General features: G+C 71.1%; 62 protein-coding genes (2 of these 62 cut by a window edge). 38 read left to right on the forward strand and 24 right to left on the reverse strand.

Going from position 1 to position 55264, the window contains the following annotated elements; all coding sequences use genetic code 11:
- A protein-coding gene (locus tag LWP59_RS00550; RefSeq protein ID WP_144637165.1) for a DUF4328 domain-containing protein crosses the window boundary here: on the forward strand, positions 1-153 show its final stretch. The gene continues 759 nt to the left of window position 1, outside the view; only the last 153 of its 912 coding nucleotides appear in the window; its start codon lies off the left edge, out of view; the stop codon is at positions 151-153.
- On the opposite strand, the gene LWP59_RS00555 is transcribed toward LWP59_RS00550, so the two are convergent.
- On the reverse strand, positions 145-1299 hold the full coding sequence (locus tag LWP59_RS00555) for a cytochrome P450 (protein WP_144637163.1): 1155 nt from the start codon (positions 1297-1299) through the stop codon (positions 145-147). The genes LWP59_RS00550 and LWP59_RS00555 overlap by 9 nt on opposite strands.
- A 63-nt stretch (positions 1300-1362) precedes the next feature.
- Here LWP59_RS00555 and LWP59_RS00560 point away from each other — a divergent pair, with 63 nt between their 5' ends.
- From LWP59_RS00560 to LWP59_RS00575, 4 genes are all read left to right on the forward strand, one after another.
- Entirely contained in the window at positions 1363-2223 is an 861-nt protein-coding gene (locus tag LWP59_RS00560; RefSeq protein ID WP_144637161.1) for a DUF5926 family protein, read from the forward strand.
- Positions 2220-2561 carry a DUF952 domain-containing protein gene (locus LWP59_RS00565; RefSeq protein ID WP_144637159.1) on the forward strand — a complete coding sequence of 114 codons (342 nt, stop codon included), beginning with the start codon at positions 2220-2222 and terminating at the stop codon, positions 2559-2561. The genes LWP59_RS00560 and LWP59_RS00565 overlap by 4 nt, the downstream gene beginning before the upstream one ends.
- A 118-nt stretch (positions 2562-2679) precedes the next feature.
- Positions 2680-3174 (forward strand): SigE family RNA polymerase sigma factor, encoded by a 495-nt coding sequence (locus tag LWP59_RS00570; protein WP_144637342.1) that lies wholly within the window; start codon positions 2680-2682, stop codon positions 3172-3174.
- The gene (locus LWP59_RS00575) at positions 3171-3998 is read left to right on the forward strand and encodes a hypothetical protein (RefSeq protein ID WP_191334787.1); all 828 of its coding nucleotides are present in this window, start codon (positions 3171-3173) and stop codon (positions 3996-3998) included. Before LWP59_RS00570 ends, LWP59_RS00575 begins: the two co-directional genes overlap by 4 nt.
- A gap of 1 nt (position 3999) precedes the next feature.
- Here the strand turns inward: LWP59_RS00575 and LWP59_RS00580 are convergent, their stop codons facing one another.
- The 3 genes from LWP59_RS00580 to LWP59_RS00590 form a co-directional block, all read right to left on the reverse strand.
- Positions 4000-4548 (reverse strand): ferritin, encoded by a 549-nt coding sequence (locus tag LWP59_RS00580; protein ID WP_144632376.1) that lies wholly within the window; start codon positions 4546-4548, stop codon positions 4000-4002.
- A 120-nt stretch (positions 4549-4668) separates the two neighbouring features.
- Complete coding sequence (locus LWP59_RS00585; RefSeq protein WP_144632378.1) at positions 4669-5871, reverse strand: arginine deiminase; 1203 nt, start codon at positions 5869-5871, stop codon at positions 4669-4671.
- A 35-nt stretch (positions 5872-5906) separates the two neighbouring features.
- The gene (locus LWP59_RS00590; RefSeq protein ID WP_144632381.1) at positions 5907-6713 is read right to left on the reverse strand and encodes a CPBP family intramembrane glutamic endopeptidase; all 807 of its coding nucleotides are present in this window, start codon (positions 6711-6713) and stop codon (positions 5907-5909) included.
- A 24-nt stretch (positions 6714-6737) separates the two neighbouring features.
- On the opposite strand from LWP59_RS00590, the gene LWP59_RS00595 reads away from it, so the two are divergent.
- The gene (locus LWP59_RS00595) at positions 6738-7202 is read left to right on the forward strand and encodes a PPOX class F420-dependent oxidoreductase (protein ID WP_144632384.1); all 465 of its coding nucleotides are present in this window, start codon (positions 6738-6740) and stop codon (positions 7200-7202) included.
- On the opposite strand, the gene LWP59_RS00600 is transcribed toward LWP59_RS00595, so the two are convergent.
- Entirely contained in the window at positions 7199-7966 is a 768-nt protein-coding gene (locus LWP59_RS00600) for a DUF2470 domain-containing protein (protein WP_144632387.1), read from the reverse strand. The two genes, LWP59_RS00595 and LWP59_RS00600, sit on opposite strands and share 4 nt — an antisense overlap.
- A gap of 194 nt (positions 7967-8160) precedes the next feature.
- Here LWP59_RS00600 and LWP59_RS00605 point away from each other — a divergent pair, with 194 nt between their 5' ends.
- On the forward strand, positions 8161-9015 hold the full coding sequence (locus tag LWP59_RS00605; RefSeq protein ID WP_267903741.1) for a hypothetical protein: 855 nt from the start codon (positions 8161-8163) through the stop codon (positions 9013-9015).
- On the forward strand, positions 9012-9641 hold the full coding sequence (locus LWP59_RS00610) for an IclR family transcriptional regulator (RefSeq protein ID WP_144632394.1): 630 nt from the start codon (positions 9012-9014) through the stop codon (positions 9639-9641). The genes LWP59_RS00605 and LWP59_RS00610 overlap by 4 nt, the downstream gene beginning before the upstream one ends.
- Here LWP59_RS00610 and LWP59_RS00615 read toward each other — a convergent pair.
- Together LWP59_RS00615 and LWP59_RS00620 are read right to left on the reverse strand one after the other, a co-directional pair.
- Positions 9634-10230 (reverse strand): TMEM165/GDT1 family protein, encoded by a 597-nt coding sequence (locus LWP59_RS00615; protein ID WP_144632397.1) that lies wholly within the window; start codon positions 10228-10230, stop codon positions 9634-9636. The genes LWP59_RS00610 and LWP59_RS00615 overlap by 8 nt on opposite strands.
- A 157-nt stretch (positions 10231-10387) precedes the next feature.
- The gene (locus LWP59_RS00620) at positions 10388-11248 is read right to left on the reverse strand and encodes an NmrA/HSCARG family protein (protein ID WP_144632400.1); all 861 of its coding nucleotides are present in this window, start codon (positions 11246-11248) and stop codon (positions 10388-10390) included.
- A gap of 139 nt (positions 11249-11387) precedes the next feature.
- Between LWP59_RS00620 and LWP59_RS00625 the strand changes: the two genes are divergently transcribed.
- From LWP59_RS00625 to LWP59_RS00640, 4 genes are all read left to right on the forward strand, one after another.
- Complete coding sequence (locus LWP59_RS00625) at positions 11388-12872, forward strand: cytochrome ubiquinol oxidase subunit I (protein WP_144632403.1); 1485 nt, start codon at positions 11388-11390, stop codon at positions 12870-12872.
- A gap of 75 nt (positions 12873-12947) precedes the next feature.
- Positions 12948-13955 carry a cytochrome d ubiquinol oxidase subunit II gene (gene cydB / locus LWP59_RS00630; protein WP_144632406.1) on the forward strand — a complete coding sequence of 336 codons (1008 nt, stop codon included), beginning with the start codon at positions 12948-12950 and terminating at the stop codon, positions 13953-13955.
- Positions 13952-17149, forward strand: coding sequence for a thiol reductant ABC exporter subunit CydD (gene cydD, locus LWP59_RS00635; protein ID WP_144632409.1), 3198 nt, complete (start codon positions 13952-13954; stop codon positions 17147-17149). Before cydB ends, cydD begins: the two co-directional genes overlap by 4 nt.
- A gap of 8 nt (positions 17150-17157) precedes the next feature.
- Positions 17158-18312: a GAF domain-containing sensor histidine kinase gene (locus LWP59_RS00640; protein WP_144632411.1), complete on the forward strand. Its 1155-nt coding sequence runs from the start codon at positions 17158-17160 to the stop codon at positions 18310-18312.
- On the opposite strand, the gene LWP59_RS00645 is transcribed toward LWP59_RS00640, so the two are convergent.
- Complete coding sequence (locus LWP59_RS00645) at positions 18234-19049, reverse strand: NAD(P)-dependent oxidoreductase (protein WP_144632414.1); 816 nt, start codon at positions 19047-19049, stop codon at positions 18234-18236. The two genes, LWP59_RS00640 and LWP59_RS00645, sit on opposite strands and share 79 nt — an antisense overlap.
- A gap of 90 nt (positions 19050-19139) precedes the next feature.
- On the opposite strand from LWP59_RS00645, the gene LWP59_RS00650 reads away from it, so the two are divergent.
- From LWP59_RS00650 to LWP59_RS00665, 4 genes are all read left to right on the forward strand, one after another.
- Complete coding sequence (locus LWP59_RS00650) at positions 19140-19793, forward strand: GntR family transcriptional regulator (RefSeq protein WP_144632417.1); 654 nt, start codon at positions 19140-19142, stop codon at positions 19791-19793.
- Positions 19794-19846: 53 nt separating this feature from the next.
- A complete protein-coding gene (locus LWP59_RS00655; protein ID WP_144632420.1) occupies positions 19847-20074 on the forward strand; it encodes a hypothetical protein in 228 nt (75 codons plus the stop codon).
- Between the two features lie 67 nt (positions 20075-20141).
- Positions 20142-20321: a P-loop NTPase family protein gene (locus LWP59_RS00660; RefSeq protein WP_186383001.1), complete on the forward strand. Its 180-nt coding sequence runs from the start codon at positions 20142-20144 to the stop codon at positions 20319-20321.
- Positions 20322-20393: 72 nt separating this feature from the next.
- A complete protein-coding gene (locus tag LWP59_RS00665) occupies positions 20394-21401 on the forward strand; it encodes an ABC transporter substrate-binding protein (RefSeq protein WP_144632423.1) in 1008 nt (335 codons plus the stop codon).
- Between the two features lie 26 nt (positions 21402-21427).
- Here the strand turns inward: LWP59_RS00665 and LWP59_RS00670 are convergent, their stop codons facing one another.
- The 4 genes from LWP59_RS00670 to LWP59_RS00685 form a co-directional block, all read right to left on the reverse strand.
- Positions 21428-21916 carry a MarR family winged helix-turn-helix transcriptional regulator gene (locus LWP59_RS00670; RefSeq protein ID WP_229857357.1) on the reverse strand — a complete coding sequence of 163 codons (489 nt, stop codon included), beginning with the start codon at positions 21914-21916 and terminating at the stop codon, positions 21428-21430.
- 244 nt (positions 21917-22160) lie between these two features.
- Positions 22161-22787 carry a response regulator gene (locus LWP59_RS00675; protein WP_144632426.1) on the reverse strand — a complete coding sequence of 209 codons (627 nt, stop codon included), beginning with the start codon at positions 22785-22787 and terminating at the stop codon, positions 22161-22163.
- A 9-nt stretch (positions 22788-22796) separates the two neighbouring features.
- Positions 22797-24182 carry a carboxylesterase/lipase family protein gene (locus LWP59_RS00680; RefSeq protein ID WP_144632429.1) on the reverse strand — a complete coding sequence of 462 codons (1386 nt, stop codon included), beginning with the start codon at positions 24180-24182 and terminating at the stop codon, positions 22797-22799.
- Positions 24183-24228: 46 nt separating this feature from the next.
- Positions 24229-24741: a thermonuclease family protein gene (locus LWP59_RS00685; RefSeq protein ID WP_144632432.1), complete on the reverse strand. Its 513-nt coding sequence runs from the start codon at positions 24739-24741 to the stop codon at positions 24229-24231.
- Between the two features lie 301 nt (positions 24742-25042).
- On the opposite strand from LWP59_RS00685, the gene LWP59_RS00690 reads away from it, so the two are divergent.
- From LWP59_RS00690 to LWP59_RS00715, 6 genes are all read left to right on the forward strand, one after another.
- Positions 25043-26548, forward strand: coding sequence for a 3'-5' exonuclease (locus LWP59_RS00690; RefSeq protein ID WP_144632435.1), 1506 nt, complete (start codon positions 25043-25045; stop codon positions 26546-26548).
- Positions 26549-26650: 102 nt separating this feature from the next.
- The gene (locus LWP59_RS00695) at positions 26651-26983 is read left to right on the forward strand and encodes a DUF3024 domain-containing protein (RefSeq protein ID WP_144632438.1); all 333 of its coding nucleotides are present in this window, start codon (positions 26651-26653) and stop codon (positions 26981-26983) included.
- 79 nt (positions 26984-27062) lie between these two features.
- On the forward strand, positions 27063-28124 hold the full coding sequence (locus tag LWP59_RS00700; protein WP_144632440.1) for a hypothetical protein: 1062 nt from the start codon (positions 27063-27065) through the stop codon (positions 28122-28124).
- On the forward strand, positions 28121-29200 hold the full coding sequence (locus tag LWP59_RS00705; protein WP_144632442.1) for a hypothetical protein: 1080 nt from the start codon (positions 28121-28123) through the stop codon (positions 29198-29200). Before LWP59_RS00700 ends, LWP59_RS00705 begins: the two co-directional genes overlap by 4 nt.
- 14 nt (positions 29201-29214) lie before the next feature.
- Positions 29215-30261 carry a hypothetical protein gene (locus tag LWP59_RS00710; protein ID WP_144632445.1) on the forward strand — a complete coding sequence of 349 codons (1047 nt, stop codon included), beginning with the start codon at positions 29215-29217 and terminating at the stop codon, positions 30259-30261.
- Between the two features lie 38 nt (positions 30262-30299).
- On the forward strand, positions 30300-31829 hold the full coding sequence (locus LWP59_RS00715; protein WP_144632448.1) for a hypothetical protein: 1530 nt from the start codon (positions 30300-30302) through the stop codon (positions 31827-31829).
- A 4-nt stretch (positions 31830-31833) separates the two neighbouring features.
- Here LWP59_RS00715 and LWP59_RS00720 read toward each other — a convergent pair whose 3' ends face one another.
- The 3 genes from LWP59_RS00720 to LWP59_RS00730 all read right to left on the reverse strand — a co-directional run bounded on the left by LWP59_RS00720 (position 31834) and on the right by LWP59_RS00730 (position 33778).
- Complete coding sequence (locus tag LWP59_RS00720) at positions 31834-31992, reverse strand: hypothetical protein (RefSeq protein ID WP_186383002.1); 159 nt, start codon at positions 31990-31992, stop codon at positions 31834-31836.
- Positions 31993-32120: 128 nt separating this feature from the next.
- Positions 32121-33053 carry a type I pantothenate kinase gene (gene coaA, locus LWP59_RS00725; protein ID WP_144632452.1) on the reverse strand — a complete coding sequence of 311 codons (933 nt, stop codon included), beginning with the start codon at positions 33051-33053 and terminating at the stop codon, positions 32121-32123.
- Between the two features lie 110 nt (positions 33054-33163).
- The gene (locus LWP59_RS00730; RefSeq protein ID WP_144632455.1) at positions 33164-33778 is read right to left on the reverse strand and encodes a macro domain-containing protein; all 615 of its coding nucleotides are present in this window, start codon (positions 33776-33778) and stop codon (positions 33164-33166) included.
- A 96-nt stretch (positions 33779-33874) separates the two neighbouring features.
- Between LWP59_RS00730 and pheA the strand changes: the two genes are divergently transcribed.
- Together pheA and LWP59_RS00740 are read left to right on the forward strand one after the other, a co-directional pair.
- Complete coding sequence (gene pheA, locus LWP59_RS00735; RefSeq protein WP_144632458.1) at positions 33875-34789, forward strand: prephenate dehydratase; 915 nt, start codon at positions 33875-33877, stop codon at positions 34787-34789.
- Positions 34786-35394, forward strand: a complete 609-nt coding sequence (locus tag LWP59_RS00740; RefSeq protein WP_144632461.1) for a histidine phosphatase family protein — start codon at positions 34786-34788, stop codon at positions 35392-35394. The genes pheA and LWP59_RS00740 overlap by 4 nt, the downstream gene beginning before the upstream one ends.
- Before the next feature lie 160 nt (positions 35395-35554).
- On the opposite strand, the gene LWP59_RS40575 is transcribed toward LWP59_RS00740, so the two are convergent.
- The gene (locus LWP59_RS40575) at positions 35555-35701 is read right to left on the reverse strand and encodes a hypothetical protein (RefSeq protein ID WP_308431692.1); all 147 of its coding nucleotides are present in this window, start codon (positions 35699-35701) and stop codon (positions 35555-35557) included.
- 28 nt (positions 35702-35729) lie between these two features.
- Here LWP59_RS40575 and LWP59_RS00745 point away from each other — a divergent pair, with 28 nt between their 5' ends.
- Complete coding sequence (locus LWP59_RS00745) at positions 35730-36185, forward strand: DUF4232 domain-containing protein (RefSeq protein WP_308431691.1); 456 nt, start codon at positions 35730-35732, stop codon at positions 36183-36185.
- Positions 36186-36188: 3 nt separating this feature from the next.
- Here LWP59_RS00745 and LWP59_RS00750 read toward each other — a convergent pair whose 3' ends face one another.
- The 3 genes from LWP59_RS00750 to LWP59_RS00760 all read right to left on the reverse strand — a co-directional run bounded on the left by LWP59_RS00750 (position 36189) and on the right by LWP59_RS00760 (position 38354).
- A complete protein-coding gene (locus LWP59_RS00750; RefSeq protein ID WP_144632467.1) occupies positions 36189-36605 on the reverse strand; it encodes a hypothetical protein in 417 nt (138 codons plus the stop codon).
- A 444-nt stretch (positions 36606-37049) separates the two neighbouring features.
- Positions 37050-37400, reverse strand: coding sequence for a metallopeptidase family protein (locus LWP59_RS00755; protein ID WP_144632470.1), 351 nt, complete (start codon positions 37398-37400; stop codon positions 37050-37052).
- A 3-nt stretch (positions 37401-37403) separates the two neighbouring features.
- Complete coding sequence (locus LWP59_RS00760) at positions 37404-38354, reverse strand: septum formation family protein (RefSeq protein ID WP_186383003.1); 951 nt, start codon at positions 38352-38354, stop codon at positions 37404-37406.
- Positions 38355-38416: 62 nt separating this feature from the next.
- Between LWP59_RS00760 and LWP59_RS00765 the strand changes: the two genes are divergently transcribed.
- The 4 genes from LWP59_RS00765 to LWP59_RS00780 are packed head-to-tail and all read left to right on the forward strand — an operon-like array spanning position 38417 to position 41610.
- A complete protein-coding gene (locus tag LWP59_RS00765) occupies positions 38417-39034 on the forward strand; it encodes a hypothetical protein (protein ID WP_186383004.1) in 618 nt (205 codons plus the stop codon).
- Positions 39035-40201 (forward strand): glutathionylspermidine synthase family protein, encoded by a 1167-nt coding sequence (locus LWP59_RS00770; protein WP_144632473.1) that lies wholly within the window; start codon positions 39035-39037, stop codon positions 40199-40201.
- A gap of 40 nt (positions 40202-40241) precedes the next feature.
- Entirely contained in the window at positions 40242-40694 is a 453-nt protein-coding gene (locus LWP59_RS00775) for a DUF350 domain-containing protein (protein WP_144632477.1), read from the forward strand.
- A 10-nt stretch (positions 40695-40704) separates the two neighbouring features.
- Positions 40705-41610 carry a haloalkane dehalogenase gene (locus LWP59_RS00780; protein WP_144632480.1) on the forward strand — a complete coding sequence of 302 codons (906 nt, stop codon included), beginning with the start codon at positions 40705-40707 and terminating at the stop codon, positions 41608-41610.
- On the opposite strand, the gene LWP59_RS00785 is transcribed toward LWP59_RS00780, so the two are convergent.
- The 3 genes from LWP59_RS00785 to LWP59_RS00795 form a co-directional block, all read right to left on the reverse strand.
- Positions 41607-42371 (reverse strand): DUF2382 domain-containing protein, encoded by a 765-nt coding sequence (locus LWP59_RS00785; RefSeq protein WP_144632483.1) that lies wholly within the window; start codon positions 42369-42371, stop codon positions 41607-41609. The genes LWP59_RS00780 and LWP59_RS00785 overlap by 4 nt on opposite strands.
- A gap of 100 nt (positions 42372-42471) precedes the next feature.
- On the reverse strand, positions 42472-43758 hold the full coding sequence (gene serS / locus LWP59_RS00790; protein ID WP_144632486.1) for a serine--tRNA ligase: 1287 nt from the start codon (positions 43756-43758) through the stop codon (positions 42472-42474).
- A gap of 61 nt (positions 43759-43819) precedes the next feature.
- Complete coding sequence (locus LWP59_RS00795) at positions 43820-44572, reverse strand: maleate cis-trans isomerase family protein (RefSeq protein ID WP_144632489.1); 753 nt, start codon at positions 44570-44572, stop codon at positions 43820-43822.
- A 111-nt stretch (positions 44573-44683) separates the two neighbouring features.
- On the opposite strand from LWP59_RS00795, the gene LWP59_RS00800 reads away from it, so the two are divergent.
- Positions 44684-45208: a DUF3558 family protein gene (locus LWP59_RS00800; protein ID WP_144632492.1), complete on the forward strand. Its 525-nt coding sequence runs from the start codon at positions 44684-44686 to the stop codon at positions 45206-45208.
- On the opposite strand, the gene lhgO is transcribed toward LWP59_RS00800, so the two are convergent.
- Positions 45189-46376 (reverse strand): L-2-hydroxyglutarate oxidase, encoded by a 1188-nt coding sequence (lhgO, locus tag LWP59_RS00805; protein WP_186383005.1) that lies wholly within the window; start codon positions 46374-46376, stop codon positions 45189-45191. The two genes, LWP59_RS00800 and lhgO, sit on opposite strands and share 20 nt — an antisense overlap.
- Before the next feature lie 71 nt (positions 46377-46447).
- Between lhgO and LWP59_RS00810 the strand changes: the two genes are divergently transcribed.
- The 3 genes from LWP59_RS00810 to LWP59_RS00820 all read left to right on the forward strand — a co-directional run bounded on the left by LWP59_RS00810 (position 46448) and on the right by LWP59_RS00820 (position 49959).
- Positions 46448-47845: an AMP-binding protein gene (locus LWP59_RS00810; RefSeq protein ID WP_144632495.1), complete on the forward strand. Its 1398-nt coding sequence runs from the start codon at positions 46448-46450 to the stop codon at positions 47843-47845.
- Positions 47846-47923: 78 nt separating this feature from the next.
- Positions 47924-49219: a hypothetical protein gene (locus LWP59_RS00815; protein WP_229857356.1), complete on the forward strand. Its 1296-nt coding sequence runs from the start codon at positions 47924-47926 to the stop codon at positions 49217-49219.
- Positions 49220-49257: 38 nt separating this feature from the next.
- Complete coding sequence (locus tag LWP59_RS00820; RefSeq protein WP_144632501.1) at positions 49258-49959, forward strand: lysophospholipid acyltransferase family protein; 702 nt, start codon at positions 49258-49260, stop codon at positions 49957-49959.
- Here the strand turns inward: LWP59_RS00820 and LWP59_RS00825 are convergent.
- Positions 49956-50771, reverse strand: a complete 816-nt coding sequence (locus LWP59_RS00825) for an HAD family hydrolase (RefSeq protein WP_144632504.1) — start codon at positions 50769-50771, stop codon at positions 49956-49958. The genes LWP59_RS00820 and LWP59_RS00825 overlap by 4 nt on opposite strands.
- A 58-nt stretch (positions 50772-50829) precedes the next feature.
- Here LWP59_RS00825 and LWP59_RS00830 point away from each other — a divergent pair, with 58 nt between their 5' ends.
- The 5 genes in view from LWP59_RS00830 to LWP59_RS00850 are tightly spaced (at most 49 nt apart) and all read left to right on the forward strand, a layout consistent with a single transcriptional unit that may run on beyond the window.
- Positions 50830-51732 carry an LLM class flavin-dependent oxidoreductase gene (locus LWP59_RS00830; RefSeq protein ID WP_144632507.1) on the forward strand — a complete coding sequence of 301 codons (903 nt, stop codon included), beginning with the start codon at positions 50830-50832 and terminating at the stop codon, positions 51730-51732.
- Between the two features lie 49 nt (positions 51733-51781).
- Positions 51782-53005, forward strand: a complete 1224-nt coding sequence (glf, locus tag LWP59_RS00835; protein WP_144632510.1) for a UDP-galactopyranose mutase — start codon at positions 51782-51784, stop codon at positions 53003-53005.
- Entirely contained in the window at positions 52998-53519 is a 522-nt protein-coding gene (locus LWP59_RS00840; RefSeq protein WP_144632513.1) for a phosphatase PAP2 family protein, read from the forward strand. The genes glf and LWP59_RS00840 overlap by 8 nt, the downstream gene beginning before the upstream one ends.
- 11 nt (positions 53520-53530) lie before the next feature.
- Complete coding sequence (locus tag LWP59_RS00845; RefSeq protein ID WP_373299412.1) at positions 53531-54520, forward strand: decaprenyl-phosphate phosphoribosyltransferase; 990 nt, start codon at positions 53531-53533, stop codon at positions 54518-54520.
- Positions 54517-55264, forward strand: partial view of an arabinofuranosyltransferase gene (locus LWP59_RS00850; RefSeq protein ID WP_144632516.1) — the 5' portion only. The gene runs 1187 nt beyond the window's last position; only the first 748 of its 1935 coding nucleotides appear in the window; the start codon lies at positions 54517-54519; its stop codon lies beyond the right edge, outside the window. Before LWP59_RS00845 ends, LWP59_RS00850 begins: the two co-directional genes overlap by 4 nt.

The raw sequence follows: 55264 nt of genomic DNA on the forward strand, positions 1-55264 counted from the left end.
GTGCTCGCCGCGCTGACCGCCGTGGTGGTGCACCGCCTGACGAGCCTGCTGGCGCCGATCTCGCTCGACCGGCTCCGGGTGCGCCGGGTGGTCGCCGTCAAGGGCGCGCCCGCGCCCACGCTGCGCCCGGTCCGGCCGATCACCTCACGCTGACACGGGCAGCGTTCGCAGACCGCGGATCACGAACTCCGGCCGCCGCTCCGGCTCGCCCGCCAGGCGCAGGCCGGGCATCCGCCCGGTGAGGGCACGCAGCGCGGCGGCGATCTCGATGCGCGCCAGCGGCGCGCCGACGCAGTAGTGGATACCCGCGCCGAAGCCGAGGTGCTGGTTGGGCGAGCGACCGAGGTCGAGCGTGCCGGGCGCGTCGAACACCTCGGGGTCGCGGGCGGCCGCGCCCAGCAGTGCGGCGATCTTCTCGCCCTTCGCGACCCGGAACCCGGCGATCTCGACGTCCTCGGTCGCGGTGCGTTCGAACAGCTGCAGGGGCGAGTCGAAGCGGATGAGCTCCTCGACGGCCGGGCCCAGCAGCGCCGGGTCCTCCCGCAGGCGCTGCCACTGACCGGGGTGCCGCAGCAGCGCCCACACTCCGTTGCCGATGACGTTCACGGTGGCCTCGTGCCCGGCCATCAGCAGCAACACCGCGGTCGCGACGACCTCGTCGCCCGTGAGCTCGGCCTGGACCAGGTCGCTGACCAGGTCCTCGCCGGGCTTGCGACGGCGTTCCTCCGTGAGCGCGCGCAGGTAGCCGGCGAAATCCCGCGCCGCCTCCTCGGCCGCCTGCCGACCGTCGGGCGGCAGGCCGTACTCGTACATCTTCACGATGGCGTTCGACCACGGGACCAGCCGCGGCCGGTCGGGCTCGGGAATGTCCAGCAGTTCGGCGATCACCGCGACCGGCAGCGGTTGCGCGAGGTGTTCGAGCAGGTCCCCTTCGCCGCGTTCGGCCAGCTCGCGCACCATCCCGTCGGCCAGCGCGGCGACCGTCGGGCGCAACCGCTCGACGTGCCCGCGCCCGAAGGCGCCGGCGATCGACCGCCGGAGCCGCGTGTGCGCGGGAGGTTCGTTCTCCAGCAAGGAATTGCGGTGCAGGAGGTTGAACGAGACGAACTGTTCCGCGGGCTGCGCGTCCGACCAGATCCGGCCCAGCCCCCGATGCCGCAGCACCGTCGAGGCCGCCTTGTGCGACACGGCTATCGCCAGCCCGAGCCCCTCGTGGTGATGGACTTCGCCGGCCGCCCGCAACCGGGCGAACTCCGGATAGGGATCGGCGAGAAAGCCGGGGTCACCAGGATCGAACACCCGCCGACCCTAACCCGGTGGTGAGTTCGGTAGCGTCTGCGGCCAAGCTGTCGAGGAGGGCACATGGGCAAGGCCGCGCGGAAGAAGAACAAGGCGCCGAAGGTGCGCGAGGTGTTCGTGGCGCAGCCGTTCGAGGGGCTGGCCGCCGAACCCGAGCTGATCGCCCTGCGCGAGTTCGTGCCGTCCGCGACCGCGCCCCTGCCACTCGCGGACGCCGGTCGCGAGGTCACCCTCGCCACCGTCCTGCCGGGCGCCGCGGCCGCGTTCGTCCGCACCGACGAGCGCGTGTTCGTCGGCCTGCAGGTGCAGACCCGCTCCTCCGACATCAGCCGTGACCTGGGCCGCTCGCTGAAGTGGGCACTGGACGCCAAGCCCGGCGACGTGCTGTCGGTGCCGGACACGACGACCCCGGGTGGCGAAGGGGAGCGCCTGCAGGACCTCCTGCTCACCGACGCCGAGCTCGAGGTCACCGTGCACGCGAACTTCGACTGGTGGCTGCCCGAGGACGCCGACGCCGACGGCGAGGTCAAGCTGTCGCTGGACCGCGCGAACGAGGCGATCATGCCCACCGAGCGCCTCGGCACCGGCTCGTACTGGGTGCTCGCGGGGGAGAAGGCGCACCTGCGCTGGGTGCGCCCCGAGCCGGAGAACAAGCTGCTCCAGGCTCTGGCCCGGCTGTCCGCCGCCGGTGAGCTCGGCCTCGGCGAGGGCTCGCGCTACGCCGGTTCCTTCCGCGCCCACGGCCTGCTGGTGCCGGTGTGGGACCTCGACCCGGAGGCGCACGCCCGCGAGTGGGCCGGGCCCGCCGAACAGCTCGGCGCGCGCCTGGACCGGGCGCTGGCCTCGCTCGACGAGAAGCCGCTCGACGCGGCCGAGCGGCGCGCCCGCGACGGCCTCATCGGCCGTCAGCTGACCCTGCGGTGATCCTGCACATCTGTCCGGCGGCGGACTGGACGGGCGAGACCTACCGGGCCGCATCGCTGGACACGCTCGGGTTCGTGCACTGCTCCGACCCCGGCACCACGGCACTGCCCGCCAACGCGCTCTACGCCGGCCGCACCGACCTGGTGCTGCTGGAGATCGACCCGGCGCGGCTCGGCGTACCGGTGCGCTGGGAGGAAGGCAGCCCGCCGCACCCCGCCGGCGTCTGGTTCCCGCACGTGTACGGGGCGATCCGGCCGGAAGCCGTCGTCGCGGTGCACCCGTTCCCGCCGCAGCCGGACGGGATGTTCCGCCTGCCCGAGGCCCTCGCCAACCGATAGCCCGCCTCGTGCGTCCTCATAGCCGGAGGCACGAGCTGAGGGGGACGGCATGGGAGGCGCTACGGTGACCAAGACCGTCCCGGCCATCGTGAACCGGCCGGTGGGGAGGGAATCGCCGATGGCGGGTGAGCTCACGGACTTCGAAGAGTTCGTGCACGCGAGCCTTCCCGGCCTGCTCCGCTACGGGCACGCGCTGACCGGCAACCCGCACGACGCGGCCGATCTCGTGCAGACGGTGCTGGAGAAGATCGGGTCGCGGTGGACCCACGTGCAGCGCAAGACGGGGGACCCGCTCGCCTACATCCGCAGGTCGATGGCCAACGCACACGTGAGCCGGTGGCGGCGGACCCGCCGGGAGAACCTCGTCGCCGACGTCCCCGACGCGCGCCAGGTGACCCCGCCGGATCCGTTCGAGCACGAACCACTGTGGCAGGCCCTGCGGGAACTGCCGCCGAGGCAACGCGCGGTCATCGTGCTGCGTTACTACGAAGGACTGTCCGAGGTCGAAATCGCGCAGACGCTGGGCATCAGCCAGGGCACGGTGAAGAGCCAGGCCAGCAAGGCGATCGGCAGCCTGCGGACCAAGATCACCGGAGGGAGGGAAGTGGGTTGACCGACAAGGACGACCTGGACGCCGAACTGCGCCGGCTGTTCGACGACGACCGGCTGGACGTGCGGCCGAGCGCGGACGCACCGGCTCGCATCCTCACCGGTGCCCGCCGGGCCCGCCGCCGCCGCACCGCGCTGACCGCGACCGGTGGCGTGCTGAGCGCGGTGGTGCTGGTCGGCGCCGGCCTCGTCCTGGGGCAGCTGCGTTCGACGCACACCGACACGGCCGCGCCGGTCCTGCAGCCGACGGTGAGCGACACCGCGTCCTCGGCGCCGCTCACCCCGGCCCCGCTCGTCCCGCCCCCCGGCAGCCCCTCGTCCGGTGAGGCCTCCGGCAGCGTCGGTCAGTCGTCGCCGTCCCAGACCGCGGGCCGGGCGTCCCCGCCGCCGGCCGCGCCGCCCAGCAGTGCGACGCGGAGCCTGAACATCCCACTGGTGTCCGGGCCGGTACTCGGCCCCAACGGCTACAGCAAGCTCGTCCTGGGGATGTCCTTCGCGGACGCCAAGCAGACCGGGCTGCTCGCGGGCGCGGACACCCCGCCCACCGGCTGCGCGGACTACACGCTCACCGAAGGCACCGCGGGCGTCCGCAATGTGACCATCTCGGACACCCTCGGCATCGTCAGCTTCGAGGCGAGCGGCGCGCACACGCCCGAACGGATCCGCGTCGGCTCCACCAAGGACGAGCTGGAGGCCGCCTACCCGGCGCTCGGCAAGAGCGGCGGCGGGTACTCGGCCGCGGCCGGCTCCGGGAGCAGCTACCTGTTCATGGTCGACGACCGCAACCGCGTGGCCAGCCTGCTCCTGGTCGGCCCCGCGACCTGCTGAGCTACAGCTTGCCGCCGGCCACCGGCGGCATCCCGGAGTCGCCGTCGTCCCCGGCCGCCTCGCGGGCCAGCCAGTTCTCGACGTCGAACAGGTTGCCGTTGGCGCGGCGCACGACGTTGAGCAGCGTGGTCATCTTCGAGACCTCTTCGATCTGCTCCTTGAGGAACCACTGCACGAACTGCTCGCCCTGGTAGTCGTCCTGCTCACGGGCGGTCTTCGCGAGGATGCGGAAGTCGGCGGTGACGCCCTTCTCCTGCTCGAGCGCGAGTTCGACCAGTTCGGTCACCTCGTTGAAGTCGTTGCGGACCTCGCCGGTGCCCGGAATCTCGACGTGGTGGTCGATGTCCATCAGGTACCGGGTGATGGCGAGCGCGTGGTTGCGTTCCTCGACCGCCTGGCGGTAAAAGAACTTCGCGAGCTGCGGCAGGTCCGAGTTGTCGAACCAGACCGCGAGCGCGACGTATTGCTGGGACGCGGTGAACTCGTTCTGAATCTGCTGTTGCAGCAGCTCATGGAACTTGGAGCACGGTTCTTTCCGTTTGATGGCCATGTTCCGAGAATAGGTGATCAGCAATTCCGATCACCACTCGGAGCTGGTGATTCCGGCCCTATTCGGTTAGGCTTACCCATAATAGGGAAGCCTAATTCGGTAAGGCTTTCCTAATTAAATTCATTCGATCGGGTCGCGCACGACCGGGCAGGACATGCAGCGCGGGCCGCCCCGGCCCGAGCCCAGTTCCGAGCCCGCGATCGCCAGCACCTCGATGCCGGCCTCCTCGAGCCGCGCGTTGGTCTCCCCGTTGCGCTCGTAGCCGACGACCACCCCGGGCGCGAGGGCGAGCGTGTTGTTGCCGTCGTCCCACTGCTCGCGCTCGGCGGTCACCGGGTCGAGGCCGGTGTCGATGACCCGCAGCTTCTCGATGCCCATCGCCTCGGCGGCGGCGTGCAGGAACGGCTCCGGGCCGCTGACGTCCAGCGAACCGTCGTGACCGGGGCGCATCGTGAAGGCGACGAGCGAGTCGCGCGCGAGCGGGTACATCACCACGGCGTCGCGGTCGACCATCGTGCACACGGTGTCCAGGTGCATGGTGGCGCGCTCCTGCTCGATCGGCACCGCGAGCACCGTGTGCACCAGGTCGTCGGCGAACACCGACCGCGCGAGCGACTCCGCGCCCGCGGCGGTGGTCCGCTCGCCGACGCCGATCGCCAGCACGCCCGGCGCGAGGAGCATGACGTCGCCGCCTTCGACCGGCGCCGAGTGCGCGCCGTAGGCACGGGCGGCGTGCCGGAACCGCGGGTGGTAGGCGTAGATCAGGTCGAGCAGGACCGTCTCGCGGCGGCGCGCGGGCATCGCGAGCGACGAGATCGCCACCCGGTCCCCGATCCAGACCGAGGAGTCGCGCGTGAACAGCAGGTTCGGCAGCGGGTCCACGGCGAAGTCGTGCGGGCGGTGCATCTTCCGCACGAGCGACGCGCCCTCCCCCGCCGGGAGCTCTTCGAAGGTGACTCCGCAGGTCAGCACCTCGGCGAGGGTGGTGGCGTCTACCCCGGACAGGTGCGAGCGCAGCGAGTCCGCGAGCGTCTGCCCGAGCCGCAGCTCGTCGACGGCGGCGTGCACGCCCGCGGCGTGCGCCCGGTCGTCCTCCAGCGCGGCGCGGAGCATCTCGACCAGGAGCAGCACCTCGACCCCCCGGCCGCGCAGCACCTCGGCGAACGCGTCGTGCTCCTGCTGTGCCCGGTCCACCCAGGGGATCGAGTCGAACAGCAGCTGGTCGTTGTTGCGCGGGGTGAGCCTTTTGAGCTCGTTGCCCGGCCGGTGCAGCAGGACGGTACGCAGTGGCCCGACTTCGCTGTCCACCCTCGGTTGCCTCATGCACTGAATTTAGCCGTGGCGCGCAACGGCCGGTCTTACGGCAGCCAGGACAGGTGCCCTTTGAGCAACGCGTAGCCGACGAACGAGACGACGTCGAGGATCGTGTGCGCGACCACGAGCGGCCACAACCGGTTCGTCCGCTGCCACACCCGGCCGAACACCAGTCCCATGATCAGGTTGCCGACGAACCCGCCGAAGCCCTGGTAGAGGTGGTAGGACCCGCGCAGCACGGCCGCCGCGAACAGGCCGGTGTTCTCCCGGAAGGCCAGCTGCCGCAGCCGGGTCAGCAGGTACCCGACGACGAGCACCTCCTCGGCGAACGCGTTGCCGAACGCCGAGAGCGTGAGCACGACCGGCCGCCACCACGTGTCGCTCAGGGTCGAGGGCGAGACGGCGAGGTTGAAGCCGAGCTTCCAGCCGATGAAGTACAGCGCGAGGCCGGGGATGCCGATCAGCGCGGCGAGCCCGGCGCCCCACAGCACGTCGCGGCCGCGCCAGCCCAGTCCCACCGACCGCAGCCGGACACCGGCGCGCACGAGTAGGTACGCGCCCAGCGCGCCCCAGCCGACGAGCTGGACGACGCTCAGCAGCTGGGCGAGCAGGTCGATCAGGTTCAGTGCGGCCTGTGGCGCGTTGAGCGCGACGTGCTGCTGGCTCAGCGGGGTGGGCTGGAGCAGCGAGTCCAGCAGCGAGAGCAGGCTGCGCGCGCCCGAGAGCCCGAGGGTGATGCCGAAGACGATCAGGATCTCGATCTTGATCCGGCGCCGCTCGGCCTCGTCGCCGACCAGTTCGGGCAGGTCCGGACGCTCGGGGCGCAACCAGTCGCGGGCGAGGGACGTCACGCGCGCACGCTACCTTCTGTCCTCATGGCACCGAAAATAGCGACGGCGGACCGTGTTGACCGTGAAGAGCTGCTCGAGTTCCTGCGGCCCCGGCACCGCGCCATCCTGATGACCACCCGTGCCGACGGCACCCCGCAGCTCTCGCCGGTCACCGCCGGCATCGACACCGAGGGCCGGTTCGTCGTCTCCACCTATCCCAAGCGCGCCAAGGCGACCAACGCCCGGCGCAGTCCCGCGGTGTCCGCCTGCGTGCTCTCCGACGAGTGGAACGGCGCGTGGGTCCAGCTCGACGGGCAGGCCGAGGTGCTCGACATGCCGGACGCGGTGGAACCGCTGGTCGAGTACTTCCGCTGCATCTCCGGCGAGCACCCGGACTGGGACGAGTACCGCGAGGCCATGCGCAAGCAGAACAAGAGCCTGATCCGGGTCACCATCGAGCGCTGGGGCCCGATCGCGACGGGTGGTTTCCCGCCGGAGCTGGCCGACTAGCTGTATCGGGCCAGGAACGGGCAGCCGACGAGCCGCCGCAGTTCGCCCGCCAGCTCGGCGGTGTTCGACAGCGGCCGGGAGAACGCCAGCCGGACGTCGTGGTCCTCGGTCTCGGTCTCGACCCGCAACCGCAGGCCGAACCGGTCGAGGCCGAGCGGCCGGATGCGCCCGCCGCGCAGCTCCTCGGGCACGTGGCGGGCCAGTTCGGCGACCACGTCGGCGTGCTCGTGCTCGAGGTGGCGGAGCCAGCTCGTCTCGTACGTGGCGAACGGGTCGGCCGTCGCGGCGCTGAACATGTGCGGGCGCAGCGAGTGCGTGCCCTCGGCGTCGGCGAGCACGAGCGAGGCGGGGGTGAGGCGCAGGAGGCTCGCCCCGTGACCGAGGTCGAGCAACCGCGGGTCGGGCCGCGCCTCGGCGATCGCGAGCGCCCTGGCCCGCGCGGCGGCCGCGCCGAGCGGGCGGAGCCAGCCGGTGATCCACAGCAGCCCGCGCACGGGTTCGCGCAGGTCGACCGGTGCGTGGTCGGCCAGCTCGAACATCACGGCGACCTCGGCGTCCGCGGCCCTGGCGAGCAGTGGGTGCTCGTCGCGCAGCAGGACGCTCACGCTGCCGCTCGCGTGCACGTGGTGCAGCTCGGGGACGACGCGCTCGCGGCTGCTGGGACCGGTCGGCACGAGGGAGCCGGGGCAGTCGCGGGTCGCGATCGTCTTGGCTCGCTCGGCCGGCGCGGGTGCGGGCGGACGGCGGGTGGAAGTCTGGGTCACGAGGCCACCTCCTAGTTAGGTGAGCCTAACCTGCCTTCTCGGAAAGGGGAAGCGATCTCACTACGCCGACCGGACGAACGTGCTCGGGCATGCGGGGCACTGCTCCGACCGGCCCACGCGCTTCCGATGTCCGCCCTGCGGGCCCGTTTGTCCGGCTGTCGTACGCTACTAGCGTGTCCCTTGTGTCAAGCGCTGTGGAACTCACGCCCCCCGGCCCCCGTGGAATTCCTCCCCTCTTCGCGCGGCTCGTAGACGACTCGGCGCTGTTCCCACCGGGGACCGCGACCATGCCCGAAGCGTTGCGCGCGCACTTCGAGGCGAGGGCGGGTGACCGGGCCGGGCTGCTCGGCGTCTTCCTCTGCCAGGCCTCCCGGCTGCCCGAGCTGATCACCGAGCTGATCAAGGTGAAGCCGAAGCAGCCGCTGCCGCTGTCGCTCATCATCGACACCGGCCTCGGCGGGGTGCCGAAGGCGATCTCGATCGTCGAGTCCCGCAGCGAACTGCTCTCCCTGCGCATGGTGGAGATGCCCGCACCGTCCGATGTGGACGAAGTGTGGCTGGAGCGGGTGTCGGAGTTCGTACCCGAGGACGTGATCCGGGTGGTCGAGCCGCGCCGCGGGGTCGGCTGGCTCGACGGCGTGCGCAAGGTGATCGAGCACGGCAGCTGGCCCAAGATCCGCTGCGGCGGCGTGTCCAGCGAGAACTTCCCCAGTGTGGACGAGGTGGCCGACTTCCTGGCCGTGCTCAGCGGGGCGACCGGCGCGTCCTTCAAGGCGACCAACAGCCTGCACCGCGCCGTGCGGCACGAGGACCCGGCGACGGGTATCGCGCACCACGGGTTCCTGAACCTGCTGGTCGCCGTCGGGCGCAGCCTTTCCGGTGGCGACGTGCGCGACGCGTTGTCCTCCACCGATGGGCAGCAGCTCGCCGACGAGGCGCGCGGGTTGTCCGAGCAGGCGGCCAAGGCGGTGCGCGCGTTGTTCGCGTCCTACGCCTCGGCGACCTTCGCCGAGCCGACCGCCGACCTCGAGGCGCTCGGACTGCTGTGACCGCCGAGGGGTCGCTGACCCTGGACCGTGGTCTGGCGTTGCTGCAGGCCGTGGCGGACGCTGCGGGTGAGGCGGCGACCATCTCCGAACTGGCCACGACGATCGGGGCGAGCCGCGCCGCGGTGTACCGGCTGCTCGTGCCCTTGGTCGCGCGCGGCCTGGTCCGGCGGGACGGCAACAAGGTCCGCCTCGGCGTCGCCGTGCTGCGGCTGGCAGGCCAGGTCGTGCCGCAGTTGCGCGAGGTCGCCCGTCCGGTCCTGCGGACGCTCGCCGAGAGGTCCGGGGCGACGGCGCATCTGTCGATCGCGGAGGGCGACCAGGTCGAGACCGTCGCGGTGGCCGAGCCGTCGTGGACGGACGTGTACGTGGCCTACCGCGTCGGCACCCGGTATTCGATCGGTGTCGGCGCGGCCGGCAAGGCGATGACCCTGCGCCAGGGCGGCCGCGGGTGGGTCGCGTCGACCGGTGAGGTCCAGCGGGGCGTGGCCGGCCTCGCCACACCCGTGCGGGGCGTGCCGGGGCTGCGGGCGAGCGTGGGTGTCGTGGCGCTGGGCGCGATCAAGGCGGAGACGGTCGGTCCTCAGGTGCTGGCCGCGGCCGCGGAGCTGGCCGACGCGCTCAGATGAGCTGCCAGAGCGCGACCAGCGCCAGGCCGGCGAAGACGAAGCCGGCGACGCGCTGGATGAGCTGTGGCCGGATCCGGGCCCGGATCTTCTGCCCGAGGAGGATGGCGACACCGGCCACCGCGATCAGCGCCGCGAAGGCGCCGACGGCCACAGCGACGGGCTCGTTGTAGCGGGCGGTCAACCCGGCGGTGGCCAGCTGCGACGCGTCCCCCCACTCGGCGGCGAACAGCACGCCGAACGACGTGAGCGCGGACCGGAAGAACGTCGCCGGACCGGGGCCGGACCGGACGGCGTCCTCCGCCCCGCCGCGGTCGGCGGAAAATCCCTCGCGCAGCAACAGGAAAGCACCGAGACCGAACAGCACGGCCACCACGCCGGCCACCAGGTTTTCCGGCAACAATGTCAGCGCCCGGCCGAACAGAACGGCGATCACGCATTGCACGGCGAATGCGGCGGCCACCCCGGTGAACACGGGCCACGCGCGGAACCGGGTGGTCAGGACCAGCGTCGCGACCAGCGTCTTGTCCGGCAGCTCGACGGCCAGGACCAGCGCGAACGTGCTGACCAGCGCCAGTAGTGCGGTACTCATGCCTGTTGCTGCCCCCTTTCACTACAACGATAAAGGGGGGACACTGCGAATGCGAGCAGGTTGGAATTGCGAATTACCGTTTCAGTTACCGGTAAAACTATTTCTTCGGCGCACCGAAACAATTTCTTACCCGCGGCGCGGGCCTTACGAGGTGGGGTTATGCCCGACCGTGCGCAGCCGGCTGCGGGGCCAGCAGCGCCTTGATCCTGGGCGCCCCTGTCCGCTCGAGCCACGTGGCGAAGGTCATCAGCCCGGGGTGCCGCCGGCGCAGGGCCGGGATGTCCGCGCTCGCCTGCGCGAGGGAGTTCATCACCTCGTACCCGGCCGCGAACCGCGGGTTGACCTTGCGCAGGTCTTCGATCGCGAGGTGCTCGTAGGGCACCGGCAGCCCGGTCGCCGCGCTGACCGCGGCCGCGATCTCCGGCGGGGTCAGCGCGTCCCCGGCCAGCTCGATGGTCTGGCCGCGGTAGGTCGCGGGGTCGGTGAACGCGAGTGCGGTGAACGCGGCGATGTCGTCGAGCGCGATGAGCTGCTGGCGGGTGTCCGGGTTCAGCGCGGTGCGCAACGTGCCGTCGCTCAGGCCGAACAGCGGGTTGAAGTAGTTCTCCATGAAGGAGGACGGCCGCAGCACGGTCGCGGACACGCCGAGCGTGGCGAGGTACTGCTCCACCCGCCATTTGTCCTGTTGAAGCCCGAGCGCGGCGAGCCGGTCGGCGAGTTGGCCGGAGCTGTGGACGAGGTGGCCGACCCCGTGCTCGTGGGCCGCGTCGGCGATCGCCTTGCCGTCGGCGAACTCGTCCTCGCCGGGCGCGAGCGGGCCGGGATGCACGCTGAACACCGCGTCGACGCCCTCGAAGGACGGCGAGACGACCATCTCCGCGCCGGCCAGGGCCCGCGCCTTCGCGCTCGACGGGTCCCGGGTGACGCCCCGGACCCGCCACCCGTCCGCGAGCAGCCGTCTGGCGACGGCACCGCCCTGCTGTCCGGTGGCGCCGAAGACCACGGCGAGCCTGCTCATGCCATCCTCCTGAAAGCGGGGCGCTAGTTCCACTTCGACAATACGGAACGGGCGCCCCGCTTGTCCAGGACCTAGGTCCCGCCAAGATCAGGACTCCGGGACCTGATGCCGTGCGGGGCGCGCGAGCAGGCTGGACAGCGTGGACGTACTCCAGCTGGCGAGGTGGCAGTTCGGGATCACGACCGTCTACCACTTCCTCATGGTTCCCCTGACGATCGGGCTGTCCGTGCTGGTCGCGGGCATGCAGACGGCATGGGTCCGGACCGGGCACCGCCGTTACCACGAGATGACCAAGTTCTGGGGGAAGCTCCTGCTGGTCAACTTCGCGATGGGCGTGGTGACGGGCATCGTGCAGGAGTTCCAGTTCGGGATGAACTGGAACGCCTACTCGCGGTTCGTCGGCGACGTCTTCGGCGCGCCGCTCGCGATGGAGGGGCTGGTCGCGTTCTTCGTCGAGTCGACCTTCCTCGGGCTGTGGATCTTCGGCTGGGACCGGTTGCCCAAGCGGGTGCACCTGGCGTGCGCGTGGGCCTTCTCGCTCGCGACGGTTGCCTCGGCCTACTTCATCCTCGCCGCGAACTCCTGGATGCAGCATCCCGTCGGCGTGGCCTTCGTCGACGGCAAGCCGACGATGCGCTCGATCTGGGCGGTGCTGACCAACAACACCGCGCTCGCCGCGATCCCGCACACCATCGCGGGCGCGTTCTCGGTCGCCGCCGCGTTCATCGTCGGCGTCGCCGCCTGGCACCTGTGGCGCAAGCGCAAGACCGATGACGAGCACCGCGCGACCTGGCGGACCTCGTTGCGGCTCGGCGGCTGGGTCGGCGTGGTCGCGTTCGCGGTGCTCGCGATCACCGGCGACACGCAGGGCAAGCTGATGTTCGAGCAGCAGCCGATGAAGATGGCTTCGGCCGAGGCGCTGTGCCACACCGAGCAGCCCGCGAGCTTCTCGATCATCGCGATCGGCGACGTGGCCAGGCAGAACTGCGAGGACGTCAAGACGTTCAACGTGCCGGCGCTGCTGTCCTTCCTGGCGCACAACGACTTCAAGACGCAGGTCACCGGCGTCGAGGACCTGGTCGGGCAGTACCAGGCGAAGTACGGCACGAACTACCCGGACGACCCGGCACTCGGCCAACTGGCGGGGAAGCCGATCGATTACACGCCGAACCTGCCGGTGACCTACTGGGGCTTCCGGATCATGATCGGCTTCGGCGCCATCTCGGCGGGCATCGGCGTGCTGGCCCTGTGGCTCACCCGCAAGGGCCGCATGCCCGACTCGAAGTGGTTCCCGCGCCTGGCATTGCTGGGTATCGCGACTCCGTTCATCGGCAACAGCGCCGGCTGGATCTTCACCGAGATGGGCCGCCAGCCGTTCGTCGTCGTGCCGAACCCGTCGGGGGTGGACGGGGTGTGGATGTTCACCGCGCAGGCAGTGTCGAACTTGTCCACAGGGGAGGTGTGGACCTCGTTGCTCGCGCTGACCTCGCTGTACCTGGCGCTCGGCGTGGTCGAGGTGTTCCTCATGCGCAGGTATGTCCGCGGTGGGGTCGAGGGTGTGCTGCCACCCGAGAAACCCAAGCAGGACAACGATTCCGGCGATGCGCTCGCCTTCGCGTACTAGGGCAGGGGCGAAGGGCATGTGGATAACTCGGCTATTTGTGCACAACCCTGTGGACAACCTTGAGGAGGACGTGCCATGAGCCTCGAAACCCTGTGGTTCTGCATCATCGTCCTGTTCTGGCTGGGCTACCTGTTCCTCGAAGGCTTCGACTTCGGCGTGGGGATGCTGCTGCCGGTGCTCGGCCGCGACGACACCGAGCGGCGCGTCATGATCAACACGATCGGCCCGGTGTGGGACGGCAACGAGGTGTGGCTCATCGTCGCGGCCGGCGCGATGTTCGCGGCCTTCCCGGACTGGTACGCCTCGCTGTTCTCGGGCGCCTACCTGCCGTTGCTGCTGGTGCTGCTCGCGCTCATCGGCCGCGGGGTGGCGTTCGAGTACCGCGGCAAGGTCGACTCGCCGCGCTGGCGCCGTAACTGGGACCGCGTCATCGTGCTCGGCTCGTGGCTGCCGCCGCTGGGCGTCGGCCTGCTGATCACCACCACGGTGCTGGGCCTGCCGCTCGACGAGCACGGCAACCGGATCGGCTCGGCGTTCGCGGCCGTCCGCTGGGACACGCTGCTCGGCGCGCTCGCGGTGGTCGGGTTCTCGCTCGTGCACGGGGCCGCGTTCCTCGCCCTCAAGACCGGCGGCGAGCTGCGGGACCGCGCGCGGCTGCTGGCCATCCGGGTGCTGCCGGTCGCGCTCGTGCCGCTGGTGGTGCTGCTGCTGATCGTGCAGTTCCGCGAAGGTGCCCTCTGGACCGTGCTACCGCTCGCGGTCGCCGTGGGCGCGGCCGTGGTCGCGTGGCGCAAGCTGGTCGCCGACCGGGACGGCCAGGCGTTCGCCGCCCTCGGTGTCACCATCGCGGCGGCGGTCGTGACCTTGTTCGGCGCGCTGTACCCGGACGTGCTGCCCTCCACCGCGGACCCGGCCAACTCGCTGACCGTCGCGGGCGCGGCGTCGAGCCACTACGCGTTGCAGGTCATCACCTGGGTCGCCGCGTTCGGCGCCCCCGCCGTGCTCGTCTACCAGGGCTGGACGTACTGGGTGTTCCGCAAGCGGATCAGCACCGCGCAGATCCCGCCGGTGCACACACCATGACCTTTCCCGGAAGCACCACCCTTCCCGCCGAAGTGTCCACAACGGACACAGTGCGACTGGGAAAGGGACCGCTCGGCGCGCTGCCCGCTCTGTCTGCAGCGGCGCGCCGGGCGCTCGCCCTTGCCGCTGTACTCGCGTTGCTCAACGCCGCCGCGCTGGTGGCACAGGCGTTCCTGCTGGCCTCGGCCTGCGCGACGATCGTCGCGGGTCACGGGGTGCGCCCGGCCGGACCGGCGGTGCTGGCGGGCGTCGTCCTCGGCCGTGCGCTCATCGTCTGGGCCATCCGGACGGTCGCCGCCCGGGCCGCCGCGGGCGCGAAGGAGGAGCTGCGCGCCAAGGCGGTCGACCACGCGTTGCGGCTCGGCCCGGAATGGGTCGCCGCGCGCGGGCCCGCCGAGCTGACCACGTTGGCCACCAAGGGACTCGACGCGCTCGACGCCTACTTCACCGACTACCTGCCCGCGCTGGTCACCGCAGCCGTGGTACCGCTGGGCGCGGGCGCCGCGATCCTGGTCACCGACTGGCCGTCCGCGGTCGTCATCGCACTGACCGTGCCGCTGCTGCCGCTGTTCGCGATCCTCGTCGGCAAGTACACCGCGACCCGTTCGGCCGCCGCGACAGACGCGCTGCACCGGCTTTCCGGGCAACTGCTGGAACTCGTGCGCGCGCTGCCGGTGCTGGCGGCCTTCCGCCGCGCCGAGGCCCAGGCGGAGACGGTCCGCCTGGTGTCCGAGCGGCACCGCCGCGCGACGCTGAAGACCTTGCGGGTGGCGTTCTCGTCGGCGTTCGTGCTGGAGCTCGCGGCGACGTTGTCGGTGGCGCTGGTCGCGGTGCTCATCGGGGTCCGGCTGGTGAACGGCGACCTGCCGCTCGCGATCGGGCTGGGCGTGCTGATCCTCGCGCCCGAGTGCTACCAGCCGCTGCGGTCGGTCGGCGCCGCCTTCCACGCGAGCGAGGACGGGGTCGAGGCGGTGCGCCGGGTCGCCGACGTCCTCGCGCAGCCCGTCGTGCCCGACGGCACGGTGGTGCCCGGCCGCGGCGAGGTCCGTGTCGAGGGCCTGCGGGTCGCGCGCCGGGACGGCTTCGCGCCGGACGGGGAGTCGTTCGTCGTCCGGCCGGGCGAGATCACCTGGCTGCGGTCGCCGAGCGGCGCCGGGAAGTCGACGACGCTGGCCGTGCTGCTCGGCTTCGTCCGGCCCGCGTCCGGTCGTGTCACGATCTCGGACGTCGATCTGCCGGACGTCGCGATGTCGGCATTCAGACGACAGGTCGCGTGGGTGCCGCAGTCGCCGGTGTTCACCAGCGAGACCGTTCGCGAGGAGCTGGCGGGCGCCGCCGACGACCTGCTCGCCCAGCTGAACCTCGCGGGCTTCGAATCCGCGCGCCTGGACCAGCTGTCGCTCGGGCAGCGTCAACGAGTCGCGGTCGCGCGCGCCTTGTCCCGCGACGCGTGGCTGCTCCTGCTCGACGAGCCGACCGCCCACCTCGATGCCGCCAACGCCACGCAGGTCATGGCCGTGATCGAGGCGGCCCGCCGCCGTGGTGCTGCCGTGCTCATCGCCGCGCACGAGCGGCCCGGTGCGGTCGCGGCCCAGCCCGGGCGCGCTGTGCTACCGGCGGAACGGCGGACCGTCCACACGGGACGGCCGGTGCGCCGGCTGGTCGAAAAGCGCTTTCTCGGCGGTGCCCTGCTGGGTGCGCTGGCACTGGTCGCGGGGCTGGCGCTGACCGCCACGTCGGGCTGGTTGATCGCGAAAGCCTCGCAGCAGCCGCCGATTCTGACGCTGACCGTCGCTGTCGTGGGCGTACGCGCGTTCGGGCTCGGCCGCGCCGTACTCCGGTACGCGGAACGCCTGACCACGCACGACGCCGCGTTCCGGATCGCCGGGCGGCTGCGGGTCGAGCTGTGGAAGTCGTTGGTGCGCCTCGGTCCCGCGCACAGCCTGCGGCACGGCGAGAGCCAGCGGCGGCTGGTCGCCGACGTCGACACCGTGCGCGACCTGCTGCCCCGGGTGCTGACCCCGCCGCCGGTGGCTGGGACCACGCTCGTCGCCGCGATCGTGGTGCAGACCGTGCTCCTGCCGAGTGCCGGACTGGTGCTGGCGGTCGCGGTCCTGCTCGGCGCGGTCGCCGCGCCCCTGCTGGCGCTGCGGCTGGAACGGCGGGCGACCTCCGCGCTCGTGTCCGGGCGGCGGGCGGTCAGCGCGAAGGTGCTCGAACTGTTCGAGGGTGCGGCCGAACTGCTGGCCTTCGACCGCTATCGGACCCGCCGTGCCGAACTGGCCGGAACCGACGCCGGGCTCGTCGCCCAGGCACGCCGCCAGGCGTTCGGCGCCGGCGCGGCCGATGGCCTGATCACGCTGGTCACCGGTCTGGCGGCGGTCGGCGGCAGTTGGCTCGCGGCCGGGCGTCTCGGGCCGGCGCTCGTGCCGGTCGTCGCCCTGATCCCGCTCGCACTCGCCGAGGTCCTCGCGCTCCTGCCGCCGGTCGCGCAGCACTGGGACACGCTGCGGGACGCCCGGACCCGGCTCGACTTCGCCACTCCCTCGACCGAACGGCCCGAACACGGCGATCACGTCGAGCTGAGCGGGGACATCGCATGGCCGGACGGCCCGCCGGTGCTGCGTGACGTCGACCTGGAGATCCCGCCGGGCGCACACGTCGCGGTGGTCGGCGCGTCGGGCGCCGGGAAGTCGACGTTGCTGGCCGCGTTGCTGGGGTTCCTGCACCCCGAGCGCGGCAGCGCCGTGGTCCCGGCCGAGGTCGCGTGGGCACCGCAGGACCCGCAGCTGGTGTCGACGACCGTGGCCGAGAACCTGCGCCTGGCCGACCCGCACGCGAGCGACGACCGGCTGGCCGACGCGCTGCGCCTGGCCTGCCTGCCGGAGCTGCGCCTCGACACGGTGCTCGGTAGCGCGGGCAGTGGCCTGTCCGGCGGCCAGGCACAACGGCTTGCGCTCGCCCGCGCACTGGTGGCCGCGCCGAACGCCGGGTTGGTACTGCTCGACGAGCCGACGGCACATCTCGACGAACCCACCGCCCGCCGCCTCCGGGCGAACCTTCGCACCGCGCTCGCCGGACGCACAGTGGTGCAGGTGACGCACCATCCGGACGAAGCGGCCGACGCCGACTTCGTGCTCGAGGTCCGCGACGGCCGCGTGACCACCCGGGTGCCGGAAGGCGTCTACGCTTGACATCGCTCATGGAACCGACGCTTGCCGCCCACGCACTGTCCGCGGCCACGGACATCACCACCGCCGCCCTCTCCGGAGACGAGCCCGACGCGGTCCTCGCCTCGGTGGTGCAGAAGGCCGCCGAGCTCGCCAAGGCCGACCTCGGCCTGATCATGGTGCGCAACGACGATGCCAGCGTCACCGTGGAGGCTGTGTACGGGTTGCAGACAGCCGATGTACGAGGCTTGTTACTGCCCGCGCACTCGGTCGCGGGGCAGGTCGCCCGCGGCGGCGAGACGGTGGTGACCGACGACTTCACGGTGGACCCGCGCACCGCGCCCCACGTGCCCGCCGAGCTGCGGGAGTACGGCCCGTTCGCGGCCGTGCCGTTCGGGGCCGGCGGCCGCATGCTGGGCGCACTGGCGGTGTATCGGATGCAGGGCGCCGAAGGTTTCTCCCCGGGCACGGTCGAGGTGCTGACGGCGTTCGCCGCGCAGGTCGGTGTCGTGCTGGCGCTGGCGGAGGGGGCGAACGCCCGGCACCGCGTCACCCTCTACGAGGAGCGCGAACGCATCGCCCGCGAGCTGCACGACGTGATCGTGCAAAGGCTGTATGCAGCCGGTATGCAGCTCGACCGGGTGCGGCGGCGGATGCGCAAGCGGTTCGCCGGCACCGACGCCGCCCGTCTCGGCGAGGCGATCGACCAGCTCGACCAGACGATCGGGGAGATCAGGGCGACCGTGCACAGCCTGCGCTCGCCCGCGCCGGAGCCCGAGGCGACGCCGAGGACCGACCTCGCCGAGTCCGCCCGCGGCGAGGTGCGCATCGCGGAGGAGCTGCTCGGCTTCCCGCCGACGCTCGAGCTGTCCGGCGAGTTCGCCGACATTCCCGCCGAACGGGCCGACCACATCCGCGCCGCGCTGCGCGAAGCACTGTCCAATGTGGTCAGGCACTCCGGTGCGAGCGAGACCAGGGTGACCCTGCACCGCGACGCACACGAGGTGCGGCTTCGCGTGCGGGACAACGGCTCGGGCGTGCCGCAGGGGGTCGCGACCCGTGGGCTGCGGCATCTCGCCGAACGGGCCAAGAGCGCCGGCGGGAAGTTCTACCTCAACTCCTCGCCGAGCCTCGGCACGCTGGTCGCGTTCGACCTGCCGTTGGCACCGGACAAGCGCGCGAGCTGATCCCGGGCGGCCGCGGCGACGTTCGCGGGCACGCCCAGCTCGCCCAGCATGTCCGCGGCCGCGGCCATCTCCGTCGTCCGGCGCGTGGCGTGCCGGTGCGAACCTGTCACCAGCCTGTCCACAGTGGACTTGTCCGCGGTGGTCAGCTCGTGCTCGATGATCTCGCGCAGCCAGTCCTCGCAGCCCGCGGCGCGGGCCGCCTCCAGCGCCTCGACCACTGCGGCCGACATGCCCTTGAAGAACACGCTGCGCAGGAGCTTCCGCTCCGCGGCCAGGCCCGCTTCCCCGGCCATCACCTCGACCGACGCGCCGAGCGAGCGCAGCAGCACGGCCGTGGGCTCGGCGGCGGGCCCACTCGCGAGCATCGGCACCCGCAATCCCTTGCCCGGCACCGGTGCCATGATCGAGATGTCGGTGAACGGCACCGCACCGGCGATCGAGGCGAGCTCCCGCTTGAGGCCGGGGGAGCCGGTGTTCAGGTCCGCCCAGATGCCGGTCGTGCCGGGCAGCCCGGCCCGCAGCGCGTCGACCGCCGCCGTCGCGCTGTTCACGCTCAGCACGAGGTCCGCGCCCCGGGCCGCCTCCGCCTCGGACGAGGTGTCGACGATCCCGTCGGCTGCCCGGACGGCCGGGTCGTAGCCCCGGACGACGGCGCCGGCGGCGACGAGGTCGCGGGCCAGCGCCCCGCCTGCCTCGCCAAGGCCGAGGACCGCGATCGTGGCTGGCGTTCCGGACATAAGGGGCTCCTCCTTGGGTAAGTACTACGATCGAGTAGACGATGTACTGAACAAAATTGTCAACAATCCGTGCTGAGGAGTGGGGAAGCAGTGACGGAAGCCCAGGTCGAACAGCCTGTCGTGGTCGCGATTCGCGACGCGATCGTGCGCGGTGAGTTCGTGCCCAACCAGCGGCTGGTCGAAGCCGACCTGTCCGCCCAGTTCTCCGCCAGCCGCGCGAACGTCCGCGCCGCCCTCATCGAGCTCGCGAACGAGGGGCTCGTCGAGCGGGTGCAGAACCGCGGGGCCCGAGTGCGCGCCGTGTCGATCGAGGAGGCCGTCGAGATCTCCGAGGTGCGGATGATGCTGGAGGCGCTGTGCGCGGCGAAGGCGGCCGAGCGCATCACCGACGACGAGATCGCCGAGCTCGGGCAACTGGGCAAGGACATGCGCGACGCGGTCGCCCAGGGTGACGTCGTCGGCTACTCCGGGCTCAACCAGCGACTGCACCTGCGCGTGCGGCAGATCAGCGGGCAGCGAACCGCCGCGCAGCTGCTGGAACGGCTGCGCGGGCAGAGCGTGCGCCACCAGTTCCGGCTCGCGATGCGACCCGGCCGCCCCTCCGTCTCGCTGCCCGAGCACCTCGCCATCATCGACGGCATCTGCGCACACGACCCGGAAAAAGCGCAGGAGGCGGCCCGTGCCCACCTGGAGAGCGTGATCAAGGCGCTGCGCGAGGCGGACGTGGCCGCCAGTCGCCCTTGACCCTGTCGCCAAAGTAAACAATCTGGTCGGAGAAAATGGCGCAAAGGAGCGACATGGCCGACCATCCGAAGCCCTCCGAGCACGGCCGCGAGCTCGTCCGGGGTGCCGAGCGCGCGGACTTCGTCCGCTGCACCCGGCGAAGGCGTACGGCGCATCGTCGTCGCGAGTTCACCTCGCAGCGCATCGGCGCGCGGCGACAGCAGGCACTCGCCGAGAAGGGCGTCCTGCTGGAGCAGATCGCTTGGTGGACAACGGTTTCACGGACGAGGAGGTCCGGTTGATGACTGTCCACAACAGCCGATGGCGGGTCGGCGCCGAACCGCTGGCCGACGCAACGGAGCGGCTCCGATGACCGCGGTGCTGACCGCGGACGCGGTCACCAAGCAGTTCGCCAAGGGCGACGCGGCGATCGTGGCGCTGCGGGAGTTCTCGGTGGAGATCTCCGAAGGCAGCTTCGTCACCGTCCTCGGCCGCAGTGGCTGCGGGAAGTCCACGCTGCGGGGGTGTTCGCGACGCTGGTCGTGCTGAGCGTCGTCGCCGGGATCCTCAACGTGTTCGTCGGCCTGATCGGGCGGCGCGTGAACCGGTGGAAGCCGCTCCATGACTGACCGCCGGAGCGTGCTGAAAGCGCTTGCCGCGGCGCCGCTGCTGTTCGCCGCGGGCTGTGCGACCCGCGAGTCGACCACGCCGGCGGGCGTGCTCAACATCGGGCAGATCAGCGACTCGGTCGCCTTCCTGCCGTTGTTCATCGCCGAGAAACAGGGCTACTTCAAGGCCGCGGGCATCACGCTCGGCGAGCGGCCGCGGCTGGGCACCGGGGCGAAGGTGGCCGCGGCGCTCAAGTCGGGCAGCGTCGACCTCGGCGCCGGGGTGATCACCGACGCGTTCAACCTCGCCAAGATCGACGACGGCACCCGGCTCGTGACGAGCCTGGTCACCGAGTACTACGTGGACGTCGTCGTCCCGCCGTCGTTCCCCGAACCGGCCTCGCTGAACGAGAAGATCCAGGCGCTGGTGGGCAGGAAGATCGGCATCACCGGTCCCGGCAGCGGCACCGAGGCGCTGGTGGACTACCTGTTCAGCAGCATCGGCCGCAACGCCGCGACCGATTCGACGCTGGTGAACCTGGGCAGCGCGACCACGTCCGCGATCGGCGCGATGAAGACGAACCGGGTGGACGCGCTCGCGTTCTTCCAGCCCATCGCCCAGCAGGCCGCGGCGGCGAACGTGGGCAGGACGTACATCTCCCCGGCGCGCGGTGACGTGCCGAGCCTGCGTGGCGCGTTGCACGGCGTCGTGTTCAGCACGCGGAAGCTGCTCGACCGCAAGCAGGAGGAGCTGGCCGCGTTCCAGCGCGCGATGACCAGGGCGCTCGCGGACATCCACGGCGCGCCCGCGCAGGCCCGGTCGCTGCTGGGCCAGTACCTCAAGGGCACGGACGCGAAGGCGCTCGACGCACTGATGCCGATCCTGCCGCGGGAAGTACCGGCGACACCGCAGGTGCAGCGCGGTTCCTTCGAGACCGCACGGAAGTTTCATCTGGACAGTGGGCTGGTGAAGAAGGCACCGTCGTACGAAGCCGTTTTGTACAACCAGCCTGGGGTGTAGCAAGCCGCGCGAAGGAGGTCGTCGGCTCAGGCGGTTACGCCCTCGACCGTCTGCAGAACTGTCCCGAGTAGACCGGCCAATGCGGACCGGTCCGCTTCGGACAGGTTCTCGAGCGCGGCACGCTCGGCCTTGAGCTGGCTGGGCAGCAGCTCGTCGATGAGGGCCACGCCCTTGTCGGTCAGCCGCACCTGCACCACGCGGCGGTCGCGCTCGCTCGCGGCCCGCGAGACCAGGCCCATCCGGGCCAGCCGGTCGAGCCGTTTGGTGATGGCCGCGCCCGAGGACAGCATCTCGCGGCTGATCTGGCCGGGGTTGAGCACGCCGTTGCGGCGCAGCGCGCACAGCACGTCGAACTCGGCCCTGGTCAGCTCGTGCCCGGCCAGCAGATCGTCGGTGTCGCGGCGGATCAGGGACGCGAGCCGCAGCACGCGCCCGATCACGGCCATCCCGGAGGTGTCCAGCTCAGGGCGTACCTCCCCCCACTGCCGCCGCGCTCTGTCGATGAGATCACTCACCGGAATGCTCCTTCGCACCGAATCTTCCACTCGTGAAATACGTCGATCGTCACGACCTCCGCCGCGCGCTCGCCCCACGTGGTGGGTGGCGGCTGCGCCCGGTGACGGGGCCTGCCGGGATATCGGCGCCTGCCGAGCCATGACCGGGCGAAGATAGTCCTGGCCGTCGTGGTGCTCGCAGGGCATACCGCTTTGGCACCCGCCGCGGGCAATCGTCCGGCCCCGGCTCGCCGCCGCGTGCGCGCTACTTGCCGCGCCGCGCCACCCACGCCGCGGCCTGCGTGCGGCGCTGCATGCCGAGCTTGGCGAGCACGGAGGTCACGTAGTTCTTGACCGTCTTCTCGGCGAGGAACAGCCGTTCCGCGATCTCCCGGTTGGACAGTCCGTCCCCGATCAGCTCCAGCACGCTGCGCTCGCGCTCGGTCAGCTGGTCGAGCTCGTCCTCCCGCGGGTGACGCAGCTTGTCGAGCACGTGTGCGGTGGTCAGCGGGTCGAGCAGGGAGCGCCCGGCCGCGACCTCGCGGACCGCGTTGACCACGTCCTGGCCGCGGACCTGCTTGAGCAGGTAACCCGCGGCGCCGGCCATGATCGCGCCGACCATGGCCTCCTCGTCGTCGAACGCCGTGAGCACGAGGCACTGCGGCGGGTTCGGCTTCGAGCGCAGCTCCCGGCACAGGGACACGCCGTCGCCGTCACCGAGGCGCACGTCGACCACCGCGACGTCGGGCTCGACGTGCATCGCGACGGCGAGCGCCTCGTCGGCGCTGCTCGCCTCGGCGACGACCTCGATGTCCGGCTCGTCGCTCAGCAGCTCACGCAGGCCGCGCCGCACCACTTCGTGATCGTCGACGAGCAGCACCTCGATGGCCATACCACGAGGTTATCCCGCCCAGATCCGCCGTGACGCGCCTTCGGGATCGGACTCCACGGAGATCTGCGCGTCCCACCTGCGGGCCAGGCGCTCGCCCGGCTCGTACTCCGGCCAGCCCGGGTCACCGCTGGTGGCGAAGGTGGTCCAGGCCTTGCGCATCTCCTCCGAGATCAGCCGCGCCTCCGGCGGCACCGTGCCGCCGAGCACCATCGTGGCGAGCTCACCGTCGAAGTTGCCGAAGGTCAGCGGCACGTCGAGGGCGTGGCAGCAGCGCAGGAAGCCGCCGAACGCCGGGCTCGGCCAGGTCAGCTCGTAGAGCCAGCTACGGCCGGGGTGGTCCTGGGCGCACCAGGTCGTGGGTATCCGGAAGATGGAGTCGGACATGATCAGCACGTACAGATCCGGGTCGGACAGGTCCGGGTACGCCGCGCGGTAGGCGTCGATCGAGGTGCCGATCGCGGCTGCCGTCGCCGCGGGGTCCTTGGTGCTCAGGTCCTCGTTTGCGGCGAACAGGCGGTACTCGTCGCGGTTGAACCCGGCGAGGAGATCCACCTCCTTGCGCAGCCCGCGCCACGGCACGTCGGTGACCAGCTCGCCGTCGACGACCGGGCCGTACGGCGTGATCGTGCTCGGCGTCGACTGCACGCCGTGGATCGCCTCGGACGGCAGCTCGCCGAACGCCTCGGCCGTGAGCGGCACACCGAGCGCGGCGGCGATCCGCTCGCCCGTGGCCCGCGCGGTGGCCTCCTGCTGGAAGCCGCCGGCGATGCTCTGCCCGATCGCACGGCGGAACAGCCCGCGCCCGGCCTCGGCCGCGGTGAGCGCCGCCACCGCGGTCGCCCCCGCGGACTCGCCGAAGATCGTCACGTTGTCCGGGTCGCCACCGAAGCTCGCGATGTTCTCCTGGACCCAGCGCAGCGCGGCCAGCTGGTCGAGGAAGGCGCGGTTCTGCGGCTGGTCCGGCAGCCAGCCGAAGCCCTCGAAGCCGACGCGGTAGTTCATCGACACGATGACCAGGCCGCCGCGGGCGAGGTTCGCGCCGTCGTACTCGGGCTGGCGGGAGGTGCCGACGAGGAAGGCACCGCCGTAGATCCAGACCATCACCGGCAGGCCGCTCGCACCGGGGTCGGGCGTCCAGACGTTGACGGTCAGCGATTCGCTGTCGTCGGCCGGATTCCACGACGACGGGACACCGGGCAGGAGCGTGCCCTGCGGGGTGTCGGCGCTGTAGCGGCTCGCATCGCGCTCGCCGTCCCACGGTTCCGCCGGTTGCGGCGGCTGGAACCGCCGGACGCCGTCGAGCGGTGCTGCGTAGGGAATGCCCTTGAAGGAGCTGACGCCGTCAGCCGACCTGCCACGCACCGCACCGCGCGTGGTCTGCACGAGAGGATCCACGCCTCATGGAATACCAGAATCCGGTTCTGGCCGATAGCTCTGCGCGTCATTTCTCGCAGGCGATGCCGTCGCCGTCGCGGTCGAGCTTGCGGCTGTAGCCGGGTTCGCCGCGGTGGATCGGTGCCGCGTGCGCGGCCCGCACCTCCGTGCAGTTGGCGTAGTAGACGTCCACGTCTTCGGTGCTGGCGGGAGGGGCTTTCTCGTGCGTGGTCGGGTCCGGCACGGTCACCTTCTCGACGGGCGCCGGTGTCTGGGTGGTGATCACGATCGGTGCGTCGATGTTTCCGTGGCACGGTGGGCCCCAGAGCCCCGTTCCGGCCGCCCGGGCCGACGTCTCCGCCGCCTGCAGCGCCGGGCCGTAGGTGGTCGAGAGCGCGTCGGCGAGGTATTTCGCGTGGCCGCCCTGGACGGCGGCCGTGGAATAGCTCGTCCCGTCGGAAAGGGTGATCATCGCGAGTGTGTCGAGCGTTTTCACGGTGACCTGTTTTCCGGTCAGAAAGGCACTCGCCCAGCTCGCCGTTTCCGCTCCGTAGCAGTTCGCGCCGACGGGCATCGCCATTCCGGCCGCCCGCACGCTCGTCCGTTCCCCGCTCGCGTCGGTCAGTTCCAAGGTGGTGCCATCGACGCTGGTCACCGTGTATGTGGGGACCGGAGGAGTGCTGGTCGTCGGACCCGCGGCGGTGGTCGCCCCGGTTGGTGCCGGCGACTGCCTGCCGAAGATCGCGCCGAGGACGAACAGCACCCCGAAAACACCCAGAGTGACCTTCAACCAGGTGGGTACGCGTCTTTTCAGCACGTGAGCTATTCGCTCCCCGGCTGAGCTCCGTTACGTTTTCGGGGCGACCGGCGATTAGCGGTCGATGACTTCTTTCGGCACCCTGCGGCTGGCCCGCGACGGCCGGTTCCCGGCGACGGCCACGGACTTCACCGCGCTCGATTTCCGGACCACCGGCCTGCGCCCTGGGCACGTGGTCGAACTCGCGGCCGTGCGGGCCCGCGCGGACGGCACCGTGCTCACCGAGTTCGCGACGCTGGTCGACCCGGGACGCCAGGTCGAACCGGGACCGGCGACGCTGCACCGCATCAGCCGGCGCGACCTCGACAACGCGCCGGAGTTCGGCGAGGTCCTCGGGGACCTGCTGGACCTGTGCCGCGGCAGCGTCCTGGTCGCGCACAACCTGCCGTTCGCGCTGGAGTTCCTGGCCGCGGAGCTGGCCCGGCTGAACGTGCGGCTGCCACCGCTTCCCGTGGTCGGCACGCTCGATGCCGCGCGCCAGGCGCTGCACCTGCCCAACGCGCAGCTGGCAACGGTCGCGGACGCGCTCGGGATCGGGGAGTTCCCCGGGCACCTGGCGCTGGCCAACGCCAGGACGGTGGCCTGCGTCGTGTCGTCGCTCGTGACGACGCACCGGCTCGCGTTCACCGACCCGCCGCGGCTGCCGCAGCTGCCGCGGTTCACCTCCGGTGGACGGGTGCTGACCCGGCCGGTCGAGGATCCGGCGGAACGCTCGTGGCTGGCGGAACTGGTCGAGCGGGTGCGGGTCGGCGACGGCGGCGACCCGTTGCACGAGGCCTACCGCGAGCTGCTCAAGGCGGCGATCTCGGACCAGTACGTCTCGCCGGACGAGGCGCACGAGCTGGCCTCGCTCGCCGCGGCGGCCGGGATCGCCGTCCGCCGGACGCACCTGGACTTCGTGACGGCGATGCGCGAGGTGGCGGCGGACGACGGCGTCATCACCGAGGTCGAGGCCCACGACCTGACCCGCGTCGCGACGGCGCTCGGGGTGCCCGAAGTGGCGCGTGACCTGCGCACCGCCGAGCGGCTGCGAACGCCGATGCGGGTGCTGGTGCTGGGCGAGACGCGGGCGGCGGACGCCCTGCGCGCGGCGGTGCTCGCCGCCGGGATCCAGCTCGCGAAGAACCTCACCGCGTCGGTCTCGCACCTGGCCATCGCGGACGACGTGCCCCGCCAGGACCCCCGGCTCGGCCGGGCGCGCGAGCGGGGCATCGTGGTACTGGACATCACGACGGCGTGGACCGTCCTCGGCCTGCTCGAGCCGCCCCCGACGCCGTTCAGCGCCCCCGTGTCCGTGCGCGCCGCCACCCCGCCGGCACCGACTGCCCCGCCCGCCTTCGCACCGACGGCACGGCTCGCCCCGGTTGCCCCGCCGCCCCGGAGCCCGGCCACGCCGGCGCGTCAGCTCTGGGCCGCCCGCGCCCTCATGGCGGCGGGCCTGGTCGTGATGCTGTTCTCGATCCTCGCCCTCTTCGGCGGTGCCCCCTTCGCCGGCGGCCTGGTCCTGGCGGTGTTCGGCGTCGGTGCCCTCTGCGCGGGCTGGTACCTGGCCGACCCGGCCCCGAACTAGCTGGTCAGCCGACCTGTGCCGGTTTTGTGTGACGAGTATGGCTCGTGTGAGGTGCGCGTACTCCATCCGTGCGCCACGAACGCATGCGGTATCACTGTGTGTATGTCGCCGATCCCCGAGCTCCAGCAACGGCAGATCGATCGTTGGTGTGAACGGCGTGTTCCGGCGGACAAGCGGATCATGTCCCGCTGGCGCGGACGCATGGTGACCCTCGTCGAGAAGCGACCGGACTGGTCCGGTGCCGCCCTCGAGGAGCGGGCGTTCGCACAGCTGCGCTACGGCGTCGACGGCATGTGGACCCTCTACTACTGGTCCGAGGACCTCGGCCGGTGGCGCAAGTATCCGCAAAGCGTCCGCGAGAACTCGCCGGTGCAGCTGCTGGCCGCCATCGACCGCAGTGCCTCCGACGGATACTTCTTCACCTTGCAGACCTGACCGAGCGTGGCCGCCACCTGCATAAAGACAACGCTCATGGGTGACGGTGCCACCCCTTCGGGTCGGGCAGGATAGGCGCGTGAACCCGGTCCCGGATCTGCGCGCGTACCTGCGCTCGCTCGACGCCGAGACACTGGCCGAGCTGCTGCACGCCGAGGCCCAGCGCGACTCGCGGTTACGGCGGGAGCTGGCGCAGCGGGCCGCCGCCGCGAGCAAGGTCGGCCCGGCGCTGGACATGCTGCAACGCCTGCTCGAATCCGGCACGCAGGCCGACCTCACCCCACTCGCCCGGCGCATGGTCGACGGGCTCGACGGCGCGACCGCGGCCGAGCGGCGCCGCGCCGTCGCGCTGTATGCCCGGGCCTGCGCGGCGCACCCGCCCGCGCCCGACCAGCTCGCCGACTGGATCCTCGCTACCACCTTCCACCGGCCGGACTGGCCGCGCATCGAGCTGGCCGACTTCACGACCGCACTCGGCAGCACCGGGCTCACCCGCATCAGGTCCACTGTGGACGCTCTGCTGGCCGGCAGGCCGGGGCCGCGCCGGGACATCGCGCGCCGGCTCGCCGAGCAGGTCGCCGAGGTCACCGGTGACGTCGACACCCTGCTCACGATCCTCGCCACGAAGCCGCCGACCCCCGAGGTCAACCTCCGCATCATCCGGGTGCTGCGCTCCGCCGGCCGGCACGGCGAGGCGATCGCCCACGCGGCCAGGACGATGGTGCATCGCGAGCGCCCGCGCGGCGGCGCGCTCGCCCTCCGGTGCGCCGAGTTCCGCCGCAATCCCGGCCCCACAAGCTATTCCGCCCTGCGCGAAGCGGCGGCCGAGCGCTGGCCGGAAGTGCGCGCGACCGTGCTCGCCGTGGAAGGGCCGGCGGAGGCGATCCCCGCGTACCGCCTGTACGTCGAGGAGCTGATCGAGCAGAAGGACCCGTCCTGCTACCGGGAAGCGGCGCGAGCGCTGAAGGAGCTGCGTGCCCTGCACCGCCGCGTGGACACCGCCGAGGAGTTCACGTCCTACCTGGCCGAACTGCTCGAGACGCACAAGCGCAAGACCCGCCTGCTGGTCGAGGTCCGCAACGCCCGGATCGCGATACCCAAGGCGGTGACGCACCGTAAGGCTGCCACGATGAGCGCATGAGCCCGGTCAGCCGCGGTCGCAAGGCCAAGAACAAGAACAAGAAGAAGCCCGCCGGACTGGACCCGGAGCTGCGCGCCGGCTTCGACGAGGCGCTGGAAGCGTTCGAGGAGGTCGTGGACTCCGACGACGTCCTCGACGTCGAACTGCTGACGGCCGAGATCCTGGGCAGCTTCTGGCTGCCGGAGAACCCGGACGCCGCGGCGCAGGAGGTCGCGTTCCCGCTCATCGGTTACGCCGCCGCCAAACAGAGTCCCGCCGGCTTCGGCCTGCTCCGGGCGTTGCAGGCGCTCGGCCCGGTCGAGGAGCTGCGCGAGCGGGCCGGCACGGCCGCCGACCGGCTCGCCGCACTCGGCATGCGCGAGCTCCGCTGGACGGGCGCACTGCGCGAAGTCGAGGTGACGGAGTGCTGGCAGCAGGCCGATGTCTACGGCGACCAGGTGTTCCTGCTGTTCCGCTGCGAACGTGGTGGGCGGCGGCACGGTCTGGTCGTGGAGATCGAACGGTTCGCCGGGATCGACGAGATCTACCTGACCACGCAGGAGGACGAGATCCTCGCCGAGCTGCGCGAGAACGACGACGAACTCCTGAGCACCGAACGGATTCCGCTGCCGCTGGCCCGCCGGATCGTCGAAGACGCGGTCGCGGTGACCGACAGCCTCCCGGCCCAGGCGGACGACGAGGAGTACCCGTTCACCGACGCCCGCGCCTACCTGCTGGCCCGCCTGCGCGCCATGCCCGCTGCCGAACCGCGACCCGAGCCGAAGCGCTACGGCGACCAGGTGCTGGACGAGTTCCTCGCGACCGAAAAGGACGCCGACGGCGAGTATCTGCGGCTGCTCGCCGAGTTCGGCGAAGACGTCGACGAGGCCGACCCGCTGCGGGTCACCCCGGCCAAGTTCGAGCTCTTCCTCGACGACGCCTTCAACGAGCACGAGATCGACGAAGAGGCGCTGCGCCGCACCGTGCTGGCGTTCGCGCGCTGGCAGGGCGCCCGGGACGGCTTGTCGCAGGCCGCAGTCGATCATCTGCGGGCGGAGATCGAGGAGATGTTCGCGGCCGGCGAAGTCCCGGCGTAGGCCAGGATGTGCGCGTGACCGATCTCCGGGGCTACCTGCGCTCGCTCGACGCCGAGACGCTGGCCGAGCTGCTGCACGAACAGGCCGAGCGCGACCCGGAACTGCACGCCCGGCTGCAGCTGCGCGCCGGGGGAGCGCCCACCGACCTGCTGGACCGGCAGGCCGAGGCCGGGGAGGCCACGAAGATCGTCGCGGTCCTGGACACGCTGCAGCGGCTGCTCGACTCCGGCACGCAGGCCGATCTGGCCCCGCTGGCGCGGCGCACCGTGGACCGGATCGTCAGGGCACAGCAGGACGATCCCGCGGTGCTGCGGCGCGCGATCGCGCTGTACGCCAGGGCCTGCGCGGCGCGTCCGCCGGCGGACCTCGCCGGCTGGATCGCCGACACGGCACTCGGCCACGGTGTCGAGTTCGAGCTTTCCGCGTTCGCGCAGGTGTTGGGAGACAAAGGTCTCGCCCAACTCAAGTCTGTTGTGGACAAGCAGTCCGGACGGCTGGCGGAGCAGCTCGCCGAGCAGCTGGCGGAGATCTCCGGTGACGTCGACGCGCTGCTGAAGATCCTTTCCCGTCAACCACAACGGCTCGACGTGCGGCTGAAGATCGTGCGCGTCCTGCGGAGTGCGGGCCGCACGGCCGAAGCGGTCGCCTATGCGGCCAAGGCGCTCAACCAGGCCGACGAGAAACCGCCCGAACCCGACGCGGACGAGAGCGTGCGTGCCCTGCTCGCCGAGGAGCGTCTCGACGAGGCGTGGGCGGCCGCGCGCGAGCGCCCGTGCTCACTGCCGGTCCTGCTGGAGGTCGCCGAGCTGAGGGAACAGACGCATCCGGCCGAGGTGCTGGACGTCTACAAACTGCATGTCAATCACCTGATCGAGCAAAAAGACGCGACGCATTACGAGCAGGCCGCGAAACGGTTGCGCAAGATCCGGCAGCTCTACCGCAGGGCGGGGATTCCGGCGGAGTTCGCGCCCTATCTGGCGGAGCTGGTGACCACCCACCGGCGCAAGGCCAGGTTCATCGCCGAGATCCGGCAGGCGCGGATCGCGCTGCCCAAGGGGTGAGGAAGCCGCCGGTTCGGCCCGGTGCGAACATGTGGTGCATGACCGAGCTGCCCCAGCAGGAATCCAGCGACGACACCGAGAGCGCCAGTGAGCTGCTCGAAGAGGTCCTGCGTGAGTTCGCCGAGCTGGACTCGGCCGCCGAGCCGCTGCGCGTCGAGCTCGTCACGTCCGAGATCCTGGGCGAATGGTGGGAAGCCGGTGACGACCTGGCCGCCGAGCTGATCGAGTTCGCCTCCGCCGCGCCCGAGCCCGAGCGGCTCGTCGCGCCGCTGGCGGCGCTGCGGTCGCTCGCGACCACCGAGGACCAGCGGGAGGCCGCCGGGCTGGCGCTGGAGAAGCTGGGCCTCGGCGAGCCCGCCTGGGCCGGTGAGCTCAACCAGGTCGCCGTCGGCGAGTGCTGGCGGACCGCCGATGTCTACGGCGACGAAAGCTCGGTGCTGTGCGTGTTCGGTGCGGGCGAGTCGGCACACGGGCTGCTCGTGTCGGTCGGGTACGCGCTGTTCGGCGGCTGGGCCGACGAGGCCGTGATCGTGGAGTCGCCGGGCGAGGTGATCGCCGAGATGCAGACCCAGGCCGCGGAGAGCGGGGACCTGGTCACCTGCGAGCAGATCACCCCGGGCCGGGCGCACCAGCTGCTCGCCGACGCCTTCGTCGGCACCGAACTGCAGAACGATCCCGAGGTCACCGACGACTACGTGCGCTTCCGTGCGCTGGCGATGGCCCGCACCCGCGCGCTGCCCGAGCCGGAGCCGGTCGACCCGCCGCGGCTGCTCTCGACCGAGGACCAGGCCGAGGCCATCGACGAGTTCTTCCGCGCCAGCGCCGACCTGGAGGACACCGAGGCGGCCAGGGTGGTCGCCCTGCGGCTCATCGAGTTCGGCGTCGAGCACGACCCGCGCCGCCCACTGCGCGTCGGTCCCGACAAGCTGGCGTCCTTCGTCGACTCGGTCGACGACGGTGCGCTCGAGTTGACCGAGGAACAGGACGAAACGCTCGAAAAGGTCCTGCCGGCCTGGGCGAGCTGGGGAGCGTGGCGCGACGGGCTGCCGGAGGAGGCCGTGGAGCCGCTGCTCGAGGCCGTCGAGGACCGCCTCTACGAGCGCGCGCTGGAGACCGAGTCGACGGTGGACGCCTACCTGGACGGGTTCGACGACCTCGACGAGCAGTCGGTCGCGCGGCTGCTCGAACGGCGGCAGTTCGCGATCCCGGCGATCTACACCGAGATCGCGGGCGAAGAGGTGGAACTCGACCCCTCGGACCCGGAACAGCGCAGGCTGCTGGTCATCGGCGAGCACCCGGACTTCCAGGACTCGCTCGCCGAGGACGATCTCGACGAGGAGGCGTTCCTGCAGGTCGCGGCGCACACGACCGTGGTGGACCAGCTCTGGGACGACGAGCCCGCCGAGGTGTGGCAGGCCGCCCAGCGGCTGCTGCAGCGAGGGCTCGAACGCACCGAGGTACTCGACGAACTGGCCCGGGTGCTCGAAGAACGGCTGGAAATGGGCGAGGGCGACAGCCTCGAGTTCGACGTCGACGACTACTGCCGTGCCCTGGACGAGCTGAACTGACGGGTCAGGACGCAGAGGTTCGGGAACCTTCGGGCGCCGGGATCTCCTTGCGCCGGTCGGCGAGTGCGTCGTCGAAGTCGACGACGAACGCGCCCACCGCCATCGCCAGCAGCACCGCGATGCCCAGCACCGCCCCGATCCACGTGAAGACGATGGTGATCATCGGCGTGCCTCCTCCCTGGTCAGGGTGCATTTCCTACTTAAACCAGGGTGCGGTCCGCCCGTTGTGGGCGGTATCGGCCAACCGGTTACTGACGAGGTGCCAGCATCAGCCGTTCGGCCGAGCCACGCCTACAGCTTGCGCAGGCGGACGCGGTTGATGGAGTGGTCTGCGTCCTTACGGAGGACAAGCGTGGCCCGCGGCCGTGTCGGCCGGATGTTCTCGACCAGGTTCGGCTCGTTGATGGTGCGCCACAGGTGGCGCGCCTCCGAGCGGGCCTCGTCGTCGGGCAGGCCGGCGAAGTGGTGGAAGTGCGAGGCGGGGTCCGCGAACGAAGTCTGGCGCAACTTGAGGAACCGCTCGACGTACCAGTGCTCGATGTCCTCGGTGTGCGCGTCGACGTAGATGGAGAAGTCGAACAGGTCCGACACCATCAGCCGCGGGCCGGGCTGCAGGACGTTGAGCCCCTCGACGATGAGGATGTCCGGCTGCTTCACGACCTGTTCCTCGCCCGGCACGATGTCGTAGGCCAGGTGCGAGTAGACGGGGGCGCCGACCTCTTCGGCGCCGGACTTCACCTCCGCCACGAACCGCAGCAGCGCGCGCCGGTCGTAGCTCTCCGGGAAGCCCTTGCGGTGCATGATGCCGCGGCGGGTCAGCTCCGCCGCCGGGTAGAGGAAGCCGTCCGTGGTGATCAGGTCGACACGGGGGTGGTCGGGCCAGCGGGCGAGCAGGGTGCGCAGCAGGCGCGCGGTCGTCGACTTGCCGACGGCGACACTGCCGGCGATGCCGATCACGAACGGGACCTTGGTGCCCCGGCAGTCCTCGCCGAGGAACGTCGTGGTCGCCTCGTAGAGCCGTTGCCGGGCGGCGACCTGCAGGTTGATCAGTCTCGACAGCGGCAGGTAGACCTCGGCAACCTCGTTCAGGTCGACCTGCTCGCCGAGCCCGCGCAGCCGCAGCAGTTCCTCGGCGGTCAGCGGCTGGGGAGTGCTGCGCCGCAGCTCTCGCCATTGCTCTCGGTGTAGTTCGACGTAGGGGCTGAGCTCACGAACCCGTGGCATTCCCACACTCCTTGCCCGTCGGTGGGCTGGCGTCGATGTCTGCGTAAACGCTCTTCTTACGGTAGGTCGTGCAGACGCCGAACGCGCTGTGAGTTAGTGCACCCCTCGGGTTACCCGCGGCTGCCGAAAACCTCACCCCAGGCCGCCGCGACCTGCCGTGCGCAGGTCTCCGGGCTGAGTCCGCCGACGCCGGTGCCGAGTCCGGGCATCGCGATGGTTTCGACCACACTGCGGACCCCGACACCGTGCTCGAGCCTGCCGTCCCGCCACTGCAGGAACACCGCACGCGCGGCGAGGTAGGGGTGCACGGTGTCCTCGGGGAGCCGCTCGCCCGGCTCGCGCATCGTGGGGGCGCTGATCAGCCAGGCCGGCGCCGGCACCCCCGTGGGCACGATCACCGCCTCGCCGATCGGCAGCTCGCCGCCGTGGTAGGCGAGCACGGCGCTGCGCACGTTCTGCTCGACCTCGGGAAACGCCCGCGCGTACACCGCGTCGATGCCACCGCGCATCCAGCCGTAGGAGTTCGCCGGGCTCACCACGGCCTCGGCCGCGACGTCCAGGACCGAACCCTGGTGCACGCGCGCGCCCTCGACCCGTTCCAGGACCGACTGCCAGGCGCGGGCGAGAGGTTCGTCGATGGCACACAGCACCAGGGAAGGGAGGTGAGGTGAGACCTGAGCGTCGGTTCCCTTATGGGTGGCGTGCGTGCCCGAATCGGCGGTCACAGGTACACCATGCCAAAAAATGGCACCCGGCGTAACCACGTGATCTCCGCGCCGCCTGAACAGACCAGTGCTTCGGCGGGTGCGTAGCCTGGGGCAGTGGCAAGGATCGCATATTTCGGGCCCGAGGGAACGTTCACGGAACAGGCGGCGCGGTCGCTCGCGGACGACGGTGACGAGCTCATTCCATTTGAGACGATCCCGCTCGCGCTCTCCGCCGTGCGCAAGGGCGAAACGGACTCGGCGTGCGTACCGGTCGAGAACTCCGTGGAAGGCGTGGTGCCCGCCACGCTCGACGGGCTCGCCGAGCAGGAGCCGCTGATCGCGGGCGCCGAAGCGTTGCTGCCGGTGCATTTCAGCGTGCTGACACGACCCGGCGCGACTGACATCCGCACGGTCGCCAGTCATCCGCACGCCCTCGCGCAGGTGCGGCTGTGGGTCGAAGCGAACCTGCCGGGTGCGAAGCCCGTCGCGACGTCGTCCACCGCCGCGGCCGCGGTCGCGGTGCAGGCCGGGGACTTCGACGCCGCCGTGACCGCGCCGGTCGCGGTCCAGCACTACCCGCTCGAGGTCCGCGCCACCGAGGTCGCCGACGTGCGGGACGCGCGCACCCGGTTCCTGCTGGTCCGCAAGCCGCACCACCCGCTGCCCGAGCCCACCGGCGCCGACCGCACGTCGGTCGTCGCGGCGGCGGCCAACCGCACCGGGGCGCTCGCCGAGCTGCTCACCGAGCTGGCGAGCCGCGGCATCAACCTGACCCGGCTCGACGCCCGCCCCGCCCGGGGGAACTTCGGCGAGTACAGGTTCTTCTTCGACTTTGAGGGCCACGTCGCCGAGCCCCGGATCGGGGACGCGCTGGCCGCACTGCGCCGACGTTGCCGGAATGTCCGGTTCCTCGGGTCGCACCCGAGGGCGGACGGGGTGCCCGCGACGAGCCAGGCGTCCGCGGGCAACGAGGACTTCGTCGAAGCCGCGGACTGGGTCGCGGCCGTGCGCAGAGGAGAGCAGGCGTGAAGCTGTACCTGGTCCGGCATGCCGAGAGCACCGCGAACGTGCGGAAGGTCCTGGACACCGCGCTCCCCGGCCCGCCGCTCACCGACCTGGGGCAACAGCAGGCGCAAACGCTTGCGGATCGTCTGTCGGGTGAACCGATCGCGGCCGTCTACGCCTCCCGCGCCACCCGGGCCCAGCAGACCGCGGCCCCCCTCGCGGCCGCGCTGACGCTCGAGGTGCAGGTGATCGACGGGGTGCACGAGGTCGGCGTCGGCGAGCTCGAAGGCCGTGGCGACGTCGAGGCGCTGAAGACCTACGCCGGCACGGTGCACCCGTGGACCCGGGGCGATCTGGCGGTGGCGATGCCGGGCGGCGAGAGCGGCGAGCAGGTGCGTACGCGCTACCTGGCCGCGGTCGCCGACCTGCGCGCGAAGCACGAGGACGATGCGGCGATCGCGCTCGTCAGCCACGGTGGCGCGATCCGGCTGGCGGCGGAATGGCTCGCCGACAACGTCCGGCCCGAGCTCGCCGACCAGGGGCTCATCCCGAACACCGGCCTCGTGGAGCTGGAGTCGGTGCCCGGTGCCGGCTGGCACTGCCTGACCTGGGTCGGGGCGGAAATGTGAACAGGCCTCCGGCCGCCGGTTGTTGTAACTTCACCGTGTTCGGGCACAACTGGTAACAAATCGGCGCGGTCCACACAACCGTGTGCGTGGGCCGCACGTCCTCCGGGTAGTGCTCGAACAGCACAGGGAGGCGAAAAGACATGGTGCGAGTGAGGATCTCTCAGGTGGGGCTGGCCGCCGGCGTGGCGGCGCTGGCGTGCACCGTCGCGGCGTGCGGCGCGGCGAACACTGCCGGGCCCCAGCCCAGTACGACCACGTCAACGGCGGCGTCCAGTACGACGGAGAGCCCGGCGTCGACATCGGCCACCACGACCGTCCAGCAGGGCGCTCCGCCCGTGGCGCAGTCGGGCGACGGGGGGCTGTGCAAGTCGTCGGACCTCAAGCTGTCGATCGGCCAGGGGGACGCGGGCGCGGGGACGGTGTACCGGCCGTTGGTCTTCACCAACGTCAGCGACCACACCTGCACGATCCAGGGTTTCCCGGGCGTCTCGTACGTCGGCGGCGCGGACGGCCACCAGGTCGGCCAGCCCGCGGTCCGGGTGGGGGCCAAGGGCCCGGCGGTCACCCTGAACAAGGGTCAGACCGCCTCGGCGGCGATCGGCTTCGTCAACGTGCAGAACTTCGACACGGTGACCTGCCAGCCGCAGCCGGTGCGCGGGCTGCGGGTCTACCCGCCGCAGGAGACGGCGTCGCTGTTCGTCGACATGTCCACCACGGGGTGTGGGAACGACAAGATCCCGGGCGACCAGCTGACGGTGAAGTCGATCGTCAAGGGCAGCAACGCGCAGTGACGTTCACACGTGGGTGCACAGCTGTTGCGCCAGCGTGAGGTGCCTGCGCCCGGCGGGGTCGGCGAAGTTGAGGCTGATCACCATCCGGCTCACGCCGTCCAGGTGGTCGGCGAGATCCTGGTAGGCGGGGTTCTGCGCGGCCGCGGCGGCGGAGAGGTCCCTGGCCGCGGTGATGTGCTGGACCACGCCGGGCCCGAGCACCGCCTGACTGACGTACCCGGAGGGCAGTGAGCCGGCCCGGCCCAGGGCGCCACAGGCGGCTCGGGCGTCCTCGGTGGCACCGCTGCCGCTGCCGGAGCCGGCCCAGAGCAGTCCCATGACCAGCAGGCCGACCAGGAACCCGACGACCCCGGCGACCACGAGCGGACGCCGGGAGGTCACCGGTTCGTCCGGCGCCACATCGTCGGGGTCGGGCCGCATGGGCCATTCCAGCACCCGCCGTAGCCGCGGGGCCAGCTTCGCGGCCGGTCCGTTATGCAGCAGGTTGGTAGGGCACCCGCTGCTCAGCCACCCCGCGAAGGCGACCCGGCAACGGCAGCCAAGATGGCGGCGGCCCACCTCGCGCCCCGCGCGAGGTCTACCCGGGCCCCCGCGCTCCGCGCAGGGGAAAAGATCAAGAGAGTCCTCGCCGGGCAGGCTCAAAGATGAGCCAGGAAAAGCCCCTTCACCTCACCTCATGCAGGTGGTCGAGTTGGTGGCCATCCCGTCGCCTGCGGTCTGTGCATATCACTTCGACCCAGGCCCGCAGGCTTGCGTTGTCGGCTGCCCGAAAGCAGGAGGGTTGCGGCCCTGGCTCAAAGTGATGCCGCGAGTTCAGGCGACGGGATGACCACCCAGCTCTGGGGTCGGCTTTCCCCGCCCCGCCTAACCCCAGCCCAGCTCGTGCAGGCGTGCGTCGTCGATGCCGAAGTGGTGGGCGATCTCGTGCACCACCGTGATCAGCACCTCCGCCACCACCTGGTCCTCCGACTCGCACATCGCCAGGATCGGGCCGCGGTAGATCGAGATGCGGTCCGGCAGCACGCCGCTGTAGTCGCTGGTCCGCGAGGTCAGCGCCACGCCGTGGTACAGCCCCAGGATCCCGGGCGCCTCTTCGTTCCGCTCCTCGACGAGCACCACGACGTTGTCCATGGCCTGCGCGAACTCCGGCGGCACAGCGTCGAGCGCGTCGGCGACGAGTTCCTCGAAGCGCGCCGCGGACATCTCCACCGGCATCCGTCACCCGCCGCCGGGGGGCGGGGCCGCCGAGGACGCCGGCGGCGCGTCCTGCGCCGCCTGCCGGATGCTGCCCGTCACCGGGGCGAGCCCGGTGTTGTCCGGCAGCTTCGCCCCGACCTCGCAGTTGACCAGCGTCGACCCGGCGTCCCAGCTCTCCTGCTCACGCAGGTCCCAGGTCAGGATCAGCTTCTGCGCGTCGAGGTCCACCCCGCCGGCGTAGCCCTGCATGTCGTGGTTGCACTCGGTGTCCAGCCACGCCGCCTGGTCCTTCTGCGCCGGGTAGGAGTCCTTGAAGTGCGTCTTCAGGTCGATGGTCGCGACGATCTCGTACGCGTGCGGCTGCGCGCAGTCGATCGGGTTGCCGACCGTCTTGCCCGCCAGCGCGAGACACGTGCCCGGCTCCCACACCGCCGACTGCGACTGGCCCGCCGCGTTCCCGGTCACCGGCTGGAGCGCGCCACCCGGCGCCGCCCACTGCAGCACGCAGCGCATGTCCCGATCGCCGCCGGCCCACTCGTCCGTGCCCGGCCGCAGCGCGCTCACGGTGAACTTCCCGAACGGGTCCAGCTGCTTGCCGAGGTAGGTCTGCGCGCCGTCGGTGCAGCGCGCCATCGCCAGGTCACGCCATTCGTCCACGCTCGGCGCCGGCACGCCCGCCGGGTACTTGTCGGCGATGTTCACCACCCCGGTCACCTCGTACAGGTGCGGCTGCGCGCACGGCACGACATGGATGTCCGACGCGTCCGGTTGCAGCCAGTTCAGGCAGCTTCCCGCGTTCGAGTGAAAAGCCGCCTTCGCCTCCGGCGACTCCTCGACCTTGCCGCCGCCGGCCACGCCGCCGCCCCACGAGAAGGCGACGCTCAGGGACAGCGCGACGATGGCGCCCAGGAACACACCCACCATGACGAGCCGGGTGCGCATCGTGTTCGTTGCCAAGCCGTGTCCGAGCATCGCGTCAATAATGCCCGCGTCCGGCTCACACGACGACCCTCGGGTGGCTAGTGTGTCCCTCGATGACCGAAGAAAATCCGCCGGAGGAGCAACAACCTCCTGAGCAGCCCCCCGCGCGCGGCTCCATGCGGTACCAGGACCCCGACTCGACCACGCCACGAGAGCCGACGCTCGCCGAGCAGCGCGCCCGGCGCAAGGCGCTGGTCGAGGAGGAAGAGCGCGAGCAGGCCGAGGCCCAGGCGCGGGAGGTGGCCCAGCGCAAGGCCGCCACCCGGCGCAAGGTGCTGATCGGCAGCGGGGTGACCGTCGGGCTGGTGGGCGTCGTCGCCGCCTGGTACGTGGTGGGCACGCCCGACGAGGTCAGCGCGGTCTGCACCGACGCCAACGGCGTGGTGCAGAACGACCAGTATTGCGACGACAGCTACATGTCCAGCCACGGCGGCCACTACGACTCCGTCAGTGGGCTCTGGATCCTGCCGCTGGCCCTCGGCGGCGGCCAGTATCGCTACAACTACGGCGGCACGGGCACGGTCGGCCAGCACGTCTCGGGTGGCACGTTCACCAAGCCGTCCGGCAACACGACCGTCAAGACCAGCGCGGGCAAGACCGTGCAGCGCGGCGGGTTCGGCATCAGCAGCAAGAGCAGCAGCGGCGGCAGCGGGAAGTCCGGGGGGTCGTAGGTGCGGAGGGGAACCAGCACCCCGCGGCGGGACTGGCAGCGCATCGTCGAGGAACAGGGCCTGGTGTTCGGCACCCCCGCGCGCTACGGCAGCGGTCAGGAGCGGCCGTACTGGGACGAGTCGGTGCACTACGTCCTGGAGATGGACGAGGTGCTCTCCCTCGAAGCCGACGTCGAGCTGCTGCACTCGATGTGCCTGGAGGCCGTCGACAACGTCGTGCTCACCGAGCGGTATGCGCAGTTCGGCATCCCGGAATGGGTGTGGCCGCACATCGCCGAGTCCTGGAAACGGCGTGACCCGCACGTCTACGGCCGCTTCGACCTGCGTTACGACGGGAACGGGCCGGCGAAGCTGCTCGAGTACAACGCCGACACCCCGACGTCACTGCTCGAGGCCTCGGTCCTGCAGTGGCACTGGAAGACCGAGGTCTTCCCCGACGACGACCAGTGGAACTCGATCCACGAGAAGCTGGTCGAGCGCTGGCAGGAGGTGCGCGGCCTGCTGCCTGCCAACGAGCTGTACTTCACCTGGTCCAGCGCCGACCCCTCCGGCGAGGACCACATCACGACGTCCTACCTGCAGGAGACCGCGGCCGAGGCGGGGCTGGACACGGTGGGCCTCGCGATCGAGGAGATCGGCTGGGACCCGGTGCTCAAGCGGTTCGTCGACCTCGAAGAGGCGCCGATGAACACCGTGCTGAAGCTCTACCCGTGGGAATGGGTGGTGGACGAGGAGTTCGGCCACCACGCCGTCGAGTCGCTGCCCCGGACGCTGTGGATCGAACCACTGTGGAAGATGCTGCTGTCCAACAAGACGCTGCTGGCGATCCTGTGGGAGAACTACCCCGGCCATCCGAACCTGCTGCCCGCCTTCGCCGACGACCCCGGCCTGCTCACCGAGTACGTCCGCAAGCCGAAGCTGGGCCGTGAGGGCGCGAACGTGTCGATCGTGGCCCCCGGGTACGAGACCGAGACACCCGGCGTCTACGGCGAGGAAGGCTACGTCTACCAGGCGTTCGACCCGCTGCCCGAGTTCGACGGCTTCCGGCCCGCGCTGGGTGCCTGGATCGTCGGCGACAGCGCGGCGGGCCTCGGCATCCGGGAGACCGCCGGGCTGGTGACCGACGACGGGGCCGCGTTCGTCCCGCACCGCATCCCGGAATCGTGATAAACAGCCCGCACCATCACTGACCGAACCGGGAGAATCCGTGACCACGACCCTCGCGCTGGCCGACACCTTCGGTTCCGACCTCGTCAAGGGGATCGGCGCAATCCTGCTCTACGGTGTCGTCGGGCTGCTGCTGATGCTGGTCGGTTTCTACGCGATCGACTGGACCACGCCGGGCAAGCTGTCGAAGCTCGTGCACCAGGGCCTGCCGAACGCGGTCATCGTCACCGCGTCGGGGATGCTGTCGATGGCGTTCATCGTCGTCGTCGCCATCTTCAACTCCGCGAGCGACCTGACCGAGGGTCTGATCACCTCGCTCATCTACGGCCTGCTGGGCATAATCGTGCAGGTCCTGGCGGTGCGGCTGCTGGAGTGGGCCACTCGGATCGACGTCGGCTCGACCATCGAGAGCGACAAGTTCGCCCCGGCGAGCGTCGTGGTCGCCGCCGCGCACCTGGCGCTGGGTCTCGTCGTGGCGGTCGGCATCTCCTAGTGTTAGTGGCGTGCGCCTGCTGAGGACACCGGAAGACCGGTTCGCCGACCTGCCCGAGTTCGACTTCCCAGTCCTGTACGCCGACATCGAGAACCCGAGAGACGGCATCGTCAGAGTCGCCTACACCGAGGCCGGTCCGCCCGACGGTCCGCCGGTGCTGCTCCTGCACGGAGAGCCCAGCTGGTCCTTCCTCTACCGGAAGATGCTGCCGGTGCTCGCGGACGCGGGCCTGCGCGCCATCGCGCCCGATCTGGTCGGCTTCGGCCGCTCGGACAAGCCGGTCGACGTCGTGGACCACACCTACGCCCGGCACGTCGAGTGGATGCGCGCGTTCGCGTTCGACGCGCTCGACCTGCGTGGGGTCACGCTCGTCGGACAGGACTGGGGCGGGCTGATCGGGCTGCGCCTGGTCGCCGAAAACCCCGGCCGCTTCACGAAGGTCGTCGCCGCGAACACCGGACTGCCCACGGGCGACCAGGACATGCCGAAGGTCTGGCACACGTTCCGCGAGGCCGTCCAAAAAGCACCGGTGCTCGACATCGGGCGGTTCGTCCAGTCCGGCTGCCGCACGAAACTGTCCGACGAGACGCGTGCGGCCTACGACGCGCCGTTCCCGAACGAGATGTACAAAGCGGGTCCGCGCGCGATGCCCGGGCTGGTGCCGATCCGGCCGGACGACCCGGCGAGCGAGGCCAACCGCCGGGCCTGGGCAACATTGTCCACTATGGACATACCGTTCCTGTGCGCGTTCTCCGACGGGGACCCGATCACCGGTGGGATGGCCCCGGTCCTGCGGCGCGCCATGAAGGGCGCCGAAGGACTGGACCATCCCACCGTGGCGGACGCCGGGCACTTCCTGCAGGAGGACGCCGGCGCCGAACTGGGCCGGATAGTGGCCGCGTTCGTCCGCGATTAGGGGTGGTTGCGGCGGTCGCGCTTGTCGCGGCCGTCCTCCACCTCGATCTGCTCCTTGCGGACCTCACCGGAGAGCGACTGCTCCTCGGTGACGTCCTCCTTGCGCAGCCGCACCTTCTCCATCGGCACGGCCTCCTTCTCCACCCTGGCGCGCTCGGCGTGCAGGGTCATCTCCTGCTCCTCGTCGCCGATGCGGGCGTTGCCCCGCTCGCCGTCGGTGATGGGCTCGCGCTCGACGCGAACCTCCTCGTGCGTCACCGGCACCCGGATCTGCTGCTCCTCGGTCACGGTGTACTTGCGCAGCCGCACCCGGCCGGTCTCCACCTGCTCCTTGCCGACCTTGAGCTGCTCCTCGGACCGCGTCATCGCCTCACCGGCCTCACCGCGGCCGCGGGCGCCCTCCATCCGGCCGCGCGAGCCGGCGGTGCGGTTCTCCATCGAGGACCGCGGCGTCGGCAGCTTGTAGTAGCGGTAGAGCTCGACACTCTCCTGTTCGGACAGATGCTGGTCCGCGTCGGTGCGTGGCGCGTCGGTCACCTGGTCCTTCGACACCTGGACGTGGAGCCCGTCGCGGTCCAGCCGCGCGCCGCGCAGCGGCACGAAGCTCTCCTTCTGCCCGAACATTCCGGTCCGGACGGTGACCCACTCCGGCTGCTGGGTGTCGTCGGACAGGTAGACCGTGCCGACCTTGCCGATCTTCTTCCCCTGCGGGTCGACCACGGCGTTCTCGGTCAGTTCCTCAGGACGAAGCGTGCTGGTCATGAGTGAAATTCCCCTTCCCGGTCGTTGAACCGTCCCTAGTGGAATTGACGGTCGCCGGGGGTCCCGAAACTGACACGTTCGGGGTTCACTCACCAGTGCCTCAGGAAGTGCTGCCGTCCGCGTTGATCACGGCGAAGCCGGTGTAGGGCACCAGCGCGTCCGGGATCCGGATGGCTCCGTCGGCCTGCTGGTACTGCTCGACGAGCGCGACGAGCGTCCGACCGACGGGCAGTCCGGAGGCGTTCAATGCCGCCACCGCACCACGTTTGCCGTCCTTCGCCTTCCCGCGGATGCCGGCCCGGCGGGTCTGGAAGACCCCGGTGTCCGACGCGCTCGAGATCTCGCGGTAGGTCTGCTGGCTGGGCAGCCACACCTCGATGTCGTAGGTGATCTGCGCTGAGAAACCGATGTCCCCGGCCGGCAACTTGATCACTCGATAGGCGAGTCCGAGTTTCTGCAGTACTTCCTCTGCGTGCACGAGGATCTCCTCCAGCGCGTCGCGTGAGGACTCCGCGTCGACGAGCTGGACGAGCTCCACCTTCGAGAACTCGTGCTGGCGGATCAGGCCGCGGGTGTCGCGGCCGTAGGAGCCGGCCTCCGAGCGGAAGCACGGGGTGTGCGCGGTGTAGCGCAGCGGCAGGTCCCCGAGGTTGAGGATCTCGCCCGCGTGCAGGTTGACCAGCGGCACCTCGGCGGTGGGGATGAGGAACAGCTCACGATCCGCGACCGCGGTGCGGAACAGGTCCTCCTCGAACTTCGGCAGCTGGCCGGTGCCGGTCATCGTCTGGCGGGTGACCAGCGCGGGCAGCGAGAACTCGGTGTAGCCCTGCGCGATGTGCACGTCGAGGAAGAACGCGGCCAGCGCGCGCTCCAGCTTCGCGCCCGGTCCCTTGAACACGGCGAACCGCGGGCCGGACAGCTTCGTCGCGCGCTGCAGGTCGAGGAAGCCGGCGCGCTCGCCGAGGTCGACGTGGTCGAGCGGCTCGAAGTCGAACTCGGGCACCGAGCCCCACTGGCGGACCTCTTCGGCGTACTCCTCGGTCGCGCCGTCGGGCAGCTCGTCGAGCGGGATGTTCGGGATCGCCAGCAGGAACTCGTTCAGCTCGGCCTCGACCGCGCGCTGCTCCTCCTCCAGCTCGCCGATGCGGACCTTCAGCCGGCGCGCCTGCTCGCGCAGCTCGGTGATGTCGTCGCCGGCCCGCGCGGCGGCCTGCACCTCGGCGGCCGACTTCTTGGACTGCGCACGTGCCTGGTCGCCCTCACCGATGACCTCGGAACGCCTGCTCATCAGCTTGCTCAGCCGGTCGGTGTCGAGCACATACCCACGGCGGCGCAGCTTGGCGGCCGCGTCCGTCTCGGGATCGAGCAGCTGGCGGGGGTCGTGCATGGGTACTCCAGGTACGAGCCGGGACTGTCGTACCCAGGGTAGTCAGCACGACCAGCGCGTTTCAGGCGACCTCGGGCAGGAGCACCGGCGCGGTCAGCGCGCTGTCGTGCGCCAGCGCCTCGCCCGCCTCCTCCAGCGCTGCCCACAGGGTGACCTGGTTCGCGGTGAGCACGGGGATGCCCAGCCGCTGCTCCAGCGGCGTGACGAGGTCGTAGGTGGGCACGTTGGTGCAGCTGACGAACAACGCGTCCGCGCCGGAGACGTCCAGGCCGGCGACGGCGCCGAGCACCGCCGAGTAGGACATCTTCCAGATGTCGCCGAGCATCCCGAGGCCGAGGCTGCCGACCGTGCCGATGCCGTACTCGGCGAGGAAGTCGAGCAGCCGGCCGGTCACGTCGTCGACGTAGGGCGTGATCACCGCGAGCCGCCGGACGCCGAGCCGGGCGCAGGCGCGGACCAGGGCGCCGGACGTGGTGACCGCGGCGGGCGCACCCGCGTCGAGCATGCCCTCGACGAGCGCGGCCTCACCCGCGGCACCGCCGATGAAGCTGCCGGACGTGCACGCGTAGGCGACGACGAGTGGCTCGGGCACGAGCACGTCCCGGGTCGCGCGGCGGACGCCGTGCGGGTCGCTGAGCGCCTGGGCGAGCTGCACGGTGACCGGTTCGGGCAGGAATGGCAGGCGGGTCGTGTGCAGGCAGACCCGGTCGGGCACCCAGCGCCACAGCTCCCGGTCCAGCGCGAAGTCGAACGGCGCGACCACGCCGACCCCGGTCTGCGCCGGCAGCGCGATCTCGAAGGGACTGACGGTCATCGATCTTTCCCCTTCCGCCCATCCGGCTGCACCCGAGACGCTAGGTTCGACGTGCGAAAACAAGACGTGGCTTGTGTAACCGGGCCGTTAAACCTCGGCGAGGGGGCAACAGTGCGCGCACGAGTGGCGGTCTCGATCGCCGTGGCGCTGCTCGTGAGCGGCTGTACGAACGCGGTGCCGGGCACGGCGCAGCCGGATCCCCGGCGGGTGACCGTCGCGCCCCGGGCGTCGACGGACCCGTGCTCGCTGCTCACCAGCGACGAGGCCGTGCAGCTCGGGTTGGCCGCGCCCGGCATGCCGCAGCCGGAGGACAAGACCGCCCTGGTGCCGCCGAGCTGTGAGTGGAACTCCACGGACCCCGAGTCCGAGCAGGACAACTCGCTGCAGGTGTACTACGCGACCGACCTCAACGTGCGGGAGTACTTCTCCGACGCGCCGACCGCGCAGGAGCAGCTCGGCGGGGTCACCTGGGACAACTACCCGAGCGTGCTGGGCGCCTCGCTGTGCAACCTCGCCGTCACGCTCTCCGACCGGTCGTTCATCGCGCTGACCAGCCCGAACTTCGGCGATCCCACGCATTCCTGCGACACCGCGCGCAAGGCGGCGCCGCTGGTGGCTAAGCGGATACCAGGCTAGCCACGTGCCTGCCGATCTCCAGTGCGCAGGTCGCGGCCGGTGACGGCGCGTTGAGCACGTGGACCTGGTGCGGCGCGGTCTCGATCAGGAAGTCGTCGACGAGCGACCCGTCCGGGAACAGCGCCTGCGCGCGCACCCCCGAGCCATGCCGCACGATGTCGTCCGCGCCGACGGCCGGGACCAGCCGGGCGAGGCTCGCCGCGAACCGGCGCTTGGACAGCGAACGCAGCACCTCCTCGAACCCGGTGGGATAGGCGTACTTGCGGGCCAGCCGCCAGGCACCGGGGAAGCGGGCGACGTCGGCCAGGTCGGCCGGGGAGACATCGCGCCAGCGGTAGCCCTCTCGGCGCAGCGCGAGCACGGCATTCGGGCCGGCGTGCACGCTGCCGTCGAGCATCCGGGTCAGGTGCACGCCGAGGAAGGGCAGCGTCGGGTCCGGCACCGGGTAGATCAGCCCGCGGACGAGGTGACGGCGTTCGGGGCGCAGTTCGTAGTACTCGCCGCGGAACGGGACGATCCGGGCACGCGGGGTGAGCCCGGCCAGTCGCGCGACCCGGTCGGACTGCAGGCCTGCGCAGTTCACCAGCGCGTCCGCGTGGAGCACCTCGCGACCGGTGGCGACCTCCACCCCGCCGTCCCGGCCGGGCCGGATGCCCAGCGCCGGTGTGCCGAGCAGCAGGTCGGCGCCCTTGTCCTCGAGCAGCCGGACGAGTGCCGCGCACACGCCGGGGAAGTCGATGATGCCGGTCGACTCGACCCGCAGTGCCCTGACGCAGGAGACCTCCGGCTCGTACTCGTGCGCCTCGCGGCTGGAGATCAGCTTCGCCGGCACGCCGTTGGCTTCGGCGCGCTCGGCGAGTACCCCCAGCGCGGGCAGCTCGGCCTCGGAGGTGGCGACGACCAGCTTGCCGCAGACCTCGACGCCGACCCCGTTCGCGCGGGCGAAGTCCACAATGGACCGATTGCCCGCGACGGACATCCGGGCCTTGGCCGAGCCCGGCTTGTAGTACAGGCCCGCGTGCACGACGTTGGAGTTGTGCCCCGTCTGGTGTGCCGCCCAGGAGCTCTCCTTCTCCAGCACGGTCACGTGGGTGCCCTGCCGGGTCAGCTCCCAGGCCACGGCCAGGCCCAGGATCCCGCCGCCGATCACCACCGCTCGCTGCGCCACCGGTTCAGCCTAACGACGGGCCGCGGGGTAGGGCTCGCCTGAACGGGTGGGGAGTTGTCTACCTTGGTCGGGTGACCCTCATCGGTGACGGCGCCCGGCTCGTCGACGTGGTATCCGGCCGCGTACTCGGCCACGACGACCTCGTGGTCGAGGTCGCCCGGGTCGCGGAGGGGCTCGCCGCGCTGCCGGAGGGAGTGCTCTTCGCCCGCAGCTCGATCGACCTGAGCAGCCTGCTGCACTACCTCGGCGCGTTCGAAGGCGGCCGCGCGGTCGCCCTCATCGACCCCGCGCTGAACACCGAGTCGCTGGGCAGCCTGGTCGCCCGGTTCCGGCCCGGCGCCGTGCTGACCGCCCCCGAGGGCGAGCCGCCGCCCGGCTACCGCGCGAAGGACGGGCACTGGGTGCGCGCCGAGGCCGAGGGGGTGCGGCCGCATCCGGACCTCGCGTTGCTGCTGACCACCAGCGGGTCGACCGGCGCCCCGCACTTCGCGCGGCTGTCGCGGCGGGCGATGCTGGCCAACGCGCACGCGATCGCCGAGGTGCTGGGCATCGGGCCGGACGACGCCGCGCCGACGAACCTGCCGCCGCACTACAGCTACGGGCTGTCCGTGCTCAACTCGCACCTCGCGCGCGGGGCGACGATCGTGATCGAGCCGTCGGGCATCTCCGGCCGCACGTTCTGGGACGCGGTGTCCCGGTGCGGCTGCACGTCGCTCGCCGGGGTCCCGTACCACTACGAGGTGCTGCGGCGCCGGGGGTTCGACCCGGCGGACTACCCGCGGCTGCGCAGGCTCACCCAGGCCGGCGGCAAGCTGCGGCCCGAGCTGGTGACGGAGTTCGACGCGAAGATGCGCGCCGCGGGCGGCGGGCTGTACGTGATGTACGGCCAGACGGAGGCGGCGCCGCGGATGGCGACCATGCCCGCGGAGCTGCTCGCGCACAAGCCCGCCTCCGTGGGGCCCGCGGTGCCGGGCGGGGAGTTCACCGTGCGGCACAACGACGGGACCGAGACGACGCATCCGAAGATCACCGGCGAGATCATCTACCGCGGTCCGAACGTGATGATGGGCTACGCCGAGGACGCGGCCGGGCTCGCGCTGGGCGACGAGCTCGGCGGCGTGCTGCCGACCGGTGACCTGGGGTATCTCGACGAGGACGGGTTCCTGTTCGTCACCGGCAGGCTCAAGCGCATCGGCACCGTGTTCGGCAACCGGATCAGCCTCGACGACCTGGAACAGGCGGCGCGCGCGACCGGCCTGGGCATCGACATCGTCGCCGCGGTCCCGGCGGGGGACAAGGTGGTGCTGTTCGCCGAGGACGTCGGCCCGGACGTGTGCAAGGACGCCTCCCGCGCGCTGGCCGACCGGCTGCACCTGCACGCGTCGGGGTTCGACGTCCGGCCGGTCGACGAGGTGCCGTTGCTGGCGAGCGGAAAGATCGACTACCAGGCCCTGATGGAGCGAATCTAGAATCTCGTCCCAGAAAAGCGGAAACGATTCCCGGCCGGTCACGATACCTTCACCAAGGGAGCCGGAGGGGGAAACTTGGTGCTCGTCGCGGTTGCCGTCTGGTTCGTGCCGGCGGCGGCCGTCCTGCTCACGTGGCCGCGGTCGCGCACCTGGCGGCCCGCGGTCACCCTGCTCGCGCTCGCGTTCGGCCTCCTGCAGCAGCTCGTCTTCGCCACGATTCCCGACAGCGCCTTCGTGACGTTCCGGTACGCGGCGAACATCGCGGCCGGGCACGGCGCGGTGTTCAACATCGGCGAGTACGCCGAGGGCTACTCGAACTTCACCTGGCTGGTGCTGGTCACCCTGCCGAAGGCACTGTTCGGCGCGGACCTGGTGACCGGCGCGGTCGTGCTCAGCTCCGCGTGCGCGCTGGGCTGCGTGCTGCTGGCCGCCCGGTTCGGACGCCTGGCCGGGCTGCTCACCGCCGCCGCCGGCGGGCTGGCCGCCTACGACTGCGCGGGCACCGAGACGCCGCTGTTCGTGCTGCTCGTGCTCGCGGTCCTCTACGCGCTGAAGACACGGCACCCGCTCGCGGCCGGGGTGCTCGCGGCGCTGGCCGTGATGACCCGTCCCGACGGGCTGGTGCTCGCGGCCGCGGCCGGGCTGTGGCTCGCGTTCGAGGCCGCGCGGCACCGGTCGAGCTGGGGTGCGCCCGGCGGTTACCTGCTCGGCGGGCTGGTGCTCGTGGTGCCCTGGCTGGCCTGGCGCGCCACCTACTACGACCAGTCGCCGGCGAGCTGGCCCACGCTGCACCCCTCGTTCTCGTCGTACGCCTTCCTGGTGGCGGCCCTCGCGGCGGTTGGCGTGACCCAGCTGTTCGGCCACCACCGCACGCCTTCGCCCACCCCGCGGCCTGCCACCCGCTGGGCGCCCGTCGTGGCACTCGCGCTGTGCGCGGTCAGCCTCCCGTTCGCCGCGGCCCAGCGGCCCGGCGTGCTCGACTCGCGGGCCCGGCTCGCGCAGGCGGCCGAGATCAGCGGCTGGCTGACCGCCCGGCTGCCGCCCGGCTCGATCATCAGCACCGGCGGCGGTGGCGCGCTGGCCTACGGAGTGGGCAGCAGGGTGTTCGTGGTCACCCCCGGCGTGGGCAACAACGACTACGAGTTCGTCGCGAGCCTGCGCCAGCCTGCGCTGGCGATCACCGGGCTCGGCTACTCCGGACGGCAGCAGTGCGCGGCCGACCCGGCGTATACCGGCCTGTACGAGGTCGCGACCTTCCTGCGGAAAGGCTCGCGGGAGTGGGTCACCGTGTACCCGCGGGACGACCAGGCCGCCACGCTGATCGAGCGGCTGGACGAGGATCCGCGGCTGGTCTACGTGCCGTGCCCCTCGTGATTACCCGAAAGTAACCTACGGTCCCGTAACCTTGCGGTATGGCAGAGCTCGTGTACCCACCCGTCATCCTGTTCGCGAAGACCATGTTCCGGGCCCTCGACCTGAGGCTGCGGGTGGACGGCGGGGAGCGGCTGCCGCGGCGCGGGGGCGCGGTGATCGCGTGCAACCACGTCAGCTACCTGGACTTCATCTTCTGCGGCCTCGGGGCGCAGCCGGCGAAGCGGCTGGTCCGGTTCATGGCGAAGGAGCAGGTCTTCCGGCACCGGATCGCCGGGCCGCTGATGCGCGGCATGGGGCACATCCCGGTGGACCGGCGGGCCGGCCGCGCGTCCTACGACGAGGCCGTCGCCCGGTTGCGGGCGGGCGAGGTCGTCGGGGTCTTCCCGGAGGCGACGATCAGCTCGTCGTTCACGGTCGAGGACATCAAGTCCGGTGCGGTGCGGATGGCCGCGGCGGCGGACGTGCCGCTCGTCCCGATGGCCGTCTGGGGCACCCAGCGCCTGTGGACGAAGGGACATCCGCGCACGCTGACCAAGCGCCACGTGCCGATCTCGGTCCTGCTCGGCGAGCCGATGCGGGTGAGCCCCGGCGAGGACGCCGACGCGCTGACCCGTGAGCTGCGCACCCGGATGGCGAACCTGCTGGACAAGGCCCAGGCGGAGTACCCGGAGCAGCCGTCGGGTTCCGGCGACCGGTGGTGGCTGCCCGCCCACCTGGGCGGGACGGCGCCCCGCCCCTAGAACCAGCGTTCGAGGACCTGGGCCACGCCGTCCTCGGTGTTCGGGCCGGTGATCTCGTCGGCGGCCGCGCGCACGGCCGGATGCGCGTTGGCCATCGCCACCCCGTGCCCGGCCCACCGCAGCATCTCCACGTCGTTGGGCATGTCGCCGAACGCGATCACCCGCTCCGCCGGCACGTCCAGCCGCCCGGCGACCTCCGCGAGCCCGCTCGCCTTGGTGATCCCGTGCGCGGCGATCTCGATCAGGCCCGAACCGGCCGAGAACGTGATGTCGACCGACTCGTCGAGCACCGCGCCGGCCGCCGCGGCCATCTCGTCCGAGGTCATCCCCGGCCTGCTGACCAGCAGTTTCATCGCCGGATGGCCGATGATCTCGCCGCGGGCCACGCGCACGCCCTCACCGTCGCCCCACGGGTTGTGATAGCCGTCCTCGATGACCAGGTTGCGGACGTCCGGGTCCACCGCGCGCTTGCCGATGCGCTCGGCGGCGAACCCGCAGCCCGGGATCGCCTTCTGGACCTCGGCCACCACCGAGCGCAGCAGCATCGGCTCGAGCAGGCCGTTCACCTCGACCACCTGGTCCGCGCCGATGTCGTACAGCACGGCACCGTTCGCGCACACCGCGTAACCGGTCAGCCCGGCGGCTGCCGCGACCGACGGGATCCAGCGCGGCGGCCGGCCGCTCGCCAGTACCAGCGGGACGCCCGCCTCGGCGACCCGGCGCACGACGGCCAGGGTGCGCGGGGCCAGCCGTTCGTGGCCGTCCAGCAGGGTTCCGTCCACGTCCGAGGCGATCAGCAGGGGTTGTTCCACAGTTGAATTGTCCGCTGCCCATTGTTCCGCTGTCCCGGCAGCCCGATAGCGTTGCCCGGTGCGCGTAGGCATTGTGATTCTTCCCGAGGACCGGTGGTGGGCCGCCGAGCCGAAGTGGCGGGCGGCCGAGGAGTACGGCTTCGACCACGCCTGGACCTATGACCACCTGGGCTGGAGATCCCTCGTGGACGGCCCGTGGTTCAGCGCCCTGCCCACGCTCACCGCGGCCGCCACCGTCACCTCCACCATCCGTCTCGGCACCTTCGTCGCGTCCCCCAACTTCCGCCACCCGGTGCCGTTCATGCGGGAGGCGATCACCCTCGACGACATCTCCGACGGCCGGTTCGTGCTGGGCCTCGGCGCGGGAGGCCTTGGCTACGACACCAAGGTGCTGGGCGAGGAGGAGCTGACCCCGCGGCAGCGCGCGGACCGGTTCGCGGAGTTCGTCGAGGCGCTCGACGGCTTGCTGATCACCGACAAGTTCGACTACGAGGGCAGCTACTACCGGGCGCTCGGCGCCCGGAACCTGCCCGGCACCGTGCAGCGCCCGCGGATCCCGTTCCTCATCGCCGCCAACGGCCCGCGCGCGATGGGCGTGGCGGCGAAGTTCGGCGGGGGCTGGGCCACCACCGGGGTCCCGCCCGACGACCCCGAGCGCGCGGGCGCGGCGGACCGCTGGTGGGCGAAGATCGGCGAGCTGGCCGGCCGGTTCGACGAGATCCTCGACAAGGAGGGCCGTCAGCGCGCGGACGTGCACCGCTATCTCAGCCTCGACGCGGCGCCGGTGTTCTCGCTGAGCAGCGTGGAAGCGTTCACCGACGCCGCAGGCCGGGCCGCCGAGCTCGGGTTCACCGACATCGTGACGCACTGGCCGCGCTCGAGTGGTCCGTACGCGGGCCGGGAAACGGTGCTTGAACAGGTGGTGGCCGACGTGTTGCCGGGCTTGCGGAACACCCCTTAACGTGCGGCCGGTGCGGTCGCCCTGCGTAGCGTGGGTACCCTCGACGCCCGTGAGCGAGCACACGAACCGCACTGACTTTTCCGAAGCCGATTTCACCGGGTATGACCTGATCGTGGTCGGCTCCGGGTTCTTCGGGCTGACCGTGGCCGAGCGCGCCGCCACGCAGCTCGGCAAGAGGGTGCTCGTCCTGGAAAGGCGCGCCCACCTGGGCGGCAACGCCTACTCCGAGCCCGAGCCCGAGACCGGGATCGAGGTGCACCGCTACGGCGCGCACCTGTTCCACACCTCGAACAAGCGGGTGTGGGAGTACGTGAACCAGTTCACCGAGTTCACGGACTACCAGCACCGGGTGTTCGGCAAGTACCAGGGCCAGGTCTACCCGCTGCCGATGAACCTGGGCCTGATCAACCAGTTCTTCGGCAGGTCCCACACGCCGGACGAGGCGAAGAAGCTGATCGCCGAGCAGGCCAGCGAGATCGAGACCAAGGACGCGCAGAACTTCGAGGAGAAGGCGATCTCGCTGATCGGCCGTCCCCTGTACGAGGCGTTCTTCCGCGGCTACACCGCCAAGCAGTGGCAGACCGACCCGAGTGAACTGCCCGCGGGCAACATCACCCGGCTGCCGGTGCGCTACAACTTCAACAACCGGTACTTCAACGACACCTACGAGGGCCTCCCGGTCGACGGCTACACGGCGTGGCTGGCGAAGATGGCCGACCACGAGAACATCGAGGTCCGGCTGAACGTCGACTACTTCGACCTGCGCGAGCTGATCCCGGCCGGCACCCCGACGGTGTACACCGGCCCGCTGGACCGCTACTTCGACTACTCCGCGGGCCGTCTCGGCTGGCGCACCCTGGACTTCGAGCAGGAAGTCGTGCCGACGGGCGACTACCAGGGCACCTCGGTGATGAACTACAACGACGAGGACGTGCCCTTCACCAGGATCCACGAGTTCCGGCACTTCCACCCCGAACGCGACTACCCGAAGGACAAGACGGTCATCGTCCGGGAGTTCTCGCGGTTCGCCAAGGAGGACGACGAGCCGTACTACCCCATCAACACCGCGGACGACCGGGACAAGCTCGAGCGCTACCGGGAGCTGGCCAAGCAGGAGGCGGCGGAGCGCAACGTGCTGTTCGGCGGGCGGCTGGGCACCTACAAGTACCTCGACATGCACATGGCCATCGGTTCGGCGCTGTCGGTGTTCGACAACAAGATCGCCCCGCACCTGACCGACGGCGCACCGCTCGACGGGAGCATCGATGCTTGAGAAGGGCAAGACGCCGATCACCGAGGCGGACATCCTCGCCAAGGTGCAGCGCACGCTGAAGCGGCCGGGGACGGTCAAGGCCGCGCGCGGCCTGTCCCACTTCGGCGAGCACAGCGCCGGCTGGTTCGCCGCCGGTCTCGTGGGTGCCGCCGTCGACCGCAAACGCCGCAAGGACTGGCTGGTCGCGGCCGCTGGAGTGGTGGCGGCGCACGGCGCCTCGATCGCCGTCAAGCGGGTGGTCCGCCGCCCGCGCCCGGAGCACCCGGGCGTGGAGGTTCTCGTCGGCACGCCCAGCCGGCTGAGCTTCCCGTCCTCGCACGCAACGTCCACGACGGCGGCGGCGGTGCTCTACTCGGGATTGACCGGGCGTAACCTGGTTCCCGCCCTGGTGCCGCCGATGCTGGCCTCCAGGCTTCTGCTCGGGGTGCATTACCCGACCGACGTGCTCGCCGGAGCAGCCCTCGGTGGCGTGGTCGGTGGTCTGCTGCGCAGGAAGATCCGTAAACAGGGGTAGGGAAAGCCTTCGTGACCAACTCAGTGAACAAGGCCGCCGAGACCGGCGTGGAGACTCCCGAGGAGACCACGCCGGCCGAGGCCGTCGACAGCAAACCGGAGAACGAGCCGGCCTCCGTCAAGCGCGGCCCGGTCCGGATGGTGCTCGGTGTGGTCAAGACCGCACGCCCGCGCCAGTGGGCGAAGAACGTGCTCGTCTTCGTCGCGCCGTTCACGGCGGCGCAGATCACCAACGGTGGGGTGCTGCTCGACGCGCTGATCGCGTTCGTGACGTTCTCGCTCGTCGCGTCGTCGGTGTACCTGATCAACGACGCGGTCGACGTCGAGGCGGACAAGGCCCACCCGACGAAGCGCAACCGGCCGATCGCGGCGGGGGTCGTCCCGGTCCCGGTGGCCTACGCCGCGGCGGTGGTCTTCTTCGCCGTCGGCCTCGGCCTCTCCTTCCTGGCCAGCCCGCAGCTGGCGATCGTGCTCGGCGTGTACGAGGCCGTGCAGCTGGGCTACTGCTTCGGGCTCAAGCACCAGCCGGTGGTCGACCTGGCCATCGTCGGCTCCGGCTTCCTGATGCGCTCGATCGCCGGTGGTGTGGCCGCCGGGATCCTGCTGTCCCAGTGGTTCCTGCTGGTCACCGCGTTCGGCTCGCTGTTCATGGTCGCGGGCAAGCGGTACGCCGAGATCATGCTGTTCGAGCGCACCGGAGCGAAGATCCGGGCGTCGCTGAAGAAGTATTCGGCCAGCTACCTGCGCTTCGTCTGGGCGACCGCGGCCGCGATCCTGATCATGTCGTACTCGCTGTGGGCGTTCACCCTCCGCGAGGGCGCGCACGGCTCGATCTGGCCGATGATCTCGATGGTGCCGTTCGTCATCGCGGTGCTGCGGTACGCGGTGGACGTGGACGGCGGGACGGCCGGTGAGCCCGAGGAGATCGTCCTCAAAGACCGCGTGCTGCAGGTCCTCGGCGTGCTGTGGGTCGTGACGCTCGCGGTGACGTTCTACCTGTGACGACGACGCTGCGGCGCCGCGCCGAGACCGACACGGCGCCCGCGCCGGAGGAACCGCCGATCACCCGGCTCACGCTCGGCCGCACGGTCGCCGAGCTGGTGCTGGGCAGCGTGCTGGCCGTGGTGCTGAGCATGGTGCTGCAGGTCGCGGCGAACCACATCGGCACCGACCCGGGCACCTACGTGCCGAACGCGCTGGTCAACCTGGCGAGCGCGGTCATCCTGCTGGTGTTGTTCGCGTTGCTCGGCTGGGGCTGGGCCGCGCGGTGGCCGTCCTGGGTCAGGGTGGTGGGCGCATGGGCAGCACTGTCGGTGCTGTCGACGCTGCTGCTCGCGATCCCGCTGCAGGCCACCCGGTTCTTCCTCGGCGGCTCGTCCGTCGACAACACCTTCCGCCTCCAGTACATGGAGCGGATGACCGCGGGCCACTCGCTCGCGGACATGAACTACCAGGGGATCGCGCCGTACTACCCGGGCGGCTGGTTCTGGCTCGGCGGCCGGTTCGCGAACCTGATCGGCTGGGACGGCTGGGCCGCCTACAAGCCGTACTCGATCCTCTGGATCTCACTCGCCACCGTCGTCGCCTTCGTGCTGTGGAGCCTGGTCGTCCGCCGTCGGCTCGCCCTGCTGGCCTCGATCGCGACAGTGTTCGCCGGGCTCGTCACCGTCGCGATGGACGAGCCGTACGCGTGGCCGACCACGGCGTGGTTGCCGCCGATCGCGGTGCTCGCGTGGCTGGTCTTCC

It is taken from the genome of Amycolatopsis acidiphila, from assembly GCF_021391495.1.
In the GTDB taxonomy this organism is placed as follows: Bacteria; Actinomycetota; Actinomycetes; order Mycobacteriales; family Pseudonocardiaceae; genus Amycolatopsis_E; species Amycolatopsis_E acidiphila.

Bases quoted from the DNA above. Each gene is read 5' to 3' on its own strand.
- cydD (WP_144632409.1), top strand. From the start codon at position 13,952: ATGACCTTTCCCGGAAGCACCACCCTTCCCGCCGAAGTGTCCACAACG.
- LWP59_RS00840 (WP_144632513.1), top strand. From the start codon at position 52,998: ATGCTTGAGAAGGGCAAGACGCCGATCACCGAGGCGGACATCCTCGCC.
- LWP59_RS00820 (WP_144632501.1), top strand. From the start codon at position 49,258: ATGGCAGAGCTCGTGTACCCACCCGTCATCCTGTTCGCGAAGACCATG.
- LWP59_RS00690 (WP_144632435.1), top strand. From the start codon at position 25,043: ATGACTTCTTTCGGCACCCTGCGGCTGGCCCGCGACGGCCGGTTCCCG.
- serS (WP_144632486.1), bottom strand. From the start codon at position 43,758: ATGCACGACCCCCGCCAGCTGCTCGATCCCGAGACGGACGCGGCCGCC.
- LWP59_RS00695 (WP_144632438.1), top strand. From the start codon at position 26,651: ATGTCGCCGATCCCCGAGCTCCAGCAACGGCAGATCGATCGTTGGTGT.
- LWP59_RS00615 (WP_144632397.1), bottom strand. From the start codon at position 10,230: ATGAGTACCGCACTACTGGCGCTGGTCAGCACGTTCGCGCTGGTCCTG.
- LWP59_RS00765 (WP_186383004.1), top strand. From the start codon at position 38,417: ATGACCGAAGAAAATCCGCCGGAGGAGCAACAACCTCCTGAGCAGCCC.
- LWP59_RS00705 (WP_144632442.1), top strand. From the start codon at position 28,121: ATGAGCCCGGTCAGCCGCGGTCGCAAGGCCAAGAACAAGAACAAGAAG.
- LWP59_RS00660 (WP_186383001.1), top strand. From the start codon at position 20,142: ATGACCGCGGTGCTGACCGCGGACGCGGTCACCAAGCAGTTCGCCAAG.
- LWP59_RS00665 (WP_144632423.1), top strand. From the start codon at position 20,394: ATGACTGACCGCCGGAGCGTGCTGAAAGCGCTTGCCGCGGCGCCGCTG.
- LWP59_RS00620 (WP_144632400.1), bottom strand. From the start codon at position 11,248: ATGAGCAGGCTCGCCGTGGTCTTCGGCGCCACCGGACAGCAGGGCGGT.
- LWP59_RS00795 (WP_144632489.1), bottom strand. From the start codon at position 44,572: ATGACCGTCAGTCCCTTCGAGATCGCGCTGCCGGCGCAGACCGGGGTC.
- coaA (WP_144632452.1), bottom strand. From the start codon at position 33,053: ATGCCACGGGTTCGTGAGCTCAGCCCCTACGTCGAACTACACCGAGAG.
- LWP59_RS00640 (WP_144632411.1), top strand. From the start codon at position 17,158: ATGGAACCGACGCTTGCCGCCCACGCACTGTCCGCGGCCACGGACATC.
- cydB (WP_144632406.1), top strand. From the start codon at position 12,948: ATGAGCCTCGAAACCCTGTGGTTCTGCATCATCGTCCTGTTCTGGCTG.
- LWP59_RS00570 (WP_144637342.1), top strand. From the start codon at position 2,680: ATGGCGGGTGAGCTCACGGACTTCGAAGAGTTCGTGCACGCGAGCCTT.
- LWP59_RS00560 (WP_144637161.1), top strand. From the start codon at position 1,363: ATGGGCAAGGCCGCGCGGAAGAAGAACAAGGCGCCGAAGGTGCGCGAG.
- LWP59_RS00720 (WP_186383002.1), bottom strand. From the start codon at position 31,992: ATGATCACCATCGTCTTCACGTGGATCGGGGCGGTGCTGGGCATCGCG.
- LWP59_RS00715 (WP_144632448.1), top strand. From the start codon at position 30,300: ATGACCGAGCTGCCCCAGCAGGAATCCAGCGACGACACCGAGAGCGCC.
- LWP59_RS00645 (WP_144632414.1), bottom strand. From the start codon at position 19,049: ATGTCCGGAACGCCAGCCACGATCGCGGTCCTCGGCCTTGGCGAGGCA.
- LWP59_RS00755 (WP_144632470.1), bottom strand. From the start codon at position 37,400: ATGCCGGTGGAGATGTCCGCGGCGCGCTTCGAGGAACTCGTCGCCGAC.
- LWP59_RS00675 (WP_144632426.1), bottom strand. From the start codon at position 22,787: ATGGCCATCGAGGTGCTGCTCGTCGACGATCACGAAGTGGTGCGGCGC.
- LWP59_RS00760 (WP_186383003.1), bottom strand. From the start codon at position 38,354: ATGCTCGGACACGGCTTGGCAACGAACACGATGCGCACCCGGCTCGTC.
- LWP59_RS00580 (WP_144632376.1), bottom strand. From the start codon at position 4,548: ATGGCCATCAAACGGAAAGAACCGTGCTCCAAGTTCCATGAGCTGCTG.
- LWP59_RS00655 (WP_144632420.1), top strand. From the start codon at position 19,847: ATGGCCGACCATCCGAAGCCCTCCGAGCACGGCCGCGAGCTCGTCCGG.
- LWP59_RS00785 (WP_144632483.1), bottom strand. From the start codon at position 42,371: ATGACCAGCACGCTTCGTCCTGAGGAACTGACCGAGAACGCCGTGGTC.
- LWP59_RS00595 (WP_144632384.1), top strand. From the start codon at position 6,738: ATGGCACCGAAAATAGCGACGGCGGACCGTGTTGACCGTGAAGAGCTG.
- LWP59_RS00750 (WP_144632467.1), bottom strand. From the start codon at position 36,605: ATGCGGCCCGACCCCGACGATGTGGCGCCGGACGAACCGGTGACCTCC.
- LWP59_RS00685 (WP_144632432.1), bottom strand. From the start codon at position 24,741: ATGGCGATGCCCGTCGGCGCGAACTGCTACGGAGCGGAAACGGCGAGC.
- LWP59_RS00585 (WP_144632378.1), bottom strand. From the start codon at position 5,871: ATGAGGCAACCGAGGGTGGACAGCGAAGTCGGGCCACTGCGTACCGTC.